Source organism: Amycolatopsis keratiniphila, from assembly GCF_000400635.2.
GTDB classification, from domain to species: domain Bacteria; phylum Actinomycetota; class Actinomycetes; order Mycobacteriales; family Pseudonocardiaceae; genus Amycolatopsis; species Amycolatopsis keratiniphila.
This window is the reverse complement of sequence record NC_021252.1, coordinates 7,596,495-7,654,165: the sequence shown is the minus strand read 5'-3', so window position 1 is coordinate 7,654,165 and position 57,671 is coordinate 7,596,495. Positions and strand designations below refer to the sequence as shown.

At 69.4% G+C, this 57,671-nt stretch carries 48 protein-coding genes (2 of these 48 cut by a window edge); 33 read left to right on the top strand and 15 right to left on the bottom strand.

Annotated features, from left to right (window positions below; translation table 11 throughout):
- The 4 genes from AORI_RS75225 to AORI_RS75210 form a co-directional block, all read left to right on the top strand.
- A protein-coding gene (locus tag AORI_RS75225; protein WP_016337120.1) for an ABC transporter family substrate-binding protein crosses the window boundary here: on the top strand, positions 1 to 1,369 show its 3' portion. It extends 341 nt beyond the left edge of the window; 1,369 of the gene's 1,710 nt are visible here — the last part of the coding sequence; its start codon lies off the left edge, out of view; it ends in the stop codon at positions 1,367 to 1,369.
- Between the two features lie 287 nt (positions 1,370 to 1,656).
- Positions 1,657 to 3,462: an ABC transporter family substrate-binding protein gene (locus tag AORI_RS75220; protein ID WP_016337119.1), complete on the top strand. Its 1,806-nt coding sequence runs from the start codon at positions 1,657 to 1,659 to the stop codon at positions 3,460 to 3,462.
- A 183-nt stretch (positions 3,463 to 3,645) separates the two neighbouring features.
- Positions 3,646 to 4,662 (top strand): ABC transporter permease, encoded by a 1,017-nt coding sequence (locus AORI_RS75215; protein ID WP_016337118.1) that lies wholly within the window; start codon positions 3,646 to 3,648, stop codon positions 4,660 to 4,662.
- Entirely contained in the window at positions 4,655 to 5,587 is a 933-nt protein-coding gene (locus tag AORI_RS75210) for an ABC transporter permease (protein WP_123798646.1), read from the top strand. Before AORI_RS75215 ends, AORI_RS75210 begins: the two co-directional genes overlap by 8 nt.
- A gap of 309 nt (positions 5,588 to 5,896) precedes the next feature.
- On the opposite strand, the gene AORI_RS75205 is transcribed toward AORI_RS75210, so the two are convergent.
- Positions 5,897 to 7,678, bottom strand: coding sequence for an ABC transporter ATP-binding protein (locus AORI_RS75205; protein WP_046199862.1), 1,782 nt, complete (start codon positions 7,676 to 7,678; stop codon positions 5,897 to 5,899).
- Positions 7,679 to 7,836: 158 nt separating this feature from the next.
- On the opposite strand from AORI_RS75205, the gene mshB reads away from it, so the two are divergent.
- The 3 genes from mshB to AORI_RS75190 are packed head-to-tail and all read left to right on the top strand — an operon-like array spanning position 7,837 to position 9,882.
- Positions 7,837 to 8,679, top strand: a complete 843-nt coding sequence (gene mshB, locus AORI_RS75200; RefSeq protein ID WP_016337115.1) for an N-acetyl-1-D-myo-inositol-2-amino-2-deoxy-alpha-D-glucopyranoside deacetylase — start codon at positions 7,837 to 7,839, stop codon at positions 8,677 to 8,679.
- Positions 8,676 to 9,083: a hypothetical protein gene (locus tag AORI_RS75195; protein WP_016337114.1), complete on the top strand. Its 408-nt coding sequence runs from the start codon at positions 8,676 to 8,678 to the stop codon at positions 9,081 to 9,083. Before mshB ends, AORI_RS75195 begins: the two co-directional genes overlap by 4 nt.
- Positions 9,076 to 9,882: a hypothetical protein gene (locus AORI_RS75190; protein WP_016337113.1), complete on the top strand. Its 807-nt coding sequence runs from the start codon at positions 9,076 to 9,078 to the stop codon at positions 9,880 to 9,882. Before AORI_RS75195 ends, AORI_RS75190 begins: the two co-directional genes overlap by 8 nt.
- On the opposite strand, the gene AORI_RS75185 is transcribed toward AORI_RS75190, so the two are convergent.
- A complete protein-coding gene (locus AORI_RS75185; protein ID WP_016337112.1) occupies positions 9,866 to 10,627 on the bottom strand; it encodes a site-2 protease family protein in 762 nt (253 codons plus the stop codon). The genes AORI_RS75190 and AORI_RS75185 overlap by 17 nt on opposite strands.
- 171 nt (positions 10,628 to 10,798) lie before the next feature.
- Here AORI_RS75185 and AORI_RS75180 point away from each other — a divergent pair, with 171 nt between their 5' ends.
- A complete protein-coding gene (locus tag AORI_RS75180; RefSeq protein ID WP_007028952.1) occupies positions 10,799 to 11,182 on the top strand; it encodes a WhiB family transcriptional regulator in 384 nt (127 codons plus the stop codon).
- 132 nt (positions 11,183 to 11,314) lie between these two features.
- Complete coding sequence (locus AORI_RS75175; RefSeq protein ID WP_043848373.1) at positions 11,315 to 14,587, top strand: glycosyltransferase family 2 protein; 3,273 nt, start codon at positions 11,315 to 11,317, stop codon at positions 14,585 to 14,587.
- A 425-nt stretch (positions 14,588 to 15,012) separates the two neighbouring features.
- On the opposite strand, the gene AORI_RS75170 is transcribed toward AORI_RS75175, so the two are convergent.
- Positions 15,013 to 15,444, bottom strand: coding sequence for a metallopeptidase family protein (locus tag AORI_RS75170; protein WP_016337110.1), 432 nt, complete (start codon positions 15,442 to 15,444; stop codon positions 15,013 to 15,015).
- Between the two features lie 117 nt (positions 15,445 to 15,561).
- On the opposite strand from AORI_RS75170, the gene AORI_RS75165 reads away from it, so the two are divergent.
- The 6 genes from AORI_RS75165 (at position 15,562) to AORI_RS75140 (ending at position 20,639) form a co-directional block, all read left to right on the top strand.
- Positions 15,562 to 15,915 carry a DUF3499 domain-containing protein gene (locus AORI_RS75165; RefSeq protein WP_073848429.1) on the top strand — a complete coding sequence of 118 codons (354 nt, stop codon included), beginning with the start codon at positions 15,562 to 15,564 and terminating at the stop codon, positions 15,913 to 15,915.
- Positions 15,916 to 15,987: 72 nt separating this feature from the next.
- Entirely contained in the window at positions 15,988 to 17,343 is a 1,356-nt protein-coding gene (locus AORI_RS75160; protein ID WP_016337109.1) for a phosphomannomutase/phosphoglucomutase, read from the top strand.
- 52 nt (positions 17,344 to 17,395) lie between these two features.
- Complete coding sequence (locus tag AORI_RS75155; protein ID WP_016337108.1) at positions 17,396 to 17,617, top strand: Trm112 family protein; 222 nt, start codon at positions 17,396 to 17,398, stop codon at positions 17,615 to 17,617.
- Positions 17,601 to 18,692 carry a hypothetical protein gene (locus tag AORI_RS75150; RefSeq protein ID WP_043848372.1) on the top strand — a complete coding sequence of 364 codons (1,092 nt, stop codon included), beginning with the start codon at positions 17,601 to 17,603 and terminating at the stop codon, positions 18,690 to 18,692. Before AORI_RS75155 ends, AORI_RS75150 begins: the two co-directional genes overlap by 17 nt.
- Before the next feature lie 66 nt (positions 18,693 to 18,758).
- Positions 18,759 to 19,982 (top strand): mannose-6-phosphate isomerase, class I, encoded by a 1,224-nt coding sequence (gene manA, locus AORI_RS75145; RefSeq protein WP_016337106.1) that lies wholly within the window; start codon positions 18,759 to 18,761, stop codon positions 19,980 to 19,982.
- Between the two features lie 147 nt (positions 19,983 to 20,129).
- Positions 20,130 to 20,639: a hypothetical protein gene (locus AORI_RS75140; protein WP_016337105.1), complete on the top strand. Its 510-nt coding sequence runs from the start codon at positions 20,130 to 20,132 to the stop codon at positions 20,637 to 20,639.
- 52 nt (positions 20,640 to 20,691) lie between these two features.
- On the opposite strand, the gene AORI_RS75135 is transcribed toward AORI_RS75140, so the two are convergent.
- Positions 20,692 to 23,691, bottom strand: coding sequence for an AfsR/SARP family transcriptional regulator (locus AORI_RS75135; protein WP_016337104.1), 3,000 nt, complete (start codon positions 23,689 to 23,691; stop codon positions 20,692 to 20,694).
- Positions 23,692 to 23,834: 143 nt separating this feature from the next.
- Between AORI_RS75135 and AORI_RS75130 the strand changes: the two genes are divergently transcribed.
- The 3 genes from AORI_RS75130 to AORI_RS75120 all read left to right on the top strand — a co-directional run bounded on the left by AORI_RS75130 (position 23,835) and on the right by AORI_RS75120 (position 27,465).
- Entirely contained in the window at positions 23,835 to 24,749 is a 915-nt protein-coding gene (locus AORI_RS75130) for a cation diffusion facilitator family transporter (protein WP_016337103.1), read from the top strand.
- Between the two features lie 237 nt (positions 24,750 to 24,986).
- Positions 24,987 to 26,507, top strand: coding sequence for an amino acid permease (locus tag AORI_RS75125; RefSeq protein ID WP_016337102.1), 1,521 nt, complete (start codon positions 24,987 to 24,989; stop codon positions 26,505 to 26,507).
- A 256-nt stretch (positions 26,508 to 26,763) separates the two neighbouring features.
- The gene (locus AORI_RS75120; RefSeq protein ID WP_016337101.1) at positions 26,764 to 27,465 is read left to right on the top strand and encodes an LPXTG cell wall anchor domain-containing protein; all 702 of its coding nucleotides are present in this window, start codon (positions 26,764 to 26,766) and stop codon (positions 27,463 to 27,465) included.
- Between the two features lie 44 nt (positions 27,466 to 27,509).
- Here the strand turns inward: AORI_RS75120 and AORI_RS75115 are convergent, their stop codons facing one another.
- Entirely contained in the window at positions 27,510 to 29,804 is a 2,295-nt protein-coding gene (locus AORI_RS75115) for a hypothetical protein (protein WP_046199861.1), read from the bottom strand.
- A 91-nt stretch (positions 29,805 to 29,895) separates the two neighbouring features.
- On the opposite strand from AORI_RS75115, the gene ahcY reads away from it, so the two are divergent.
- Positions 29,896 to 31,368, top strand: a complete 1,473-nt coding sequence (gene ahcY, locus AORI_RS75110) for an adenosylhomocysteinase (protein WP_016337099.1) — start codon at positions 29,896 to 29,898, stop codon at positions 31,366 to 31,368.
- 67 nt (positions 31,369 to 31,435) lie between these two features.
- Here the strand turns inward: ahcY and AORI_RS75105 are convergent, their stop codons facing one another.
- Positions 31,436 to 32,431, bottom strand: coding sequence for a hypothetical protein (locus AORI_RS75105; protein WP_038508582.1), 996 nt, complete (start codon positions 32,429 to 32,431; stop codon positions 31,436 to 31,438).
- Positions 32,432 to 32,681: 250 nt separating this feature from the next.
- Between AORI_RS75105 and AORI_RS75100 the strand changes: the two genes are divergently transcribed.
- From AORI_RS75100 to AORI_RS75090, 3 genes are all read left to right on the top strand, one after another.
- A complete protein-coding gene (locus AORI_RS75100; protein ID WP_016337097.1) occupies positions 32,682 to 33,251 on the top strand; it encodes a papain-like cysteine protease family protein in 570 nt (189 codons plus the stop codon).
- Positions 33,248 to 34,015, top strand: a complete 768-nt coding sequence (locus AORI_RS75095; protein ID WP_016337096.1) for a hypothetical protein — start codon at positions 33,248 to 33,250, stop codon at positions 34,013 to 34,015. Before AORI_RS75100 ends, AORI_RS75095 begins: the two co-directional genes overlap by 4 nt.
- 83 nt (positions 34,016 to 34,098) lie before the next feature.
- Positions 34,099 to 34,731, top strand: a complete 633-nt coding sequence (locus AORI_RS75090; RefSeq protein WP_016337095.1) for a dTMP kinase — start codon at positions 34,099 to 34,101, stop codon at positions 34,729 to 34,731.
- Here AORI_RS75090 and AORI_RS75085 read toward each other — a convergent pair.
- The 4 genes from AORI_RS75085 to AORI_RS75070 all read right to left on the bottom strand — a co-directional run bounded on the left by AORI_RS75085 (position 34,728) and on the right by AORI_RS75070 (position 40,350).
- Positions 34,728 to 35,831 (bottom strand): aromatic ring-hydroxylating oxygenase subunit alpha, encoded by a 1,104-nt coding sequence (locus AORI_RS75085; RefSeq protein WP_016337094.1) that lies wholly within the window; start codon positions 35,829 to 35,831, stop codon positions 34,728 to 34,730. The genes AORI_RS75090 and AORI_RS75085 overlap by 4 nt on opposite strands.
- A complete protein-coding gene (gene solA / locus AORI_RS75080; protein WP_016337093.1) occupies positions 35,828 to 36,973 on the bottom strand; it encodes an N-methyl-L-tryptophan oxidase in 1,146 nt (381 codons plus the stop codon). The genes AORI_RS75085 and solA overlap by 4 nt, the downstream gene beginning before the upstream one ends.
- Positions 36,970 to 39,408 (bottom strand): GcvT family protein, encoded by a 2,439-nt coding sequence (locus AORI_RS75075; protein ID WP_016337092.1) that lies wholly within the window; start codon positions 39,406 to 39,408, stop codon positions 36,970 to 36,972. Before AORI_RS75075 ends, solA begins: the two co-directional genes overlap by 4 nt.
- A 156-nt stretch (positions 39,409 to 39,564) precedes the next feature.
- A complete protein-coding gene (locus AORI_RS75070) occupies positions 39,565 to 40,350 on the bottom strand; it encodes an IclR family transcriptional regulator (RefSeq protein WP_043848370.1) in 786 nt (261 codons plus the stop codon).
- 152 nt (positions 40,351 to 40,502) lie between these two features.
- On the opposite strand from AORI_RS75070, the gene AORI_RS75065 reads away from it, so the two are divergent.
- The 8 genes from AORI_RS75065 to secA all read left to right on the top strand — a co-directional run bounded on the left by AORI_RS75065 (position 40,503) and on the right by secA (position 51,514).
- Entirely contained in the window at positions 40,503 to 40,820 is a 318-nt protein-coding gene (locus AORI_RS75065; RefSeq protein ID WP_016337090.1) for a bifunctional 3-phenylpropionate/cinnamic acid dioxygenase ferredoxin subunit, read from the top strand.
- Positions 40,817 to 41,953, top strand: a complete 1,137-nt coding sequence (locus tag AORI_RS75060; protein WP_016337089.1) for an NAD(P)/FAD-dependent oxidoreductase — start codon at positions 40,817 to 40,819, stop codon at positions 41,951 to 41,953. Before AORI_RS75065 ends, AORI_RS75060 begins: the two co-directional genes overlap by 4 nt.
- 111 nt (positions 41,954 to 42,064) lie before the next feature.
- Positions 42,065 to 42,742: an MtrAB system response regulator MtrA gene (mtrA, locus tag AORI_RS75055; protein ID WP_005150760.1), complete on the top strand. Its 678-nt coding sequence runs from the start codon at positions 42,065 to 42,067 to the stop codon at positions 42,740 to 42,742.
- Positions 42,743 to 42,785: 43 nt separating this feature from the next.
- On the top strand, positions 42,786 to 44,465 hold the full coding sequence (mtrB, locus tag AORI_RS75050; protein WP_016337088.1) for an MtrAB system histidine kinase MtrB: 1,680 nt from the start codon (positions 42,786 to 42,788) through the stop codon (positions 44,463 to 44,465).
- The gene (locus tag AORI_RS75045) at positions 44,462 to 46,192 is read left to right on the top strand and encodes an LpqB family beta-propeller domain-containing protein (RefSeq protein ID WP_016337087.1); all 1,731 of its coding nucleotides are present in this window, start codon (positions 44,462 to 44,464) and stop codon (positions 46,190 to 46,192) included. Before mtrB ends, AORI_RS75045 begins: the two co-directional genes overlap by 4 nt.
- A 374-nt stretch (positions 46,193 to 46,566) precedes the next feature.
- Positions 46,567 to 47,205, top strand: a complete 639-nt coding sequence (locus tag AORI_RS75040; protein WP_016337086.1) for a ComF family protein — start codon at positions 46,567 to 46,569, stop codon at positions 47,203 to 47,205.
- Positions 47,206 to 47,757: 552 nt separating this feature from the next.
- Positions 47,758 to 48,447, top strand: coding sequence for a ribosome hibernation-promoting factor, HPF/YfiA family (gene hpf / locus AORI_RS75035; RefSeq protein ID WP_016337085.1), 690 nt, complete (start codon positions 47,758 to 47,760; stop codon positions 48,445 to 48,447).
- A 235-nt stretch (positions 48,448 to 48,682) separates the two neighbouring features.
- A complete protein-coding gene (secA, locus tag AORI_RS75030) occupies positions 48,683 to 51,514 on the top strand; it encodes a preprotein translocase subunit SecA (RefSeq protein ID WP_016337084.1) in 2,832 nt (943 codons plus the stop codon).
- Positions 51,515 to 51,580: 66 nt separating this feature from the next.
- On the opposite strand, the gene AORI_RS75025 is transcribed toward secA, so the two are convergent.
- Entirely contained in the window at positions 51,581 to 52,084 is a 504-nt protein-coding gene (locus tag AORI_RS75025; RefSeq protein WP_016337083.1) for an Rv3235 family protein, read from the bottom strand.
- Positions 52,085 to 52,195: 111 nt separating this feature from the next.
- Between AORI_RS75025 and AORI_RS75020 the strand changes: the two genes are divergently transcribed.
- Entirely contained in the window at positions 52,196 to 52,600 is a 405-nt protein-coding gene (locus tag AORI_RS75020) for an HAD family hydrolase (protein ID WP_016337082.1), read from the top strand.
- On the opposite strand, the gene AORI_RS75015 is transcribed toward AORI_RS75020, so the two are convergent.
- Complete coding sequence (locus AORI_RS75015) at positions 52,575 to 53,354, bottom strand: TrmH family RNA methyltransferase (protein ID WP_043848368.1); 780 nt, start codon at positions 53,352 to 53,354, stop codon at positions 52,575 to 52,577. The two genes, AORI_RS75020 and AORI_RS75015, sit on opposite strands and share 26 nt — an antisense overlap.
- Before the next feature lie 34 nt (positions 53,355 to 53,388).
- Between AORI_RS75015 and AORI_RS75010 the strand changes: the two genes are divergently transcribed.
- Both AORI_RS75010 and AORI_RS75005 read left to right on the top strand, forming a co-directional pair.
- Positions 53,389 to 54,795 carry a WS/DGAT/MGAT family O-acyltransferase gene (locus AORI_RS75010; protein ID WP_016337080.1) on the top strand — a complete coding sequence of 469 codons (1,407 nt, stop codon included), beginning with the start codon at positions 53,389 to 53,391 and terminating at the stop codon, positions 54,793 to 54,795.
- Positions 54,792 to 55,283, top strand: coding sequence for a DUF6912 family protein (locus AORI_RS75005; RefSeq protein ID WP_016337079.1), 492 nt, complete (start codon positions 54,792 to 54,794; stop codon positions 55,281 to 55,283). Before AORI_RS75010 ends, AORI_RS75005 begins: the two co-directional genes overlap by 4 nt.
- 31 nt (positions 55,284 to 55,314) lie before the next feature.
- Here AORI_RS75005 and AORI_RS75000 read toward each other — a convergent pair whose 3' ends face one another.
- The 3 genes from AORI_RS75000 to AORI_RS74990 all read right to left on the bottom strand — a co-directional run.
- Entirely contained in the window at positions 55,315 to 56,196 is an 882-nt protein-coding gene (locus AORI_RS75000; RefSeq protein WP_016337078.1) for an NAD-dependent epimerase/dehydratase family protein, read from the bottom strand.
- A 61-nt stretch (positions 56,197 to 56,257) separates the two neighbouring features.
- On the bottom strand, positions 56,258 to 57,052 hold the full coding sequence (locus AORI_RS74995; protein WP_016337077.1) for an SCO4651 family lipoprotein: 795 nt from the start codon (positions 57,050 to 57,052) through the stop codon (positions 56,258 to 56,260).
- Between the two features lie 72 nt (positions 57,053 to 57,124).
- On the bottom strand, positions 57,125 to 57,671 hold the 3' portion of the coding sequence (locus tag AORI_RS74990) for an SCO4651 family lipoprotein (protein ID WP_016337076.1). It continues 134 nt past the right edge of the window; only the last 547 of its 681 coding nucleotides appear in the window; its start codon lies beyond the right edge, outside the window; the stop codon is at positions 57,125 to 57,127.

Sequence of the window (57,671 nt, the reverse complement as noted above, 5' to 3'; positions counted from 1 at the left end):
CAGCGCGCCGATCGCGGCCGAGGACTTCGCGTACCTCCGCGAGGCGATGCGCGACCAGCCGGGCGTCATCGGAGCCGCCGGCTACCGGCTGATCTCGGACATCCAATCGCGTGAAGGCGGCAAGCGGGTCGAGGTCACCTTCTCCAAGCCGTACCCGGGCTGGCAGACGCTCTTCGGCAACCTCCTGCCCGCCCATCTGCTCAAGGACGCCCCGAACGGGTGGCAGGGCGCGCTGGCGACGGCGTTCCCGGCCGTCGGTGGCCCGTACTCGATCAAGGGTCTCGACACCGCGCGCGGAGAGATCACCCTGGAGCGCAACGAGCGCTATTGGGAGAAACCCTCCGCCCTCGACCGGATCGTGCTCCGTGCGGCCGATCAGGAGGGCACACTGGCCGCGCTGCGCAGCGGCAACGACCAGTTCGCGATGACCAGGACCGACGGCACCGGCCTCAAACGGCTCGGCGAACTCGGCTCCGCCGTCCAGTTGCACACGGTCGCGCGTCCCACGGTCGCGCAGATCCTCCTGCGGCCGGTGAGTTCGACGCTGTCGGATCCCAAGGTGCGCGAAGGCGTCACCGCGCTGATCGACCGCGGCAAGCTGATCGCGGAGGCGACCGACGGCGGCCCGTCGGACAAGCTCCGCGCCGACGCCCAGGTCCGCGTCCCGTCGGCCCCCGGTTTCCAGCCGACGATCCCGGCCCCGGGCCCGCCGTCGGCGGCCGACCCGGTCAAGGGCGAGGAACTGCTCAAATCCGCCGGATACGCCAAGGAAGCCGGAACCTGGCGGAAGAACGGGAAGAACCTTTCGCTGGTCGTCGCGTCGCCCGCCAAGCAGGAGCCGTACGCGACGATCGCCAAGGAACTGACGGCCCAACTGGTGGCCGCGGGGATCGAGGTCAACGCGATCGCGCCGCAGCCGAGGGAGCTGTTCTCGACCCTGCTCGCCATGCCGGTGCTGAACGGGATCCAGCAGACGACGCCGGAGGGCGCGGGCAATGTCGGCATCGACATCGCGGTGATCGGCCAGGTCACCGGGGGTGCGGACGTCGCGTCGACGCTGGCGTCGAGCTTCGGCTGCCGCCCCGATCAGCTCGCCGACAAGACCAAGGCCGTCGTCCCGGCGAACCCGCTGGGCTTCTGCGATCCGGCCCTGCAGCCGTCGATCGACGCCGCGCTGACCGGCGCCACCCCGGCCGCGGACGCGCTTTCGGCCCTCGAACCGGAATTGTGGCGTCGGAATGTTGCCATTCCGTTGTTCCAGCTGGCCGATACCCTCGCCATCGGCTCTGGTATTTCCGGAGTAACCGCTGGTCCTCCTATGGTGGGCCCTTTCGGGTCTGCGGTGAACTGGACGAGGGGTCCGAAGTAGCCGTTTCGAGTCCGAGCCGGACCCTGGAGGGTGACCTTTCCCGGCACGTTCGAGTGGCGGACTGATTCCTCAAGGTAACCGGTGTATTTCTTGAAGACAGCCGCAAGTTACCCTTTGGTCACGATCGCCCCGGAACTGGTGACTGTTCGTGCATTTCCTTTCTAGCGTGCACCCGCAGTGCGCCAAATGAGTGTCGCTTGGCGTGTCATAGGCTCCGGGCCATCTCACCGGAGCGGTGTGGGGTCCTGTTCCGATCTCAGGAGCCCAGTGCTAGGAGGGCACACTTCATGAGGAAGTCCAAGGCAGTCTCCGCCTGGTCGCTGGTCGCGGCCTCCGCGCTTGTGCTGAGCGCATGCAGCGGTGGCGACAGCGGTAGTACCGACCAGAACGGGTCGTCGACCGATATCAAGAGCATGGCGACCGGCAAGGCGCAGAACGGCGAAAACTTCAAGCTCGCGGACACCCCGGGGTACGAAGGCACCGTCACGGTGGGCATCGACGACGGGTACTCGGGCTACAACAACGACACGCCCGACACCAACACGTCGTACAACAACTACATCCTGACCGCTGTCCTCACCGGCTCCATGGTCCTCGATGGCAACAACAAGGTTCTGCTTAACAACGACGTGCTCGACTCCTGGGAGGTCACTTCCAAGGCGCCGCAGACGGTGGTCTACAAGATCAAGCCGAACGTCAAGTGGTCCGACGGCCAGGCTTGGGACTGTGACGACTTCTACCTGGCCTGGCTGTCGCACAGCGGTAAGGCCAAGACCGCCGACGGCAAGCAGGCCTTCCTCTCCGCTTCGACGACCGGCTACCAGCTAATCAACGAGGCGACTTGCAAGGACGATCTGACCTTCGAGACCAAGTACACCGAGCCGTACCTCGACTACAAGGGCCTCTTCAACACGCCGGCCTTGATGCCCGCGCACATCCTCGAAGCGAAGACGGGCATCGCCGACATCACCAAGCTGACCCCGACCAGCGACGCGGCCCAGCTGAAGAAGGCCGGCGACTTCTGGACCAACGACTGGAAGGGCTTCAAGGCGGACATCATGCCCGCCTCCGGTCCGTACAAGATCACCGCGTTCGACGCCAACCAGAAGGCCGTCACGCTCGAGAAGAACCCGAACTGGATCGGTGGCAAGGGCGGCCCCTCCAAGATCGTCGTGAAGGCGATGGAGGACACCAAGGCCATGGCGACCGCGCTGCAGAACGGTGAGATCGACATCGCCGCTTCGACCCAGCCCGACGCCACCGCGGCCAACACCATGAAGGGCCTTTCCGCCCAGGGTGTGACCTACGGTTCGGCCTCGCAGCTGACCTTCGAGCACATCGACCTCAACTACAAGCGCATGTTCAAGGACAAGGACCTGCGCAAGGCGTTCTTCGAGGTCGTCAACCGCCAGGAGATCACCGACAAGCTGCTGAAGGAGGTCCAGGCCGATGCGACCCCGCTGAACAGCGTCGTGTTCATGCCGGGCGAGCAGGGCTTCAAGGACCTGTACAGCAGCAAGGCCGGCCTGGGTGCCGATGCCGCTGCCAAGACGCTGAGTGACGCCGGCTGGGTCAAGGGTGGCGACGGCATCTTCGCGAAGAACGGCCAGCGCGCGTCGTTCAAGATCTCGCACAACCAGAACGCCCGCCGTCAGCAGACCGTCGAGATCATCATCTCGCAGGCCAAGGCCGCCGGTATCGAGATCACGGACGACCAGGACGCGAACTTCCTGAAGGGTGGCCGTCTCGCGGCCAGCGACTACGACGCCGCGCTCTTCGGTTGGTCTCAGCAGCCGTTCAAGGCCGAGGCGAAGTCGATCTACATCACCCGTGTCGACGACAGCAGCCAGAACTACCAGGGCTTGTCGAACCCGACGATCGACTCCGCCTTCGAGGCGGCCGTGAAGGCCACCGACGAGGCATCCCAGGTGGAGAACTACCAGAAGGCCGACCAGGCGATCGCGGACGAGTACGCGTCGCTGCCGCTGTTCCAGACCCCGTCCATGTGGGCGTTCAAGGGCATCGACCGCACGTACATGCAGTCGTACAACGGTGTCCTTTGGAACGTCGGTGAGTGGGAGCAGAAGAAGTAGGGCCTTCCGCCCCGCTTTTTCACCACTCGCTTACGCGATCCTGGTGGTACGGGGGCCCGGCCACAAGCCGGGCCCCCGTACCCGCCGGAAGTAGCTGTTGACCGTAGGGTTACCGCCACTACGGTGGACAACCGGGCAGCGGTCCAGCACTTCGGCGACCAGGCCCGGATGAGGAGCAGTTCGTTGAACCTGGTGATCTACATTCTTCGCCGTCTGGCGATATCGATTCCCGTCCTGTTGGTCGGGACTTTCCTGTGTTTCGTCATGGTCGCCGGCACCGGTGACCCGCTCGCCGAGATGAAGAGCAACCCGGCGATGAGCAAGGAAGCCATCGCGCAGATGGCCTCGCAGCTCGGGCTGGACCAGAGCATCGTGCCCCGGTACTTCACTTGGCTCGGCAACTTCGTCACCGGCGACTGGGGCGTGTCCATCGCACAGGGCAACGCGCAGGCCCCGGTGTTCCCGAAGGTCATGGCCGCGTTCGAGGTCACCTTGAAGCTCGTGGTCGGTGCCGAGATCCTCGCGCTCATCCTCGGCGTCCTCGTCGGTGTGGTCGCGGCGGTCAAGCAGTACTCGATCATCGACTACATCGCCACCACGCTGGCCTTCCTGCTGTTCTCGATGCCGATCTTCTGTGTCGCCATCGTGCTCAAGCGGTACGCGATCGAGTTCAACGGCTGGGTGCGCGACCTGGGACTGTCCGATGTGCTCGGTAATCCCTGGATCCGCACCACGAGTCCGGAATCGCTGAATTTCGACGGTCCAGGCGGATTCCTGGCCAGTTACATCGGTGCCTATCTGCTGCCGACACTGTCCATCATGGCCATCAGCTTCGCCGCCTACAGCCGGTTCCAGCGCGCTTCGATGCTGGAGACGCTGAACGCGGACTACGTGCGGACCGCGCGTGCGAAGGGACTCGCCAACGGCCGGGTCATCTTCCGCCACGCCTTCCGTAACGCGCTCATCCCGGTGACCACGCTGTTCTCCGTCAACTTCGGTGCCGTGCTCTCGGGCGCGATCATCACCGAGACGGTGTTCAACTGGAATGGCATGGGCAAGCTGCTCGTCGAAGCCGTGACCAAGAGCGATACGCAGGTGATGATGGGGTGGCTGGTGCTCATCGCCAGCAGCATCATCGTCGCCAACCTGATCGCCGACCTGATGTACGGCATCCTGGACCCGAGGATTCGCGTTGGCTGACTTGAACTCCCTTATCGCGGCGGAAGGCTCCAAGTCCGCCGACGGCACGCTCCCGGACGAGGCGCTGCCCGAGCCCCAGAGTCAGGGCAAGCTGGTCCTGCGCAAGTTCCTGCGGCACAAGCTGGCCATGGTCTGCACCGGCGTCCTGCTGCTGCTCGTGCTGACCGTCATCATCATGCCGATCTTCTGGCCGCACAGCTACGAGGACAGCTCCTTCCCGTCCTTCGCCAAGCCCAGCGCGGAATATCCGCTCGGGACGACGCAGGTCGGCAAGGAAATGGTGTCGCAGATCCTGCGCGGCACCCAGTACTCGCTGCTGATCGCGCTCATCGTGTCGCTCGTCGCCACCACCATCGGCACCGTTTTCGGTGCCATGGCGGGGTATCTGCGTGGCTTCACCGACTCCGCGATCTCCCGCGTGACGGATCTGTTCCTGATCGTCCCGCAGATCGCCGCCGCCGCCATCCTGGCGAAGGTGTTCGGTGGCGGTACCTGGTACATCGTCGCGATGGTGCTGGCGGCCTTCGGCTGGATGCCGATCGCCCGTATCGCCAGGGCCGAGTCGATGTCGCTGTCCCAGCGCGAGTTCGTGGACGCCGCCCGCGCGTCCGGTGCCGGGACGTTCCACATCGTGTTCAAGCACCTGGTGCCGAACATGGTCGGCCTCATCACGGTCAACGCGACCCTCGCGATCGCGCAGGCCGTGCTGATCGAGGCGGCACTGTCGTTCATCGGGCTCGGGGTGCAGCTGCCGGACACTTCGCTCGGCCGCGTCATCCTCGAGAACTACGCGCAGCTGCAGGCGCGGCCGGCGCTGTTCTTCGGCCCGTTCATCGTGCTGGTGCTGATCTCGCTGACGATCAACTTCATCGGTGACGGCCTGCGGGACGCTTTCGACCCGCGGCAGCGCCGTCAGAAGGCCTGAGGCCCTCTTTAGCGCGTGAAGGCCCCCTTCCTTCGGCTCAGCCGCGGGAAGGGGGCCTTCACGCGCTTGGGGGCACGGGAGGCGGTACTCGCGTGTCTGGAAGCGGCATTCGCGTGATTGAAGACGTAACTCGCGTGATTGGAGCCGTAACTCGCGCATGCGGCCCCAAACACGCGAGTTCCGCCTTCAGACACGCGAGTTACGGCTCTGATCACGCGTGATCCGGCTCCGGACACGCGAGTGACGCCCAGATACACAAAGGCCCCCTTCACCGCGTCCAGCGCGGCGAAGGGGGCCTTCACGTAAGCGTCAGTCGGCCACCGGGGCCAGCTTGCCCGCCTCCCAGGCGGCACGCCGCTCGGCCTGCAGCACCGGGTCCGCGACCGGGGCGGCCGAGAGCAGACGACGGGTGTAGTCCTCGCGCGGCGAGTGCAGCACCTGGTCACGCGTGCCGACCTCGACCAGCTTGCCGTGCTGCATCACCGCGACCCGGTCGGCCAGCAGGTCGACGACGGCCAGGTCGTGGCTGATGAACAGGCAGGCGAACTGCAGCGAGCGCTGCAGGTCAAGGAACAGGTCCAGCACGCGGGCCTGCACCGACACGTCGAGCGCCGAGGTCGGCTCGTCCGCGATCAGCAGCGCCGGGTCGAGCGAGAGCGCCCGCGCGATGGCGACGCGCTGGCGCTGGCCGCCGGACAGCTCGTGCGGGTACCGGTTGCGGTAGTGACCGCCGAGCTCGACCTTGTCCAAAAGGGACGTCACGCGCTCGTTCAGGGCCTTGCCCTGCAGGAACTTGTGCAGCACCATCGGCTCGGCGATCGATTCGCCGATGGTCATCTTCGGGTCCAGTGTGGACGCCGGGTCCTGGAACACGATCGAGAAGTAGCGGCGCAGCGGGCGCAGCTCCTTGTTCGACATGTTCGTGATGTCCTTGCCCGCGATCGACACGGTGCCCGCGGTCGGGGTCAGCAGGCGGATCGCGCAGCGGCCGACGGTCGACTTGCCGGAGCCGGATTCGCCGACCAGGCCGACGATCTCACCCTTGGCGATGCTCAGCGAGACGTCGTCCACCGCGCGGTTCTTCGCCTGGCCGCGGCGGCCGGGGTACTCCAGCACGAGGTTCTTGATCTCGAGCGCGGGCGCGTTCTCCTCGATCACCGCGGCGAGCTCGGAGTCTTCGAGCCGGATCTCCTCGGCGATCTTCGTGGCCTCGTCGCTGTCGGCGGAGATGCCCTCGTCGTCGAGCAGGCGGCGGCCCTCGGGACGCTGGCCCAGCACGGGCACCGCGGCGAGCAGCTTGCGGGTGTACTCCTGCGACGGCGACGCGAACAGCTCGCGCACCGGCGCCTCTTCGACGATGTTGCCCTGGTACATCACGACCACGCGGTCGGCGAGGTCGGCGACGACGCCCATGTCGTGCGTGATCAGCACGATCGCGGTGTTGAGGGTGTCACGCAGCTTGCGCAGCAGGCCGAGGATCTCCGCCTGCACGGTGACGTCGAGCGCGGTGGTCGGCTCGTCGGCGATGATGACCTTCGGGTCGCACGAGATCGCCATCGCGATGACGACGCGCTGGCGCAGACCGCCCGAGAGCTGGTGCGGGTACTGCTTGAAGCGCAGCGGCGGGTTCGGGATGCCGACCATCTCCAGCAGCTCGACGGCGCGCTTGTCGGCGGCTTCCTTCGAGATGTCCTGGTGCGAGCGGAGGGCTTCGCGCAGCTGCCAGCCGACGGTGTAGACCGGGTTCAGCGCGGTCATCGGCTCCTGGAAGATCATCGCGACCTGGTTGCCGCGGATCTTCTGGAGGTCCTTCTCCTTAAGGTCGGCCAGGTTGCGGTCGCCGAGGCGGAGCTCGCCCGCGATCCGGCTCGTCTTCGGGAGCAGCCCGAGCACCGACATCGAGGTCACCGACTTGCCGGAACCGGACTCGCCGACCACGGCGACGATCTCACCCGGCTTGACGTCGAAACCGATGCCCTTGACGGCGTTGACCACGCCCTCGTCGGTCGGGAACGAGACGCTCAGGTCGGAGATGGACAGAACCGAACCCGACACGCCGCCGAGGTCCGACGATGCTGCTTCAGTGCTCACCAAGATGCCCTTCGTGGGGGTACATATGGTCACGGCGCATCGGCCATGACTCGCGCGAGGATAACCGAGAGTCGTCCTACTAAGGTCGGTGCTCTCCGGCTTCCGTTCCCGACACCCTATAAAGGAAAGCGCGCCGTGTTCGAATTAGTCTTCAAGCCGTGATCTCAGACCGGCCCAAATTGCTCCTGGTGCACGCCCATCCGGACGACGAAAGCATCACCACCGGTGGCACCATCGCGCGTTACGCGGCCGAAGGCGCCGAAGTGACCGTCGTCACGTGCACTCTCGGTGAGGAAGGCGAGATCATCCCGCCGTCCCTCGACGGTCTCGGTTCGTGGGCTTCCGATCAGCTCGGCGGCTACCGCGCGGGCGAGCTCGCGTCGGCCTGCGCGGCGCTGGGCGTCACCCGGCACCGGTATCTCGGCGGCATCGGCCGCTGGCGCGATTCCGGGATGGCCGGGACGCCGTCCGCGGCCCATCCGCGCGCGTTCTCCGGTGGCGACCTCGACGAGCAGGCTGCTCAGCTCGCCGAGATCCTCGACGAGGTGCGGCCCCAGGTCGTCGTCACCTATGACGCCTTCGGGGGTTACGGGCACCCCGACCACATCCGCGCGCACGAGGTCACCATGGCCGCGGCGCCGAAGGCCGCGTCGGTCGAGCGGGTATTCCACACCGTTTCTTCGCGTGACGCCGTCACGGCCGGGCTCGCCGCGCTGCGGGGACGCTCGACGTTCCGGGTTCCCGAAGACGGCGAACTGCCGGTGACGCCGGACGAGACCATCACGACCGTCCTGGACGTCGGCGCGTACATCCCGGCGAAGGCGGCCGCGCTGCGGGCGCACGAGACCCAGGTGAGCGTGCCGGCGCTGCCGCATCTCGCCGACCACTTCGCGCTGAGCAACGACGTCGCGCAGCCGATCACCCCGAACGAGTACTTCGTGCTCGCCCACGGACCGGCCGAAGGTGCCGCGGCCGATCTGTTCGGGGGACTCGCGAAGTGAGTGAGCCGCTCACGTCGCGGCAGCGCCTGCTGCTCGTCTTGCTGACCTTCGACGCGTTTCTGCTCGGCCTGCTCGAACTCTTCTTCCTGCCGCTCCGCCTCGACGGGATCGTGCTGCCGAAGCTCGGGGACGCGCCGCTGCCGGTGACCGTCGTGCTCGCGGTGCTCACGACCCCGCTCCTGGTGCGGACGACCGCGAAAGTGGTGCGGCCCTCCTTTTCGGTGATTCCGCTGCTCGTCTGGGTACTAGTCGTACTCGGAATGGGTGCGACCGGACCCGGAGGTGATCTGGTGCTGATACAGGACTGGCGGGCCTTGCTGCTGATCGGTGGCGGGGCGTTGCCGGGAGCACTGGCGCTGGGTGGCGGTCTGGGAAGGCCTGCGAAGGGAGTCAGCGGTGGGTGAAGCGATTTCGGACCGCCAGGTGGTGGCCGTGCTGCGGCCGTTCGTCCGCGCCTGCGGGCCGATGGTCGACGCGCTGCGGGACGCGGATCCGTTCGGATTGCAGGCCAGGGGCCGCCGCCACGAGGATCTGGACGGCGTCGAACCCGGCTTGAAGGACAAGCTGCTCAACGGGATCACCTCGGTCAAGGTGCCCGGCACCGCGGCGTGGGCCGAGATGTCGAACTACCAGCGGACCGACTGGTGGGTGAACCGGGTCGGCCGGTTCACCGCGCTGATCACCGCGATCCCCGGCCTCGGCGGCGCGCTCGCCGACCGGCTACCCGTGCAGGACGCGCTCGGCTCGGCGGCGCAGGGGGTGCTGCTGTGCGCGATCGCGGGGGAGTACGGCGTGACCGACGTCGGCGCCCGTGTCCGGCTGATCGCGTGGGTGCTTTTCGAACGCGACATCGACCCGGTGGTCGCGGCGGGCAAACACGCCGAACACGACAAGGCCGCCGAAGACGACGAAGCGGCGAAGCTCACCGAAGAACTCGACGACGCGAAGAAGAAGCACGGCAAGATCACCCTGAAGGCCGCCGCCGGCACGTTGTGGCGGCTCGGCCGGGGACTGCTGGGCATCGTCGAAGAACTGGAGAAGCGGCCGCGCGGCCGTCTTTTCCACCGTGCGCTCGGGAAGCTGCCGGTGGTCGGGATGGCGGGCGACTACCTCGGCGAGCGGTCCGGTCTCAAACGCGTCTGGAAGCGGGCGCACGAATGGTTCACCGAGCACCCCGACGGCGAGCTCACTTCCAGAACATGAACGCGTCCTGGCCGTACATGGCCGCGAGCTTGAACCCGCCGACGGTGTCGAAGACCGCGAAGGACCCCTGCCACAGCAACGAGCTGGCCCCGGGTACGAGGAACAGCACGGCGAACAGCACGATCGGCGCCCACGGCCGGGCTTTCGCGCCGAACTCGCGCGCGCCGGGCGAAAGGTAGGGCTCGATCGCGCCCCAGCCGTCGAGGCCGGGGATCGGCAGGATGTTCAGGATGAACGTGACGATCTGAAGCAGCGCCAGGAACGAAAGCCCGATCACGAGACCGGACGACATCGGCACGAGCGCGACGACGAGGGTCAGCAGGACACCGACGCCGAGGTTGCTCAGCGGGCCGGCGAGCGAAACCCACGACTGGACTCCGCGCGACCGCAGGCGCCCGTGTTCGATCCACACCGCGCCACCCGGCAGCGGGATGCCGCCGATGAAGAGGAATACCAACGGCAGGATGATGGACAGTGCCGGATCCGTGTATTTCCGGACGTCCATGGACAGGTAACCCTTGTGGGCGACGCTGTGGTCGCCGCCGCGGAACGCCACCATCGCGTGGCCGAACTCGTGCAGCGTCAGTGACGCGACCCAGCCGCCGGCGACGAGCAGGACGACGCCGATGATGATGAGCGGGTCGTACTTCTGGCTGGAAATCGTCGTCGTGTCACCGAAAGCCGCCAGTACACCGCCCAGGACGGTGACCGCGAGGATGCCGAGGAAGATCGGGCTTGGCCGCACTGCTGATCTCTGCACCCCTCCAGTCTTCCGTATGCCCGATGTGAAGTTGTCGGCGTGTCCCCTTGCGCGATGAGGCGTGAGTATCCCCCGAACTCGCTACTCGGCTTGACCTGACCGCACTACACGGGTGTAATCACAGTGATGTCATTCGTCGCTGGAAGGGGGCGGCGGATGGTGTTTCAACACCGCCAGCCTGGGGAGTGCGTGGACAGCGAGGAGGCGGACGTGCGGTTGGAAGCAGATGGAAGGGAATGGGGGCAAGTCGTGGGTTGGGGTGAGGTCCCGGAGCAGCAACTGGGCGATCTCACCGAGCTTTTCGACGATGCCTCCGCGGAAGAGCAGGACTGGCAGGAACGGGCCCTCTGCGCGCAGACGGACCCGGAGGCGTTCTTCCCCGAGAAGGGCGGCTCCACCCGTGAAGCCAAGCGGATCTGCCTCGGTTGCGAGGTCAAGGACGAGTGCCTCGAGTACGCCCTCGCGCATGACGAGCGGTTCGGTATTTGGGGCGGGCTCTCCGAACGTGAGCGTAGGAAACTGAAAAAGCGAGCTGTGTGACGGCGATCTCCGGCGGCCTCGTGCGCCGGAGATCGCTTCCGTTCGCATCCACCCAGTGGGGCCACCAACGGGTGACAGGGTCGCGTCGTAGGGTGGCGGCACTCGACTTCGCCGCCACATCTGGAGTGCCCGTTGTCTCGCACTGCCGCGTCATCTGTGCCGCGCACGGCCCCCGTTCTGGCCATTGTGGTCTGTCACAACGGCGAGAACTGGTTGCCACTGGCGCTTTCCGCGCTGCGGCGCAGCGGTGTCCGGCCGCGGCACGTACTCGCCGTCGACACCGGATCCACCGACGGCACGGCGAAGATCCTCGCCGACGCGGCGGCCGACCGCGAAGCGCCGGTCTTGGATGGGATTCTCACACTTTCCGGTGACGTCGGCTTCGGTGCCGCGGTGGGCGAGGCCGTCGAGCACGCCGTCGAACGCTGGGGCGACCCCGGCGGTTGGCTCTGGCTGCTGCACGACGACTGCGCGCCGGAACCCGGGTGTCTCGAAAACCTGTTGGCAGCGGCCGAAAACGAGCCCGCCGCGACGGTGCTCGGCCCGCTCGCGGTCGACTGGAGCGACCCGCGCCTGATCGTCGAAGCCGGTTTGTCGACCGACGCGATCGGCCATCGGCAGCAGATCTCACCGGATGAGAACGACACCGCCGTACTCGCCGTGCCGAGCGCGGGATCGCTGGTGCGCCGGGAAGTCTGGCACGACCTCGGTGGCTACGACCCCGGCTTTCCCTTGCTGCGCGAGGATCTCGACTTCGGCTGGCGGGCCAACGCCGCGGGCGGCCGCGTGCTTTCGGTGCCGTCGGCCCGGCTGCGGCACGCCCGCGCGCTCAGCACCGGACAGCGTGAACCGGACGCCCTCGGCCTTCCCCTCGCCACGGCGAACCGCGCGCACGGGCTCCGGGTGTTCCTCGTCAATTGCCCGCCACTGTCCTTTTGGTTCGGACTTTTTCGAATCCCGGTCTTCGCGGTGCTGCGGGCGCTCGCGTTCCTGTTGCTTCGGCGCACCGGCGAGGCGGGTGCGGAACTCGCGGCCACCTGGCATCTGCTGCGCGGTCACGGCGGACTCCGCGCGGCCCGGGCGGAACGCCGGAAGACCGGACGGCCCGGCAAGGTCGGCGGCCTGTTCACCGGACGGATGACGCGGGTGCGCAACGCCGTGCGCGCCGGTGTCGTCGGCCTCGTGCGGCGTGGCGTGGAACGGGATTTCGCCCTCGGGACGGTGCCGGAGGGTGTGGATCAGGAGGGGGCCTGGATCCCGCCGGAGGCGTTGAAGGCGGGGCAAGATCGTCCGGTCGGTCCCGGTGCGCTGCCCGCGGGGGCGTTGCGTGGCGTCGGCTCACGCGGGACGGGGCTGCGGCGGCCCAGCGCGGTCGTCGCGGTCGCGGTTCCCGAAAAGCCCGTGGCGGAGGGGCCGAAACCGTCGCCGGTACCGAGGGACGGCGGACGTCGGCCGGAACCGGAACTCGTGTTCGTCGAGGTCGACCGGAAGCGGGTGCTCGGCGCGACCGTGTTCGCCCCGCCGGTGCTCATGCTCGTCGTGCTGACGGCGCTCGCGTTCGTGGTCAACGGCTCCCGGCTCGGGCTTGACCTCTTCGGCGGGAAACTGCTGCCGGTCGGCGGGCTCGGCGAGATCTGGTCGTCGTATCTCGCGCCGTGGCACGCGATCGCCGGCGGGACGGCGAGTCCCGCGCCCGCGACGCTGCCGGTGCTGGGCACGATCGGCGCGATCTTCACACCGATCGGTGGTCCCGCGGCGCTGGTCGCGATCCTGCTGATCGGTGACATCCCTCTCGCCGCCCTGAGCGCGTACGTGGCCACTCGGCACCTTCGCGTGCGTCGCTGGGTGCGTGCCGTCGCTGCGGCGGCGTACGGCGTGCTTCCCGCGGCCACGGCTTCGGTCGCGCAGGGACGGCTCGACGTCGTCGTCGTGCATCTGCTGCTGCCGCTGGTGATCGCGGGCATCGTGGGGCTGCTGGTCCGCGCGGACTCGCGCTGGCTGCACGTTTCCGCGCTGAGCGCGATCGGGCTGGCGCTGATCGGCGCCTTCTCTCCGCTGGCGCACGCGCTGGCGCTGGTCGGGCTGGTGATCGGGTTCGTGGTGCTGCCTTCGCCGACCGGGCTCGCGCGGCGGATCGCGTCGGTCGGCATCGTGGTGTTCCTGCCGCTGGCGTTGCTGCTGCCGTGGCCGAGTGTGCTGCTGAGGCATCCGGAGCTGCTGCTGCACGGGCTCGGCGGTGGTGCCACGGCCGCGTCCGGCGCCGATCTCGCCGGGCTGGACCCGGGCGGTCCCGGCGCCTGGCCGATCGGGGTGGCGCTGGTCGCGGCCGCGATCGTCGCGCTGGTGGTGCGGCCGACGAAGGGCGCGGGCGGCGGTGTCGCGGTCGTCGTGCTGGGTGCGCTCGGGCTCGTCGCGGTGCGGTTCGTGGCGGTGACGCCAATGTCGGGCGGCGCGCACGCGACCGGGTACGCCGGGGTGCCGCTGCTGGTGATCGGCGCGGGACTGCTGTGGACGGTGCTGGCGACCTGGCAGCGGGGCGGTTCCGGGATCGATCCCGCGCCGTGGCTGGCGAAGGTCACGGCCGTGGCGGGAGTGCTCGTGCTGCTGGCGCTGGCGACCGGCGCGGTCGTCGCCGGACGGGAAGGGCCCCTGCGGGCGGGCGAACGTCCCTCGCTGGCGCCGGAGATCTCGGCGGAACTGGCTTCGAGTGGCCGTTCGGTGCTGGTGATCGGTGACCTCGCGCGGCAGACCGGTGGGCGGTTGCCGAGTTTCGGCGACGACGAATTCGCGCCGACGCCGGGCAGCGCCGATCGGCTGGCTTCGTGGCGGCGGGACCTCCTGCAAGGCTCGCCGGACGCGGTGAAGCAGGCCTTCGCGGCCGCTTTGGCGTCGGGCGTGTCGTATGTCGTGCTGCCGAGCGGCGCGGATGGCGGCGCCTTCGTCGAACTCGCGCGAGACCTGGTGGTTTCGGCGGCGCCGACCTCGGACGGGCGTCCGGTGCTGCGGTTGCTGCCCGCCGGCGGGCAGGTGGCGCTGATCTCGCCGGAACTGGCGCAGGCCGCCGTGACCGGGAAGGGCGCGCCGGGCGCGTCACCCGGGGTGGCGCCGGTGCAGGCCGGGCTGCCGGACGTGCGGGTGCGCGTCTCGGAAGGCCCGACCGGACGGCTGCTCGTGCTGGCCGCGGAGTTCGAGGCGGGCTGGCAGGCGAGCGTGGACGGCAAGGCCGTGCCGATCGTGCGGGCTTGGGGGCACCAGGTGGCGGTCTCGGTGCCGCCCACGCCTTCGGAGGTCGTGGTGGAGCATCAGGGGACGACGCGGAACCTGCTGCTGCTGGCGCAGGTGGCGGCTGTGCTGTTCACGCTGCTTACGGCTGTTCCTACGCGGCGTCGGGCTTCGGTTTCTTGAGGTTCGGTGTGGCTTGGCTTGGTGCGGTGCGGGTGTCCTGAAGGCCCCCTTTGAGACGCTCAACGTCTCAAAGGGGGCCTTCAGGACAGCTCGACCCGCTGCATGGGCGCAGGGTGCCCCAATGTGGCATTGGGGTCACTCAGCGTCCCCAATGCCACATTGGGGGCGCCCTGCCTCCGCCCCGCCTCCGGGTGCGCCACGGCTCAGGGTTCCCAATGTCGCATTTGAGACGCTGAGCGACCCCAATGCGACATTGGGAACCCTCCGGAGCCACCGGCCCCAGCCTCGTGCCCTTGAGTTGTCCACAACCCTTTCCCCTTGTGGACAACTTCGCCCTCCGGCCCCGTTTCCGCAGGTCCCGTCGGTCCCTCCCGATACACTGGGCTGGGGACGCCCCCCGGGGAAGGGCGGGGGCTGGGCAGGGGTTATTCGCCTTCGATGACGTCGGGTTCGACGCCCAGGTAGCCCGCGACCTGTTCCACGAGGACGTCGTGGACGAGTTCCGCGAGTTCGCCGGGGTCCTTCGCGCGCGCTTCGAGGGGGCGGCGGTAGAGGACGATCCGGGCGCGCGTCGGGAGGCCGGCGCGGTCGACGCCGGCGGGCACGAGCCGCGAAAGCGGGACGGCGCCGTCGTGCAGCACCCCGTCCACTCCGGCCGGTGCGCCATCCGAGCGAACTTCGGGAACGTCGTCGACGGCGACGTCGAGCTTCGTCAGCTCGTGCCGCCACCGCGCTTCGATCGGTTCGAGCGCGTCCAAAACCAGCGCGTCGAACCTTTCCGCCCTGCTAGCGGCGGCGGGAAGGGTCGACGGATACAGCGCTCCGCGCAGGCCCCGGCCGTGCCGGTCCCGTCGCATCCGCCGTCGCTGTCGGGAATCACGAGCCGTCGCCACGCACCGAAGGGTACGCGCTCGGCGATTCAAAGCGCGTGTCGCCGCCTACGCCGGGCTCGCGACGCGCTATCGTTCTCGATCGTGCGGAGCGTACGAAAGTGTTCGCGAACGGGTTGTCTCGAACCCGCTGTCGCCACGCTCACGTATGCCTACAGCGATTCGACAGCCGTAGTGGGCCCACTGGCCACCGCGAGCGAGCCGCACTCCTATGACCTCTGCGAGGCCCACGCCCTCCGGCTGACCGTGCCCAAGGGCTGGGAAGTCGTCCGGCACGAAGGCGCCTTCGCCGCCCCGGATCCCTCCGCCGACGAGCTGACCGCGCTGGCCGAGGCCGTGCGCGAAGCCGGTCGCTCCGACAAGCCCGCACCCGAGCCCGAACCCGAGGGGCCCTCGGGTAGGCGCGGCCACCTGCGCGTCCTGCCCGGCCGCGCCTGACGCGAGGGCTCGCCGGTAGGCTTTCGAGCGCGCCAGAGGGCGTTGTAACGAGACTATTGGCGGGGAGCAGGCGTGCCAGACCTTTCGGGCATCGTGAAGGCCTACGACATTCGCGGCGTGGTCGGTGAGCAGCTGGACGCGGCACTCGTCCGCGACCTCGGATCGGCGTTCGCCCTGTTGATCAAGCCGGAGTCCGACTCCGTGGTGATCGGCCACGACATGCGCGACTCCTCGCCCGAGCTGGCCGCCGCCTTCGCCGACGGCGTGACCTCGCAGGGCCTCGACGTGGTGTCGATCGGCCTCGCCAGCACCGACCAGCTGTACTTCGCGTCCGGCTCGCTCAACCTGCCCGGCGCCATGTTCACCGCCAGCCACAACCCGGCGAAGTACAACGGCATCAAGCTGTGCCGCTCCGGCGCCGCCCCCGTCGGCCAGGACTCCGGTCTCGCGGAGATCCGCGACACCGTCGAGCAGGGCGTGCCCGCCTTCGAGGGTCAGCGCGGTTCGGTGACCGAGAAGGACGTCCTCGCGGACTACGCGGCGTACCTGCGCAAGCTCGTCGACCTCTCGGGCAGCCGCCCGCTGAAGGTCGTCGTCGACGCCGGCAACGGCATGGGCGGCTACACCGTCCCCACGGTCTTCGCGGGCCTGCCCATCGAGGTCGTCCCGATGTACTTCGAACTCGACGGCAACTTCCCGAACCACGAGGCCAACCCGCTCGACCCGAAGAACATCGTCGACCTCCAGGCGAAGGTGCGCGAGGAAGGCGCCGACGCGGGCCTCGCCTTCGACGGCGACGCGGACCGTTGCTTCGTCGTCGACGAGCGCGGCGAGCCCGTCTCGCCCAGCGCCATCACCGCCCTGGTCGCCGTCCGCGAGCTGGAGAAGGAGCCGGGCGGCACCATCATCCACAACCTGATCACGTCGAAGGGCGTCCCCGAGATCGTCGCCGAGCACGGCGGCAAGCCGGTGCGCACCCGGGTCGGGCACTCGTTCATCAAGGCCGAGATGGCCAAGACCGGCGCGATCTTCGGCGGCGAGCACTCCGCGCACTACTACTTCCGCGACTTCTGGCGCGCCGACACCGGCATGCTGGCCGCGCTGCACGTCCTCGCCGCCCTCGGCGAGCAGGCGGGCCCGCTGTCCGAGCTGACGGCGGAGTACTCGCGCTACGCGGCCTCCGGTGAGATCAACTCGACCGTCGACGACCAGGTCGCCCGCATGATGGCGGTCAAGGACGCCTTCGGCGCGCGTGACGGCGTCGAGATCGACGAACTGGACGGGCTCACCGTGCAGCTCCCCGGCGGTGGCTGGTTCAACCTGCGCCCGTCCAACACCGAACCGCTGCTCCGCCTGAACGTCGAGGCCGCCGACGCCGAGGCCGTCCGGGCGCTGACCGAAGACGTATTGGCGATCGTCCGTGGGTAACGAATGTGTCGTGAAAACACACATAGAGATGTCCCACAGGTAGGGAGTAAGCATGGCCGTCACGTTCGACGCACAGTTGCTGGAGATCCTGGCCTGCCCGTCCCCCGATCACGCGCCGCTGCGGCCGGGGACGGCGGCCGATCCCGAGGCCGACGCACTGACCTGCACGGAATGCGGTCGCGTGTATCCGGTCCGTGATGGAATCCCGGTACTGTTGCTGGACGAAGCCACCGAGCCGACGACCCCGGATGGCGCCCATGCCGACGGTCCCTGACGATTCCCTGCTCGACGATCCCGCGAGGCTGGCCGAGGCCGACACCGCGGGGCTTCTCCGTGCCGCCGCGATGGCGGGCGCCCAGGTGCGGGCGACCGCCGAAGCCGCGGCCGAACTCGAGCTGAGCGATCGCCTGGACGTCGGGCGCCCGCGCTCGCTCGTGCTGATCGACCGGCCGGGCGTGAGCCGGACGCTGACCCGGCTGGTCGCCGCGCTCCTGACCCCGTCGTGCCCGGTGCCGGTGGTCGTCGCCGAGGTGGTGCCGAGCTGGATCGGCGCGCTCGACGTGGTCTTCGCGCACACCGACGACGCGGGTGATCGCGAGCTGGCCGCGTCCCTCGAACGCGCCGCCCGGTTCGGCGCGACCGTCGTGCTGTCCGCGCCCGCCGAAGGCCCGGTCGCGGCCTCCGTCGCGGGCAAGGGGCTGCTGCTCGCGCCAAGGCTCCCGGTGCCGCCTGAGATGGCCTTCCCGCGTGGGCTCGCCGCCGCCCTGCTCACCGCGAACGCCCTCGGCCTGCTGGTGGCCGACCTGGAGCAGCTCGCGGACCACCTCGACGCGGAAGCCGAGAAGGATTACCTGGCCAGGGAGTCGTTCGCGAACCCGGCCAAGGCGATGGCGCTGAAGCTGGCCGAGCGCCAGCCGCTGCTGTGGGGGCTGGACCCGGTCGCGGTCGCCGTCGGCGAGCACGCGGCCCACGCGTTCGCCGCGCACGCCGCCGTCGTCTGTGACGTGGAGGACTACCGCCAGGCACTGGCCAGGCCCGCCTTGCGGCGGGCGGCGTTGTCCGGCGGCGTGGATCGCGATATCTTCGCGGACCCTGAGGAGGGGGCGGGCGCGACGCCGAGGGTGCTGCTCCTCTCGGTCCGGACCGGGCCCGCCGCGGAAGCGGCCCGCTATCAGGCGGAAGACCTGCTGCCCGGCGGCGACGTGATCGCCCCGGCCGAAGAGATCGAAACGGACGAGATCGTGCGTGCGGCCGTTCTCGCCCTGCGTTTCGAGCTGGCCGCGGTCTACCTGGGGCTGGCCGTCGGCAGCATCGGCGGCGCCGGGAGGTACACGCCCGCAACGGCGTGAGTCCCGAGCGCGACATAAGCAATGAGGGCCGGCACCACCCGTGCCCGGCGAGGAGTTGAGGTGACAGTGGAGCTGCTGCGCAATGCCGTGCGGCCCTACGCGTGGGGGTCCAGGACGACGATCCCCGAGCTGCTGGGGCGTCCGGTGCCGGCGCCGCATCCGGAGGCGGAACTGTGGATGGGCGCCCACCCCGGCGACCCGTCCCACGTCATCGGCCCGGACGGCACCGAGCGGAGCCTGCTGGAGCTCGTCGAAGCCGATCCGGTCGGCCAGCTCGGCACGACGTGTGCCGGCCGCTGGGGCGGCAGGCTGCCGTTCCTGCTGAAGATCCTCGCCGCCGAAGAGCCGCTTTCGATGCAGGCGCACCCGTCAGCCGCGCAGGCGGCGGAGGGGTACGCACGTGAGGAGTCGGCGGGGATCCCGCGCGACGCCTCGAACCGCAACTACCCGGACCCGACGGCCAAACCGGAACTGGTCTGCGCGCTGACGGAGTTCCACGCGCTGGCGGGCTTCCGCGACCCGGAACGCACGATCGCGCTGCTGAAGGCGATCGAGACGCCCGGGCTGGCGAAGTACGCGGTGCTACTGGAGGCCCAGCCGGATCCGGCCGGGCTGCGCGCGCTGTTCACCACCTGGATCACGCTGCCGCAGGCCGCGCTCGACGAGCTGCTGCCCGAGGTCCTCGATTCGTGTGTGAAGCACGTCCAGGAACGCGGCGAGTTCGACGTCGAATGCCGGACCATCCTGGAGCTCGGCGAAGCGCATCCGCGCGACGCGGGGGTGCTCGCGGCGCTGCTGCTCAACCGGCTCACCCTCAGCGCGGGCGAGGCGATCTACCTGCCGGCCGGCAACCTGCACCTGTACCTGCACGGCACCGCCGTCGAGATCCTGGCGAACTCGGACAACATCCTGCGCTGCGGGCTGACCCCGAAGCACGTCGACGTGCCGGAGCTGCTGCGCGTCGTCGACTTCGCGTGCGGGGAGATGCCGGTCCAGAGCGGAGAGCGCGAGGAACGCCTGTCGGTGTACCGCACCGACGCGCCGGAGTTCGAGCTGTCGCGGATCGAATGGGAAGCCGGGGACGACGGCGAGGTCGCCGTCCACGACGTCGGGCCGCAGATCCTGCTGTGCACCGCCGGTGGCCTGCTGGTGACGGCCGACGACGGCGAGCAGGTCGAACTCCGCCGCGGCCAGTCGGTGTGGCTCCCGGCCGCCGACCCGGCGGTCCGCGTGCGGCCGCTGTCCGGTGAGCGCACCCAGGTGTTCCGCGCCACCGCCGGCACCTGCTGATCCTCCTCCCGCGTTTCGTCCTCTGAATGCGGGCTTGGCCGAAGTGTGTGCGTTCCGTGTGGCGGGTTCCGCGACTATCGACCGAAGGGGTGACCCGGCGCTTGGCGTCGGCTCGTCCCGGACATCGACAGCCAAGGAGCGACAGCAGTGACTTCCCATCCCGGCGCGGCGAGCGGACGTGCTTTCCGGGCGCCGGTTCCCGTGCGCCCTGCCGTCCTGCTCGCCGCGCTCGGATTCGCCGTCGTGACCGCGCTCGTCCCGGTCGTCGACCTGGTTCTCCCGGTGCCGAGCGGCCAGGACCTGATCGGCTCGGCGCAGGCGATGGCGGGGCTCGCCGGTGACGCGATCGAGTCGGTCAAGGCCGCGGGGAGCGGCCTGCACGAGCTCGCCGCGGGCGCGGAGAGCAGGCTGAACCTCCCGCTGGTCGTGCTCGTCGCGCTCGGCGCGCAGGTGCTGCTCACCGCCGCGCTGGTGGTGACGGGCACCCAGCCCGTCCGCGTGATGCTGACCGTCGCCGGGCTGATCACCATGTTCGCGGTCTCGCGACTCGGGGCCGCCTCCCCGCCGGTGTGGGACGCCATGGCCAACGGCGTCCTGGCGATCGCGCTGGCCTGGTTCTCCACCGGACGGCGGGGATCGCGGCTCGCCGCCTGGTGAAGTGCAGGTGACTTCCGGGTGGTGCCCGTCTGAGGGGTCGGGCACCACTCGGTCAGGCCGGGGCGGGTTCGGTGAGCGACAACAGCAACCGGACGAGGGTCGAAGCGTTGGCGTCGTGGGGGACTTCCAATCGCTTCGCCTCTTCACCCGCCGCCTCGGCCGCTTCTGTTTCCCCGACGGCCTCGTACGCCCTGCGCAGCACGTGCAGGGTGAGGCCCGTCGCCGGTTTCCCGCCCATGGCACGGAATTCGTCGAGACATCGGCGCAGCACGGGGATCGCGCGGTCGGCCCGGCCGTCGCCGATCCAGCTCGCCGCGATCGCGCGGGTGCAGGAAAGCTCTCTCGGCCGTTCTTCGAGTGCTCCGGCCAGCCGCCGCGCGTTCTCGTAGGCCTTCACCGCGCCGTCGCGCCGCCCGGCGCCGGCGAGGATCGCGCCCTGGGTGCGCAAAGACTTCGCCAGCGCCGATTTCGCCGTCGTCCGGCGAAGGACGCGGACCGATTCCTCGATCGTCGCCAAGGCCTCCTCCTGGCGGCCGTCGAGCATCAGCGACCACGAAAGCCCTTGCAGGGCAACGCCGAGTTGCCGGTCGTCGGCCGATTCCCGTGCCTGGGCGAGGATCCGGCGATCGATTTCCAGCGCTTCGGAGATCTTGCCCAACCGGTGCAGGGCGGCGGATTCCGCTCGTCTCGCATGGGTCCCGGAATCCTCCACAGTGGACATTTCGCGCGCCTGGGTGGCGGCGTGCAACGATTCCCCGGCCCGGCCGAGCCCGACCAGGCAGTGCGCCAGATTGGTCTCCACCCACGCCCGGGTGGCGAGGTCACCCAGCTCCGCCAATTCCTTCGAGCAGGCGCGATAGCCCTCGGCCGCGCGTTCGTACTCGCCGCGGACATGCAGCAGCACCGCCAGATTCGCCTCCGCGATGACGGCGATGCGCCGGTCGCCCGCCTCGCGGGCGGCGTCGCGCAAGGTCTCGTATGCCGTCCGCATGTCGGTGTAATGACTGTGCAAATACAGGTACGCGCTCAGTCTTTCCAGTATCCGCAAGGCTTTCCGCCGCCAGCCCACGGCGCACAGCGACGAGACGGCGGAAACCAGGTTCGCCCGCTCCACGGAGAACCAGGTGCCGGGATCACGCAGCAGCCGCTCGACCAGCTCGGCCTCCAGCGGCTGGGCGGGGACATCGTGATCCGACAACGGCATCGGCACCGTCCTCGGCAGGCGGCGGGCCGCCGTGTCGGCGAGGCACAGCGCCGCGTCCGACACCTTCGCGACGGTGGCCACCCGCTCGTCGCGGGTCTCCAGCTCCCGGCCGAGCTCCGTGGCGAACACGCGGACGAGGTCGTGCACGCGGAACCGCTGCTCGCCCGTCGGGTCGAGGCCGGTGGCTTCGAGCAGGCTGGCCTCGACGAGTTCGTCGATGGCCTCGTCGGCGCCTTCGTCATCGATCAGCGTCGTCACCGCCCACGCGGGCAGGTCGAGGGTGCGGCAGCGGCCGATCAGCCGGAACGCGCGCCGCGCCGCCGGGCTCAGCGCCCGATAGCTCAACGCGATGCTGCCGCGGACCTGGAGATCGCTGACCTGGAGCTCGTCGAGGCGCGAGACCTCGTCCTCCAGCCGCCCGGCGAGCTTCCCGAGCGGCAGTCCCGGCCGCATCGCGAGCCTGCTGCCCGCGATCCGCAACGCCAGGGGGAGATTGCCGCAGGCCTTGGCGATTCGTTCCGCGTCCGCGCGTTCGGCGCCCACGCGGTCCGGCCCGGCGAGGCGGGCGAGCAGGGTCATCGCCTCGGCCCCGGACAGCGGCGCGAGGGGGAGACGATCCGCCCCGGCGAGCCCGGAAAGCCTTCGCCTGCTGGTGATCAGGACGGCGGTGCCCGGCGTGCCCGGCAGCAGCGCGCGGACCTGCTCGGGGCTCGCGGCGTCGTCGAGCACCACGAGGACCCGGCGATCGGCGAGACGGCCTCGATAGACCGCCGCCCTGGCTTCGACGTCGTCCGGGATGGCGGGCCCGGTGACACCCAGCGCGCGCAACAGATCGCCGAGGACGTCGGAGAGGTCGCGCGGATCGGAGGCGCCGGCCAGCGGGACGAACAGCTGTCCGTCCGGAAAGGACCGGCGGAGCCTGTGCGCGGTGGCGACCGCGAGGGTGGATTTGCCCGCGCCCGGCTCGCCGGTGATCACCGCGACCGGGACGCCCGTGCCGTCGCCGAGCAGCCCGGAGAGCTTCGCGATCTCGCTCTCGCGGCCCGCGAGATCGGCGATGTCCGGCGGTAGCTGGCAGATCGGGAAGATCGGCGCGGTTTTGGCCGAGGGCACCGGATCCTCGCCGCGCAGCACCGCGGCGTGCACCCGGCGGACCTCGGCCCCCGGTTCCACGCCGAGCTCCTCGACGAGGGTGGCGCGCAGATCGCGGTGGACGGCGAGTGAATCGGCCTGCCGTCCGGCGCGGTGCAACGCGATCATCAGCTGCGCGGCCAGCCGCTCGCGCAACGGATGCTCGGTGATCATCGCCTGGAGCTCGCCGGTGAGCTCGCCGTGCCTGCCGTCGGACAGTTCGGCGTCGACACAGTCTTCGAAGGCGGCGAGGCGCTCCGACTCGAGCCGGGCGACGTCGGCGTCGAGCCGGGGGATGTGCAGTCCGGAAAGGACCGGCCCGCGCCATTCCGCCAGCGCCCGGCGGTAGTGCCCGGCTGCCGTCGCCGGATCACCCGCCCGCGCCGCCGCCTTCCCGGCCGCGGCGGCTTCGCGGAAGGACAGCAGATCGAGGTCGGCGGGCTCGACGACCAGCCGGTAGCCATGCGGATCCCGCTGGATCTCCAGCCCCTCGAACCGGGCCCGCAGGCGCGAGACGTACGTGTGCAGATTCGACGAATACGACTTCGGCGGAGTATCCGGCCAGAGCGTCTCGACCAGGGCATCGACCGGGACGGAGGAGTTCGCGTTCAGCAGCAGGACGGCCAGCAGGGCACGCTGATGATCGCCGCGCGGCGTCGTGCGCCGCCCGGGCGGATCCTCGATCGTCAACGGTCCGAGCACGCCGAATCGCGGCACGGGCACCTCCCCAGGTCATGAGAGGGGCGAGACTAGCGAGGGGTCCCGACAATTCTGTGACCTGTCCCGCCCGCCGTGTACCGGCTCATCTGCACTGCTAGCCTTCGAACCCGGCATATCGGGACACCATTGGGGAGTTGCACGTGTCTGCAGGTGGCGGAACCAAGGCGATCATCGCCGCGCTCGTGGCGAACGCCGGAATCGCGGCCGCGAAGTTCACCGGCTTCCTCATCACGGGGTCGTCCTCGATGCTGGCCGAGTCCGTGCACTCGCTCGCGGACACCTCGAACCAGGGCCTGCTGCTGCTCGGCCAGAAGACCTCGCAGCGCAAGGCGACCCGCACCCACCCGTTCGGCTTCGGGCGGGACCGGTACTTCTACTCGTTCATCGTCGCGCTGATGCTGTTCAGCCTCGGCTCGGTGTTCGCGCTGTACGAGGGCATCCACAAGATCTCGCATCCCGAGGACCTGACCTCGCCGCTGGTGGCGGTCGGCATCCTCGTGGTCGCGATCGGGCTGGAGTCGTACTCCTTCTACACCGCGATCCAGGAATCGAAGAAGATCAAGGGCGACGCGGGCTGGTGGGCCTTCATCCGCCAGGCCAAGACCCCGGAACTGCCGGTGGTGCTGCTCGAAGACGCGGGCGCGCTGCTCGGCCTGATCTTCGCGCTCGCCGGTGTCGGGCTCTCGGTCATCACCGGCGACCCGGTGTGGGACGGCGTCGGCACTGTGACGATCGGTGTGCTGCTCGGCATCATCGCGATCATCCTGATCATCGAGATGAAGAGCCTGCTGATCGGCGAGGGCGCCTCCGAGACCGACCTCGACGTGATCGTCGACGAACTCGCCGCGGGCAAGGTCGAGCGGGTCATCCACATCCGGACGCTGTACATCGGGCCGGACGAGATGCTGGTGGCCGCGAAGCTCGCGCTGGTGCCGGGGCTGGAGACCGCCGAGATCGCGCAAGCCATCGACGACGCCGAAGCGCGTGTGCGGGCGAAGGTGCCGACGGCGAAGCTGATCTATCTGGAGCCGGACCTGGACCGCGCGCTGGCCTGACCCGGTCCCGGCTCGCTTCACGGATGTCATGAAAGGGTCGTTCAGGACATTTTTCGTCCTGAACGACCCTTTCATGACATCCGGGCCAGGCGGGGCGCGACCGCCATCCGGAGCAACTGTCCGCACTCCGCCGATTACCGCCGCGACCTCTGGGTACCTCGTTGCTCTCCCACCGCGCTGCCGTCACGACCGGGCGATAGGGTCCCTTGAACCGCAGTCAGGTGTAGGAGGTCAAGGGTGCCCGGAAACGGTCTGTGGCGTACGAAATCCATCGAGCAGTCCATCGCGGACACCGACGAACCGGGGACCAAGCTCAGGCGGAACCTGAGCGCGTGGGACCTGACCGTCTTCGGCGTCGCCGTCGTCATCGGTGCCGGTATCTTCACCCTCACCGCGCGCACGGCCGGCGACTACGCCGGTCCGTCGGTGTCGCTCTCGTTCGTCTTCGCCGCCATCGCCTGTGCGCTGGCGGCTCTCTGTTACGCGGAATTCGCGTCGACCGTCCCGGTGGCCGGGAGCGCGTACACGTTCTCCTACGCCACGTTCGGCGAGTTCATGGCGTGGATCATCGGCTGGGACCTCATCCTGGAACTGGCGGTCGGCGCGGCCGCGGTGTCGAAGGGCTGGTCCGCCTATCTCGAAACCGTGCTCTCCTACATCTTCGGCAAGGGCACGAAGACGACGTTCGAGATCGGCGGTGTCCCCGTCGACTGGGGCGCCCTGATCGTGGTGCTGGTGCTGGCGACTTTGCTCGCCCTCGGCACGAAGCTGTCTTCGCGGTTCTCGATGGTGATCACCGGGATCAAGGTCGCGGTGGTGCTGTTCGTGATCGTGCTCGGCATCTTCTACATCAAGGGCTCCAACTACAGCCCGTTCATCCCGGAGGCCCAGAGCGGCGCCGAGACGGGGGCCACGGGGGTCGACCAGTCGCTGTTCTCGGTGTTCGCGGGCAGCAGCAGTAGCTCGTTCGGTGTCTTCGGCCTGCTGGCCGCGGCGTCGCTGGTGTTCTTCGCGTTCATCGGGTTCGACATCGTCGCGACCACCGCGGAGGAGACCCGCAACCCGCAGAAGGCCGTGCCCCGCGGCATCTTCGGCTCGCTCGCCATCGTCACGGTGCTCTACGTCGCCGTGTCGCTCGTGGTCGTCGGCATGGTGAACTACAAGGAACTCGCCACCTCGGCGGGTGATGGCGGCAAGAAGACGCTCGCGTCCGCGTTCGCGGCCAACGGCGTCGACTGGGCGGCCAACATCATCTCGGTCGGTGCCCTCGCCGGTCTGACGACCGTCGTCATGGTCCTGATGCTGGGCCAGATCCGGATCATCTTCGCGATGTCGCGTGACGGCCTCATGCCGCGTTCGCTGGCGAAGACCGGTGCGAACGGCACGCCGAAGCGGGCGACCATCGTCGTCGGCGGACTGGTCGCCGTCGCCGCGACCTTCTTCCCGGCCGACAAGCTGGAAGAGATGGTCAACGTCGGCACGCTGTTCGCGTTCATCCTGGTGTCCGCGGGTGTCATGGTGCTGCGCAAGACGCGGCCGGAGCTGCCCCGCGCCTTCCGGGTGCCGTGGGTGCCGGTGGTCCCGATCCTGGCGATCCTCGCCTGCCTGTGGCTGATGCTGAACCTGACCGTTTTGACCTGGTTGCGGTTCATCGCGTGGATGGTGCTGGGTGTCCTCATCTACTTCGTCTACAGCCGTCGCCATTCGCTGCTCGGCAAGCAGAAGAAGGACGAGGCGCCGACGTCCGTTTCGGACTGATCATTCTCGTTTCGGCGGCCCACCATTCCTTTGTGGATGGTGGGCCGTTTCCGTGTCCGGTCCGTCCGGTCTCGGGGAGATAACACCTGGGGGTCCAGCTACCGCCGTAAAATCCGTGTGCGATACCGTCCGGGCCTTGCCTCCCCCTGATGGGTTAACGCGACTCCTGTGGATGTACCGCGAGTTGACCGCGTTCCCTCGGAGGTGGCACCACGCTTCGCTCGTTTGTCCCCCGATCGGTACAGGAGAGCTCCGAATGCAGATCAAGCCCAGACGGCGTGTCCGTTCCGCCGTCACCGTCGTCGCCCTCGCCGCCGTGGCCCTCGTCGGGACCGCCGGCACCGCCCTCGCGACTCGCAGCGACGACCGAGCGACCCAGGTCGTGGGCAGCAACGCCACCACCTGCGAGGGCGCGAAGGTCCCCGGCAAGCTGATTCCCACCTCGGACCTGACCTTCACCGGCGGCGACAACGAGCTGTCTCTCGACATCACCGCGGTCGCCAAGGGCGTCACCGTCACGGGGATCGTGGTCAAGGGCGGCCACGGCTACAACGTCTACGTGCCCGGCGAGAAGGGGCTGCCCGAGAACCCGCCGTGGACCAAGCTGCGTTCGCCGCTGAACAAGGGGGACCAGCAGGCGGCCATCAGCCACTGGTTCGTCTGCGGTGAGAAGAAGACGCCGACGTCCGAGCCGACGAAGCCGAGCGAGCCGACGAAGACCACCACGGCCAAGCCGCCGACGACGGCCCCGACCTCCCCGGACAAGCCGTCCCAGACGTCCGAAGCCCCGAGCACCACCGCCCCGGCCCCCGTGGTCGACGGCAACGGCGGCAACGGCGGCGGCCTCGCGGACACCGGTTTCGACAACGCCTGGCTGCTGTGGGCCGGTGGCCTGCTGGTCCTGGCCGGTGCCGGCGTCCTGGTCCTGCTGCGTGTGCGCCGCGGCAAGACCGACTGAAACTAGCTGACGCCTGAAGGCCCTCTTCCTCGCGAAGGGGGCCTTCAGCGCATCTGCGGGAAGTCCCCGAACAGCGAACCCTGCTCGCCCCAAGGGTTCTTCGGGCGGGGACGGCCGAGGCCGGCGGCCATCGCGACGGCGTTGTCCCATTCGGCGTCGACGACGTAGTCCGTGTGCTTGAGGACGCCGGGTGCCCAGCGGTGCCGTCCGGTCGGGCCGCGCATCGGGTCGGGCAGCCAGTGATCGCCGCCGAGCACCAGGACGCCCTGCTCGTCGGGTTCGGCGGCCAGCGGTCCGGTCCCGCCGCCGGGCAGGTAGCCGTCGCCCAGCAGTTTCCCGCCCATCACGCGATGCCGCCACGTCGTGACGCCGCCGCCGAAGATGTCCGTGCCGCGGCACAACGCCCGCCAGCGACCGTCGAGACCTTCGTACAGCCCGGCAAGCTGGTTCTGCGGCAGCATCGCGGGGAAGGCGCGCTGATAACCCCATTGCAGTGGTGAGCCCGCGGTCAGCAACCCGACGCGGTCACGGTCCTCCGGCGGGAGGTCGGCGATCACGCGCGCGGCCGCGAGCACGGTCAGCAGGCTGCCGAGGTTGTAGCCGGACAGCACGACCCGCGTGCCGGGGTCGGCCAGGTGTTCCTTGACGCGGTCCGCCAGTTCCGGGACGACCCGGAGCGCGTAACTCGGCGGCACGGTCGGATGGGCGGCCCGCGGCCAGAAGCACACGAGATCCGCCAGCGCGCCGAGGTGACGGCTGCGTTTGGGGGTCGTCGCGGCGGCGAACACGACACGCAACAGCCCCGCCGCCATCGCGCCGAGCGCGAACACGCCGATCGCGGAGATCGGCTTCGACCAGGCGCCCAGCGGCCCGAAACCGAAGCGCAGCACCAAGAGCACGCCGCCACCCGCCGCCATCGCGAGCGCCACGGTGAGCGCGAGATGGTGCAGATGCTTGCGTTCCCACGAGGCACGGGCCCATACCCGGGCGGCCTCCTCTTCCTGCGCCTTGCCGATCTCCATCAGTGCGACGATCTTCGGGATACCGCGGCGCAGCCGTCGCAACGGGACGGCGACCGCGAAGCCCAGCACCCCGAGCACGAGGGCGAGCGCGAGACCGGCGCCCCACAGCACGGTCACCAGGGAGTAGGTGTCGGGCAGCCGGAGATCGGTCGCGCCGACCAGCTGCCGCAGCGCGACCGCGAGCCCCGCGCCGAACCCGCCGCCGAGCAGCCCGGCCAGCGCGACGACCGGCGCCGCGGCCCAGCCGCCGAGCCAGGGCCGCAGCCGGTGCGGCAGGTGCTTCCACGCCGATCGGCCGAGCAGGGCCGCCGGGACGAGCATCAGCGCGAAGAGCACGGTGACCGTGACCATCGCCGCGCCCAGCGCTTCGACCGTCCCGTCCGCCCCGCCGAGCCCGCCGCCCGGCAGGCCCGCGGGCAGCGGTGTCCGGCGCACGACGGCGATCCCGACCAGCACGACGGCGAACGCGATCAGCCCGCCCCGGATCACCGGCCCGGCCGAGAAGCCGACCGTCGAGGCCACCAGCGCGGCGAAGACGAGGGCCAGCGCGCAGATCCAGACGATCAGGTCGAAGGTCGCGGACGGCAGCCGGAACGGCCCGCCGAGCAGCGGAAGCGCGACACAGGTCAAGGCGGCGACGGTGTGCAGCGTGCGCAGTCCCGGCGTCCGCGGCAGGTCCTGCGGTTGCAGGGGGCTCGAACTGTGCGCGCGGTGCGCCCTGTTCCGCGAACGCCAGTCCGACGAAGGGATCCGGTCGAGCACGAAGATCAGCACCAGCAACGGCAGCACGCCGATCGCCGTTCGCAGCGGCGCGAAATCGCGCAGGAACGACGGCGCTCCTTCGAGACAGGTCGAGCCCGGCGCGAGACACTGCGCGGCGAAGAGGTCGAGTGAGACCACCGCGAGCTGGCTGATCAGCAACATCGTCAACAGCAGCGAGGCCACCCGAAGCAGCCCCCGGCAGGCTCCGCCGAGCAGCGCCGCGGACCGCCTGCCCTCCGGGACCGGCGGCAGCATCCAGTGCGCGACGTTCGCCAGCGAGAACGGGAACAGCAGCGCCCACGTCGCCTTCGCCGCGCCCCCGGAGGTCATGCCGCTCCACAGGTAGCCTTCGAGGATGCGCGGGATCGAACGGCCGAGCGCGGGCAGCACCGGACCGGGAGCGGGGCGGCGCAGCCGGTCCGACGGCCGGATCAGCCTGCCGACGCCGTCGCCCGCGACGTCGACCACCGACGTCGAATCCAGCAGGCTTTCACCGCTCGTGCCCACTAGCCCGGGTACGCGTATTTCGACGACGCGGGTATCGGGACCCGGCATGACCACGGTGAAGCCTCCAAACCGTTCCAGTGGGGACTGAACCGACAACGGTACTGTTCAGATGTCATCCAACCTTGGAGGAAGCGCGCATATGACCCCCGAAAGCGTTGCCAAGCGGCACGACACCCGCAACGGCATCGAGTTCGCCGTCGCCGATCTCGAGGCCGCCGAGTTCGGCCGCAAGGAGATCCGCCTCGCCGAGCACGAGATGCCGGGCCTGATGGCGCTGCGCCGCGAATACGCCGAGGTGTATCCCTTGCGGGGAGCCCGCGTTTCGGGCTCGCTGCACATGACCGTACAGACCGCGGTGCTGATCGAAACCCTCGTCGCGCTGGGTGCCGAGGTGCGCTGGGCCTCCTGCAACATCTTCTCCACCCAGGACCACGCCGCCGCGGCGATAGTCGTCGGCCCGCACGGCACCCCCGAGGAACCCAAGGGTGTCCCCGTGTTCGCCTGGAAGGGCGAGTCGCTGGAGGAGTACTGGTGGTGCACCGAGCGGATGCTGACCTGGGACGGTGAAGGTCCCAACATGATCCTCGACGACGGCGGCGACGCCACCATGCTGGTGCACAAGGGAACCGAGTACGAGAAGGCCGGTGTGGTGCCCACGCCGGACGAGAACACTTCCGACGAGTTCCGCGTGTTCCTCGACCTGCTGCGGGCCTCGGTCGCGGCGGACACCGGCAAATGGACCAAGATCGGCGAAGGCGTCCGCGGGGTCACCGAGGAGACCACCACCGGCGTGCTGCGGCTCTACCAGCTCGCCGCGGCCGGTGAACTGCTGTTCCCGGCGATCAACGTGAACGACGCGGTGACCAAGTCGAAGTTCGACAACCGCTACGGCATCCGGCATTCGCTGATCGACGGCATCAACCGCGGCACCGACGTCCTCATCGGCGGCAAGGTCGCGGTGGTCTGCGGTTACGGCGACGTCGGCAAGGGCGCCGCGGAATCGCTGCGCGGCCAGGGCGCGCGGGTGATCGTCACCGAGATCGACCCGATCTGCGCGCTGCAGGCGGCGATGGACGGCTACCAGGTCAAGAAGCTGGAGAACGTCCTCGGCGAGGCCGACATCATCATCACGACCACCGGGAACAAGGACGTCGTGCTCGTCGAGCACATGGCGCGCATGAAGCACCAGGCGATCCTCGGCAACATCGGCCACTTCGACAACGAGCTCGACATGGCAGGCCTCCAGCGCTACCCGGGCATCCGGCGCGTCAACATCAAGCCGCAGGTCGACGAGTGGGTGTTCCCGGACGGCAAGAGCATCATCGTGCTGTCGGAGGGCCGCCTGCTGAACCTGGGCAACGCGACCGGGCACCCGTCGTTCGTGATGTCGAACAGCTTCTCCAACCAGGTGATCGCGCAGATCGAGCTGTTCACCAAGCACGAGGAGTACGACAAGGAGGTCTTCCGCCTCCCGAAGAAGCTCGACGAGAAGGTCGCGAAGATCCACCTCGACGCGCTCGGCGGTGAGCTCACGAAGCTGACCAAGGAGCAGGCGGAGTACATCGACGTGGACGTCGAAGGTCCGTTCAAGACCGACCACTACCGGTACTGACCGCTGCAATGAAAGGTCCTTTCCTTGCAAAATTTGCAAGGAAAGGACCTTTCATTGCACGAGAGTGCTACTGCCACTCCACCTCGATGCCGGCCAGCCCCGGCCCGGCGTCGCTGAAGAAACCGCTGGTCACCCCGCCCATGTCGAGCGGCAGCTCCTCGGACTCGACGGGAACGGCGTCGTCACGCGTCCGGAATTGCCGGGTGCACCGGGCGGGCAGCGCGCCGAGCGCGAACTTCAGCTGCACCAGGTAGCTGGCGCACTGGTCCCGCAGCATCCGGAAGTAGCCGGGCGAAGCGGTGCCGGAGTCGTCGCGGACCTCGAAGCAGAACACGTGGATCTCGCCCTCGGCGAGCTTCCGGTCGAAGAGCAGCTCGGTGGCCATCGTCTCGGCCTCGGCGTTGCGCCGGATCCGGCCGACGCGGCAGCCCTCGGCGGTGATCAGCTCGACGTCCCCGATGTTGCAGCCCGGGTCGCCGTTGTAGACGGTGACGTACCGGTCCGGTCCGTGCCGCCGGGCCCGGCACACCAGCCGGGTCTGAAGACCGACCTGCCGGTGCGCGGCGTCGAAGGTGATCGTGTCGTGCACCGCGAGCATCTCGAGGTCGGCGTTGTACCGGTTGGAAGACGGGTACGCGCCGAGTTCGGCCAGCAGCTGGTCGACGATCGAGCCCATGTCGCCGGACCGGATGTCGTGGAACGACGCGGCCATCTGGTGCCCGCGCGCCCGCGCCGTCCGCGGCCCGATCAGCACGACCAGCGCGTCCGCGGGCAGCTGCAGCACCGATTCCAGCGCGCGTACCGCCGGGAGCGCCTTGGGTACCTCCGGCTGGCGCAAGCCGCGCTGCCAGTAGCTCAACGTCGACTGTCCGATTTGGACACCGCGGAGCCCGAGGTGGGCGCGGAGCCGGGCCAGCGACAGGCCGCGATAGGCGATCGCCTGGCGGAGCGCGTGGTGGAACTCGCCGCTGCGGAGGGCCTCGACGAGTTCCTTGGGCAAGGCTTCGAGCGGTTGACGGCGTGTGCCGTCGATGATCGTCGGGGTATCCCCGTCTCGTGTCACCGCTCGTCCCTTCACCAGACCAGTGTGTGCGCTGAGCGTGAACACCGCGGAACGTTCACGTTAGCAGCGCACTGTGAACACTACGTCCCCCGTTCGGGGTTGTTGACCCCGGAAGAGTGACCGTTCCGGGGTGTGGAAACGCCCCGGAACGGTCCGTTCCGCCGAGTGCCCATCTTGCTCTCTGTGAGCCTGCTGTTCACCGTTGTGACCACATTGGTTCGCCATGGTGACCAGGAGGCCCGTCGTGCCTGTGTTCTCGAGGAGGGTTTGCGCCGCGGGCGCCGCGAGTCTCGTGGCGTGGCTGGCGATCCAGACCCCGGCGAGCGCGCTGCCCTCGGCGCCCGCCGGCCGGCACCCCATCGCCATGCAGGCGCAGCAGAAGTCCCAGTGGTGCTGGGTGGCTTCCGGCAACACCATCGCGGCACACCACGGCGTGACCGTCACCCAGAACGAATTCTGCCGGATCGCCCACGACGAGCGACGCCGGGAGTGCGCCGACAAGCCGGGAACGCTGGGCGACGTCCGCCACGCCTTCGGCAAGCTCGGCTTCTCGGCCCCGGGGAATTACGTCAAGGGCCGCATCCCCTTCGCCGCCGTCCAGGCGCAGACCGGCGACGGCAAGCCCGTCCAGACGCGGGTCGGCTGGGCCTCGGGCGGCGGCCACATGCACGTCCTCTACGGCGCCGAAGCCGGCCGGAAGTGGGTCGCGTGGGGGGATCCACTGCCCACCGGCAACCGCTACAACTGGTCGACCTACGACTTCTACTCGGCCAACAAGTCCTTCACCTGGACCCACACGCTCACCGGGATCCGGCGATGAGCGCGCGGCGGTTCCTCGGGCTCGCCGGGCTGGTCGCGGTCGCGCTGCTGATCTCCGCGCCCGGAGCGCGCGCGGACCATCTGTCGGGTGAAGATCTCGCGGCCGCGAAGGCGGCTGCCGACGACCCCACGCTCCGTGCGGAGCTCGGCCGCTTCTTCACTCAGATGGGTGGTTCGAGCCACACGCCGTCGGTCAGCGTCGTTGACGAATCCTTCCCGGTTTACGAGCTTTCGAGGGATTTCGTCGCCGGTGACGGTGCGATCGCCGGGCGGCTCGCCTATGTCGCGGTGCCGGTGAAGGCCTCCGACGGGCAGACCGCGACCGTGTGGTCGGTGCGCGGCGACGACGGCGCCTGGCGCGTCGGCAACATCGCGTCGGGCGACCGGGAGAGCGCACTGGCGCGGCGGCTGCCCGCCGGAGCGACGCTGCTCCACGAACCCCAGGTCGACGCCTGGTACGCGCTGCGCGACGGCCACGTGACGCTGCTCGACTCGGGTGCCAGCGGCTCCGCGGCCGGTGCTTCGGCCACCCTCGCGGAGTATCAGAAGACCGTCTCCGGCCGGTACGGCGACATGCTCGCGAGTTCGCCGTACGCCCAGGAGGGCAAGGCCGGCGGCTACAACGCCCAAGTGATGCCCCGCGGCGACGGCGGCCCCGCGCCCGACGCGCAGGACACCGGCTTCGTCCCGCTGCTGATCTTCGGCGGCTTGCTCCTCATCGGTGTCGCCGGCTTCTTCCTGCACTCGAAGAGGCGCGTCCCCTAGCGGACCGGTGGGCCGGACGTGAGCTGACCCGTCTGGCCCGCCGGTCGACCATCGCCCCGTAATCTGGGCGGGTGGGACGACTCGTGGTGATCGAAGGTCTGGACGGCGCGGGCAAGCGCACGCTCGCCGACGCGCTGACCGGCGCGCTGAACGACGCCGGGGCGAGCGTCACGTCCATCGCGTTTCCTCGCTACGGCGAAAGCGTGCACGCCGACCTCGTGAAGGAAGCGCTGCACCGCGGCCACGGCGACCTCGCCGACTCCGTCTACGGCATGGCGATGCTCTACGCGCTCGACCGCCGGGGCGCGGCCGACGAGATCCGCGCGCGGCTCGGCGATCACGACGTCGTGCTGCTCGACCGGTACGTCGCGTCGAACGCCGCGTACGGCGCCGCCCGCCTCCACCAGGGCGCGGACGGCGAGTTCGTGCGCTGGCTCAAGGAACTGGAGATCGACCGGTTCGGCCTGCCGGTGCCCGTCGCGCATCTGCTGCTCCGGGTCACCGCCGACGTCGCCGCCGACCGCGCGCAGCGCCGCGCGGAGACCGACGCGGCCCGCGCGCGGGATTCCTTCGAGACCGACGACGCGCTCCAGAAGCGCTGCTCGGTGGTCTACGACGAGCTCGCCGCGACGGGCTGGCTCGCGCCCTGGCACGTTCTCGACGGCGTCGCCGGTGTCGACACCCCGGCCCTCGCGACCTCCCTCCTTCGCACTTAGTCCTCTAAATGCGTGAGCAGCCAGGTGTGGAACTCGCCGATGTGGTGTTCCGACGGCATGAGCACGCCGCCGCCGCGGTAGGCGCGGGACGCCATCGCGGGCTGGCAGCGTTCGCAGGCGTCGAAGTCCTGCTCGTTGACGCGGTGGAACAGCTCCACCGACCGTGACACGTCCCGCCCCGACGCCACGACCTCCTCCGAATAGAGCCAGTCGCATTCGACGACCGTCCGGTCCGGCGCGAGCGGGTACATCCGGTGGAAGATCACGTGGTCCGGCACCAGGTTCACGAACACCTGCGGCCGGATGGTGATCGCGTAGTACCGCCGGTCCTGGTCGGCGGCGACGCCGTCGAGCCGGTCGAAGCCCGAACCGCCGTCGATGGTGAACCCCTGCACGTCCTCGCCGAATTCGGCGCCGTGCCCGACGTAGTACTGCGCCGCGTACCCGTCGGCGAACTCCGGCAGCACCTCCGTCAGCTCCGGGTGGATGGTCGCGCAGTGGTAGCACTCCATGAAGTTCTCGACGATCAGTTTCCAGTTCGCCTTGACGTCGTAGGTGATCCGGCGCCCGACCGACAGCTTGTCGAGGCGGTACCGCTCGATCGACTCCAGATCGCCCAGCCGTTCGCGCACCGCGCCTTCGACGTCGGCTTCGAACGACGGCGGGTCGGCGGCGAGGCAGACCCACGCGTAACCCAGCCACTCCCGCAGGTGCACGGTGTGCAGCCCGTACTCGGTCCGGTCGATGTCGGGCAGGTTCGCCAGGTTCGGCGCCGCGATCAGCTTGCCGTCGAGCCCGTACGTCCACGCGTGGTACGGACACTGGAACGCGCGTTTCACCGTGCCGGCTTCCTCCGTGCACAGCCGGGCGCCGCGATGGCGGCAGACGTTGAGGAACGCCCGCAGTCCGCCGTCCCGGCCCCGGCTGACGAGCACGCTCTCCCGTCCTACCTGGACGGTCCGGAAGTCACCGGCCGACGGCAGATCCGCCGACCGGACCGCGCAGAACCACCGGCGCTCGAAGATCTTTTCCTGCTCGGCCGCGAAGATCGCGGTGTCGGTGTAGTAGCCACCACCCAGCGTGGGGATGAGACTCGTCATCTCGCGACTCCGGCGAACCTGGCGGGATCGAACAGGCCGATCGGCTGCGCGGTGGTGCCGTCCACGACCAGGTCGGCGAGTATCTCACCGACCACCGGGACGAATTTGAAGCCGTGCCCGGAGAAGCCGCAGGCGACCACCACCCGCTCGTGCGCCGGATGGCGGGCGATGACGAAATGCTCGTCGGGGGTGTTCGTGTACATGCAGGTCGCCCCGCGCAGGAACGTGCCGGGCAGTGCCGGCATCTTCCGCCCGACGAACTCCGAGATCTCGCCGACCTCTTCGGCGTGCACCGTCCGGTCGATCGTCTCGGGCGTGCAGGGCTCACCACCGCGGAAGAAGGCGACTTTCACGCTTCCGGCGTCGTCGTGGGAGGGGAAACCGTAGAACTGGCGGCCGCCCTCGCCTTCCCAGACATAGATCGGATGCCGTTCGGCGCGGAACGGCGCCGCCCCGCCCGACGGCGCGAACCAGTACTGGACCTGGCGTTCGATGGTGAACTCGACCCCGAGTTCGGTGAGCAGGCCCGGTGCCCAGGCACCGGGGCAGATCACCAGCTGCCCGGCGGTGTAGAAGTTCTGCGAAGTGCCCACCCGGACGCCGGTGGACGTCTCCCGCCAGGAAAGGACTTCCTCCTCGTGGTGCAGCTCCGCCCCGGCCCGCGCGGCGAGCTGGAGATGCGCCGCCACACTGCCTTCCGGCACCACGAAACCGGCGTTTTCCTCGTACAGCGCGATTTCGTGGTCCGCCGGGTTCATCGTCGGGAACCGGCGCCGGATCTCGGCCGCGTCCAGCAGTTCGTGCGGCAGATCCCAGGCCCGCGCGCTGGCCAGGCTGCCCGACACCGTCCGCGAATCGGAGCCGCCGAGCATGATCCCGCCGCAGCGGGTGAAGATCTTCCGGCCGGAGTCGCGTTCGATGCCCTCCCACAGTTCGTGTGCCCGCAGCAGGAGCGGGACGTACGCGGGGTCCTCGAAGTACGCCTGCCGGGTGATCCGCGAGCCGCCGTGGCTGGACCCGAGGTTGTGCACGGGCGCGAACCGGTCGATGCCGAGCACGCGGTGTCCCCGCCGGGCGAGCCGGTACGCCGCGGCACTGCCCATCCCGCCGAGGCCGATGACGATGACGTCGTGATGACTCATGCGGCGCTCCTGATCCGGGCCATGGCGGGGTCGAACAGCGGCTCGCTCGCGACGACGGCGGGGATCCGCTCGCCGAAGTACTCGATCTCCAGCGGCCTTCCCGGTTCGGTGAACTCGACCGGGAGCCAGGCGTAGGCGATGTTCTTGCCGACGGTGTAGCCGTACGCGGCGCTCGTGACGTAGCCGGCGGGACGGCCGTCGGCGAACACCGGTTCCTTGCCGAGCACGACGGAATACGGATCGCCGACGGTGAGACAGGTCAGCTTCCTGGTCACCGTCTCCTCCGAACGGCCCGCCAGCGCGTCACGGCCGATGAAGTAGCCCTTGTCCATCCGCACGGCGAAACCGAGACCGGCCTCGTACGGATCGTGCTCGGTGGTGACGTCGGTGCCCCACAGCCGGTAGCCCTTTTCCAGCCGCATGCTGGAGAAGGCGTCCCGGCCGGCGGCGATGATCCCGTGTGCCTGCCCGGCTTCCCAGATCGTGTCCCACAGTTCGCGGCCGAGGTCGGCGCTCGTGTACAGCTCCCAGCCGAGTTCGCCCACATAGGACAGTCGCATCGCGGTCACCGGCACATGGCCGATGTACGCCTCTTTCGTCTTGAAGTAGCCCATGGCCTGATGCGAGAAGTCCGTTGTGGACAGTGGTTGCAGCACGGCTCTCGCGAGCGGGCCCCAGAGCCCGATGCAACAGGTGCCCGGAGTGGTCTCGTGGATCTGAGCGGCGCCGTCGCCGGGGAGATGCCGCCGGAGCCAGTCGATGTCGATGGCGCTGTTGACGCCGACCTGGAACCGGTCTGCGCCGAGCCGGGCGACGGTCAGGTCGCTGCGCACGCCGCCGTCCTCGTCGAGCAACAGGGTGTAGGTGACCGAGCCGGGCTTCTTGCCGAGCTGGTTCGTGGTCATCGTCTGCAGGAACGGCAACGCGCCGGGTCCGGTGACCTCCACCCGTTTCAGCGGCGTCATGTCGAACATCGCGACCCGCTGCCGCGCGACCATGGCCTCGGCGCCGCCGATCGGCGACCAGTACCGCGCGGCCCAGTCGTTGCGCGCGGGCACGCGGTCGACCTCGGGGAGGTTCGCGTTCGCCTCGTACCAGTGCGGACGTTCCCAGCCGCCCGCTTCGAGGAAGAACGCGCCGAGTCCGGTTTGCCTTTCGTAGAAGGGACTCGTCCGCAGCGGCCGTGGTTCTTCCATGGGCTGCGAGGGATGGACGATGTCGTAGACCTCGACGAAGCTCTGGCAGCTCCGTTTCATGACGTAGTCGGGCGCCAATTGCATCCGCTCGAACCGGGCGAGGTCGCAGCCGTGCAGATCCGCGTCGGGCCTGCCGTCGACCAGCCACTGCGCCATGGCGCGCGCGACTCCGGCGGAATGCGTGATCCAGACGGCTTCGGCGACCCAGAACCCGTCCAGATCGGGGTGTTCGCCCAGCAGCGGCATACCGTCCGGGGTGAAGGAGAACAGGCCGTTGATGCCCTCCTCGACCTTGGTCTCGCCCAGCGAGGGCAGCAGATCGACGGCCGCGGTCCACGACGCTTCGAAGTCCGCGGGGGTGAACGTGAGCTCCGAGGGCATACCGTCGCCGGTGCCGATCTCCTTGGCGGGCAACGGCATCGGCCGGTGACCGTACGCGCCGATGCCGATCCGGTCGAGGTGTTCGCGGAAATAGAGGTCGGCGTCCTGATGTCGCAGGATCGGCCTCGTGGCCTCCTCGGTCACGCCGGCGAGTGACGGCAGGGGACTGGTGCGCGCGTACTGATGCGCCATCGGAACCAGCGGGATCGTGAGGTCCACCAGTTCGCCGAGCACCGGCCCCCACATCCCGGCGCACGAGAGCACGATGTCCGCGCGGAAGCTCCCGGTCCCGGTGGTGACGCCGGTGACCCGGCCCCCCGACCGTTCGACGCCGACGACCTTCTGCCGCGCGAGGAATTTCGCGCCGCGCCCGATCGCGCGGCGGGCCTGCGCCTCGGCCGCGCGGAGGGGATGGGCCAAGCCGTCGGAGGGGATGTGGAATCCGCCGAGCACCTTGGCCGGATCGAGCAACGGATGCAGCGCGGCGCACTCGCCGGGATCGATCAGCCTGCTTTCGACGCCCGACGCGGTGGCCCAGCCGTGCCGGCGCCGGAGGTCGGCGAGCCGTTCCGGCGTCGTGGCCACCTCCAGTCCGCCGACCGGGCGGAAACAAGGGTTCCCGTCGAGGTCGAGCGTGCCGTATTTGGCGACGGTGTAGCGGGCGAACGCGGTCATCGTGCGGCAGGTGTTGGTCTGGAAGACCAGACCGGGGGCGTGCGAGGTCGACCCGCCGGTGGCGAACAGGTCGCCCTGCTCCAGCACGGTGACGTCGGTCCAGCCGCGTTCGGTGAGTTCGTCGGCGAGCGCGCAGCCGACGATGCCGGCGCCGATCACGACGACGCGGGGAACTGGGGGCATGGTGAGGGGTACCTCCTGCCTGCCCTGTCAGTCCACAAAGGACCGAGGGCATCGGGGTGACAGGCGCTGTTGCGAATGAGGCACGTTGTTCCGTCTTAAGCAACAAAGTGCGGCACGGGTGGACGCGCTGTCAAGAGCCCGAAGAGGTCGGCCTCTTCACTCCGCGAAGTACCCCAGCTGCGCCGAAAGATCCGCCGACGCCTCGGTCAGCGGCCGCACGATCTGCCGCACCCGCTGCTTCGAAAGCCGGTACGAAGGGCCCGAAGCGCTCATCGCCGCGACGACGTCGCCGCCGGGACCGTGCACCGGCACCGCGACCGCGTGCATACCCAGCTCCAGCTCCTCGAAACAGGCCGCGTACCCGTCCTCGGCGACCCGCTCCAGCTCGGCGGCCAGCTCGTCCGGATCGACCGTGGTCCGCGGCGTGAACTGTTCGAGCTTCCGCCGGAGCAAGCGTTTGCGCTCGACGTCGCCCATGTACGCGAGCAGCACCTTCCCGCTGGACGTCGCGTGCAGCGGGGTGCGCTGCCCGGTCCAGTTCTGCGTGGTGATCGCGGCCGAGCCGCGGGCCTGGCTGACGTTGATCGCGACGCCGTCGTCGGCGATCGCGATGTTGACCGTCTCGCCGAGCGTCTCCGCCAGGCCCTGGCAGGTCTGCCTGCCCAGTTTCGCCAGGTCCATCCGGCCGGTGGCGGCGCCGGCGAGCCGGACGACGCCGAAGCCGATCGCGTATTTGCCGCGTTCGCCGAGCTGCTCGACGAGGCCGCGGTTCTCCAGGACACTCAGCAGGCGCGAGGCCGTCGACTTGTGCACGCCGAGCTCGCCCGCGATCTCGGTGATCCCCGTTTCCCCGTTGCGCGCCAGCAGTTCCAGCACGCTGATCGCGCGGTCGACGGACTGCACCTGACTGGGCGTTGCGTTCCCCGCGTCCTGGTTCCGCATGACGCAACAGTAGCCGTTTCGCCCGGATCCGCTCGGCTGAGTGGGCGAATCCCTTGACGCATCGGCCCCTCGGGGGTGATTGTTGCGCAGAGCACGTCCCGTCTCGTAATACGCAACATCAACAAGCGTCGGCCCTTTCCCCGGAGGCCCCGATGATCCGTGCCTGCTCCGTCTCCGAACTGCCCGAAGGCGAAGCCGTCCGCCTGGCGGGCCCAGTGCCCGTCTCCGTCTTCCATTCCGAGGGCGCGTACTACGCGCTCGACGACACCTGCAGCCATCAGGACGCGTCGCTCGCCGACGGCTGGATCGAAGGCTGTTTCGTCGAATGCCCGCTGCACGCCGCGAGGTTCGATCTGCGCACCGGAGCGCCGGACTGCCTGCCCGCCATGAACGCCGTGCGCACGTACCCGGTCGTGGTCGCCGACGGGGTGATCTACGTGGACACCGAGGTGCGGCAGGACGTCGCTTGAGAACCGTCGCCGTCGTCGGCACGTCCTTGGCGGGGTTCCGCGCGGCACAGGAATTGCGCGCCAAGGGCTTCGACGGACGGCTGGTGATGATCGGCGCCGAACCGCCGTACGACCGGCCGCCGTTGTCGAAGGATTTCTTGCTGGGCAAGGTTTCCGCCGACGACATCGCGCTCGCCGGGCAGGACGGCCTCGACGCGCTGGCCGCCGAATGGCACCTCGGCGTCCGCGCCGAAAAGCTGGGCCGCGAAGGCGTGGCTCTCGCCGACGGCACCACGATCGCCGCCGACGGCTACGTCATCGCGACCGGAGCGGTGGCCAGAACCCTTGACGCGGCAAGGAATCTGGCCGGCGTACACACCTTGCGGACGCTCGAAGACGCGGTCGGTCTGAAGCGTGCTCTCGCGGCGGGACCTTCCTCGGTCGTCGTCATCGGTGCGGGATTCATCGGCGCGGAGGTCGCGTCCGCGTGCCGTCTGCTCGGCCACGAAGTGAGCGTGGTCGAGGCGATGCCCGTGCCGCTCGCCCCCGTCCTCGGCGCGCGAATGGGCGCGGTGTGCGGGGAACTGCACGCGGAGAACGACGTCCGGCTGATCACGGGCGTCCCCGTCGCCGGGTTCTCCGGGACCGGCCGTGTCACCGGTGTGCGGCTCGCCGACGGCCGCGAACTCCGCGCCGATCTCGTCGTCGCCGGGGTGGGCGCGCGGCCGGCCACGGAATGGCTGACCGGCTCCGGGCTCGCCGTCGACGGCGGGGTGCTGGTCGATTCCGGCTGTGTCACAGCGAATCCCCGAGTGATCGCGGTGGGTGACGTCGCGCGGTACCGCTGCCCGCTGCGCGGTGTCCGGGTCCGCGCCGAGCATTGGACGGCGGCCGGGGAACAGCCGGGCGTCGCGGTCGCGAACCTGCTCGCCGGTTCGACCGTCACGCATTTCGCACGACACGGTTACTTTTGGTCCGATCAGTACGGACGGCGGCTCCAATTCGCCGGAGTGGCCACGGAAGACGTGCGGATCGTCGAAGGCGACGTGGCTTCGAAGTGCTTCGTCGCGACCTATCACCGCGGTGATGTGCTGACCGGTGTCTTCGCGATCGACTCCCCGCGGCCGTTCACCAGGCTCCGACGTGCTCTCTAGGGGCAGAAGACCCTACTCGGATGGAGCAATTTGCCCGATTCGATGATCTTTCTGGTGGTCACATCGCCGGGTCGCGCGCCCGCGCGGGGAAACTAGTGCGAACATAGGTTTATGAAGGCACGTGTTCTGGTCGTCGACGACGACCCTGCTCTCGCGGAGATGCTCACCATCGTGCTGCGTGGGGAGGGGTTCGACACAGCCGTCGTGGCCGACGGCTCACGGGCGCTGCCCGCGCTTCGTGAGCTGAAACCGGACCTGGTCCTCCTCGACCTCATGCTGCCCGGCATGAACGGCATCGACGTCTGCAAGGCGATCCGGGCCGAATCCGGCGTGCCGATCGTGATGCTCACCGCCAAGAGCGACACCGTGGACATCGTCCTCGGGCTCGAGTCGGGGGCCGACGACTACGTGGTCAAGCCCTTCAAACCGAAGGAGCTCGTGGCCCGCGTCCGCGCCAGGATGCGCCGCACCGAGGCCGAGCCCGCCGAGTCGCTGACGATCGGCGACCTCGCGATCGACGTCCCCGGCCACGAGGTGACGCGGGAGGGCAAGGCCATCCCGCTGACCCCGCTCGAGTTCGACCTCCTGGTCGCGCTCGCCCGCAAGCCGCGTCAGGTGTTCACCCGCGAGGTGCTCCTCGAGCAGGTGTGGGGCTACCGCCACGCCGCCGACACCCGGCTGGTGAACGTGCACGTCCAGCGGCTGCGGTCGAAGGTGGAGAAGGACCCGGAGCACCCCGAGGTGGTGTTGACCGTCCGCGGCGTCGGGTACAAGGCCGGCCCGCCGTGATCACCCCATGAGCGGACGCTTGCGAAGGCTTGCCCAGACCACGATGCGCCAGTTCCGGCGCATCGTGGTTTTCGTGCGCCGCAAGGTCGTGGCGTTCAACGAGCTGTGGCGGTATTCGCTGCAGTTCCGGGTCACCGTGTCCACCCTGGCGCTGTCGTCGGCCGTGGTGTTCGTGCTGGGCATGGTGCTGCAGAACCAGATCACCGACCGGCTGGTCGAGACCAAGCAGAACGCGGCGATCGCCCAGACCAGGGCGGTCGTCGAGACCGCGGCCGGCGAGCTGATCGGCGTCGGCACCGAGAGCCCGGACGCGCTCACCGCGCGGATGAACAACGCGCTGAAGAAGATCTCCAGCACGACGTCGTCGCAGGACGGCGCGGGATCGACGGCGGGCACCTTCGAACCGGTGCTGGCCGCGGGCGGGCGCGACCAGTCCAGCAAACCGGTGGCCGCCGGTCCCTACGACCGGGTGCCGGTGCGGCTGCGTCAGTTCGTCGAGACCGAACAGCTCAGCTACCTGACCCACACGGTCACCGAGGCCGACGGCGGCAAGACGACGTATCTGATCGTCGGCGCGCCGGTGAGCACGATGATCAACCCGCTCCAGCTCTACCTGCTGTACCCGCTCACCAGTGAGCAGAACACCGTCTCGACGGTGCAGAACACGCTGCTCGTCGGCGGGCTCGTCCTGCTGCTCCTGCTGGCCGGGATCACGAACCTGGTCACCAGGCAGGTGGTCCGGCCGGTCCGGCAGGCCGCCGCGGCGGCCGAACAGTTCGCGGGCGGGGACCTCGACCAGCGGCTCGCCGTGCTCGGCGAGGACGATCTGGCCAAACTCGCCGTGTCCTACAACGAGATGGCCGCGAGCATCCAGCGGCAGATCCGCCAGCTGGAGGAGTTCGGCGGCTTGCAGCGCCGGTTCACCTCCGACGTCTCGCACGAACTGCGCACCCCGCTGACCACCGTCCGGATGGCGGCCGACGTGCTGCACGCGTCGCGCGAGCAGTTCCCGGCCGGGCTCGCCCGCTCCACCGAACTGCTGGTCGACGAGCTCGACCGGTTCGAGGCACTGCTCGGCGACCTGCTGGAGATCAGCAGGCTGGACGCCGGTGTCGAGGAGCTCTCGGCCGAGCTGATCGACGTCCGGCCGATCGCGACCAGGGCCGTCGAGCAGGTCCGGGTGATCGCGGGCAACGCGGGAAGCTCGGTCGAACTGGTCCTGCCGGACGAGGAGGCGCCCGCCGAGGTCGACGCGCGCCGCGTCGAGCGGATCCTGCGCAACCTGCTGGCGAACGCGGTGGACCACAGCGAGGGGAACCCGGTGGTGCTGACGCTGGCGGTCAACGAGACCGCGGTCGCCATCACCGTGCGGGACCGCGGGGTCGGGCTCCGGCCCGGCGAGGCGGAGCTGGTGTTCAACCGGTTCTGGCGCGCCGACCCGTCCCGTAACCGCCGGACCGGTGGCACCGGCCTCGGCCTCGCGATCAGCCAGGAGGACGCCCGATTGCACGGCGGTGTGCTCGACGCCTGGGGCGAGACCGGTCACGGTGCCTGCTTCCGGCTCGTGCTGCCGCGGCGGCAGGACACGCCGATGGGGGAGAGCCCGCTGGTCCTGCCCCCGCCCGATCACAAGGCGACCGACACGCACGGGTCGTCCGGACTGCTCGAAGTCCGGCCCGCGCCCGACGCGATCCTCGCCGAGCCCGAGGAGGTCGGCCGGTGAAACGGCTGCTGTCCCTGCTCGCGGTGTTCCTGCTGGTCGCAGGCTGCGCGAACATCCCGCTCGAATCCCAGCCCGTCGTCGTCTCCGGGGACAAGCCAGGGCAGGCGCCCGCGGACGTCCCCGAACCGGCGGCCGGGATCGACCCGCTGACCGTCACCCGCCAGTTCATCCGCAACTCGGCGGCCCCGGGTACGGCGAGTGCCGCCGCGCGGGTCTACCTCGACGACGACGCCCGGCGCAACTGGAAGCCGTCGCCCGGGCTGACGATCATCGACGACACCTTCGGCACCGTTTACGACACTTCGTCGTCTTCGGGGAACCCGGACGAGCAGGTGGTGAACGTCCGCGGGTTCAAACTCGGCACGCTCAGCCCCGACAGCGCGTTCCTGCCGGTGAAGGCGGAGTACTCGCAGCAGTTCAAGCTGCGGAAACAGCCGAACGGCCAGTGGCGGATCGTGGACCCGCCGCAGGAACTCGCCGTCACCGACGAGGATTTCGCGCTCAACTACTTCCGGGTGCCGATCAGCTTCTACTCGCCGGACTCCGGCGCCTTCGTTCCCGACCTGCGCTACGTCGCGGCGAAACCGCAGGCCGGATTGCCCGGCCGGGTGATGGACCTGGTGCTGCAGGGCCCGTCGGAGGGGCTGAAGGGCGCGGTCAAGGATCTGCTCGGCGGCCAGGTCACCATCGAAAGCAACGTGCGCAGCACGGACGACGGGACACTGGACATCAACCTGACCGGCGTCGGCGGGGCCAGCCTCGTGGACCGGAACCTGATCGCCGCGCAGATCGTCCTGTCGCTGCAGACGGTGACGCTGAGCCGGGTCCGGCTGCTGGCCGACGGCACCGCGCTGGTGCCGGAACACGAATACTGGCGCTCCAGCGAGCTGCCCAACTACAACGTGGACATCGCGCCGAACTCGGAACTGCTGGGACTGATGACCGTCAACGGCCGGGTCCGGTCGCTCGGTGACGGGCAGCCGGTCGGCGGGCCCGCGGGCAACGGCGGGTACAAGGTCGTCAGCGCCGCGCAGTCCGTCGACGGCAAACGGCTCGCGGTGGTCGAAGAACGCGACGGCAGGCAGTGGCTCCGGGTCGGCGATCTGGGGCACGACCTCGCTTCGGTGGACCTGTTCGGCGGCAGCCTGAGCCGCCCGACCTGGCGTCCCGTCGCCCGTGGTGGCGGCGGGGTCTCCGGTGAGGTCTGGACGGTGGTCGACCACAACACCGTCGCCAGGGTCACCCTGGCCGCGGACGGCCGCTGGGTGAAGGCCGGCGTCGACGCGACCATGCTCACCGGGCTGGGGCAGATCACCGAACTGCGCCTCTCGCGCGACGGGTCCCGGCTGGCCGCGGTGGTCAACGGGCAGCTGGTGGTCGCCTCCATCGTCCGGACGGCGGACTCGGTGGCCCTGCGGGCGCCGCGGAAACTGCAGGAACGCGACCTCAAGGACGTCGTCGACGTCGACTGGGCGACCCAGGACCACCTGATCGCCGCGACGTCGTCGACCTCGCTGCCGGTGGTCAAGGTGCCGCTGGACGGGCAACGGATGGATCCCTTCAGCGGCTCGAACCTGACCCCGCCGGTGCACGGCGTCACCGCGGCGCCGAGCAGGCAGAACCTGGTCGCGGACGCGGGCGGGCTGTGGGTCGCCTCCGAACTGGGCGAGGTCTGGCGGCCGCAGGCGCACACCGTCACCAACGCGGACCCCTTCTACCCGGGCTGAAGTTTCGCCGAAGTACATAAAGGCCCCCTTCCTTGCGCCTAGGTACAGGAAGGGGGCCTTCATGTACTTGGGGCTCGGGAGGGGATGCGCCCGGCATCGCAAAGGGGAGCAAGGGACCTTTAGTACCGCTAGCCTTCCTAGCGGCGCTAGCGAAGCGGAAAGTCCGTGAAGGCCTCCTTCACTACCTTGAGGGTAGGGAAGGAGGCCTTCACGGACCGGGGCCCGCGCGCGAAGGAGCCGCGAAGCCCCGAAGCGCCCTTCTCCTCGATTGACTTTTTCAACACCGGCCCCCTGACGCCGCAAAGTGTCCAAAGCGGACCAGTCACGCCCCGGCGGCCTCCGGAACTGTCGGAGACCCGGCCGACACTCGCCCCATGTCCAAATTCCTGGATCTCCTCATCCCCGCCCGCTGCGCCTCCTGCGGAGCACCGGGCGCGCCCTGTTGCGCGACCTGTCAGACCGCTTGGGGTTCGCTCAGCGAGATCATCCGCGGCCCGACGGCCGGTCTCGTGCCCGTCTACGCCCTGGCCCCCTACGCCGACGACGCCCGTCGCCTGATCCTCGCCTACAAGGAACGCGGCCGCCGCGATCTCGCCCCGTCCTTCGGCCGGGCCGTCGCCGAAGCCCTCGTCCACCTGCCCGAGCCGGAGCCGGAACCGTGCCTCGTCCCGGTCCCTTCGCGACGGTCCGCCTCGCGTGTCCGAGGTGGACCGCACGTCCGGCGCATCGCCGAGGAATGTGTGAAAGCGCTGGCGGACAAGGGAAATCCGGCGACCGTCGCGCCCGTACTCAGGCTCGGGGCCGGCGTCCGTGACGCGGTGGGACTCACCCGCGCCCAGCGGTCGGCGAACCTCGACGGCCGCCTTCGCCTGGTCGCCGGAGCTCGCCGGGAGAAGGTCGTCCTTCTTGACGACGTGATCACAACCGGAGCGACCGCCGCCGCTTGTACGCGTTTTTTGGACATAAGCGGAATTCACGTTTCCGCGGTGGTAGCGCTGGCCGCCGCCGGGTGATCGGGAGGTCACCTACAAGAGTGATGAATGATCGGGAACGAGAATGGGTACATGGGCGTTGACGGGATATGAGGGACCTTCTGGGGAACACTCCGACGGCCCGCCACTCCACCGGGGTGGCGGCGGATTCCCTCGGGGGCGGCGCCCTAGGCACCCTCCGCAATTTCCTGTCCGAAGGCTTGCGCCGTCCGCGTGAAAACAAATCACAGGGACGACGCCCGACAAGCCGGATTGTCCCGCTGGCCACAGTGTCTTCGTCGCGTGCGGTGACGAGGTCTCACGTCCTGATATCCCCCGGCTCGGGGGCTGTTGCTCGCGGCGTGATGCAGCTAACGTGCAGCGCTATCAGCAATCCCGGCAGGCAGGGAGGTGACCAGCCCATGTCCCTGGCGCCGGAGCCGCGCTGAGTCCGCGCTCGGACATCCGACACGAGACGTCGTGGCCGTATGCCGAGTTCCCTCACCGCCCGCGATCCGGGCTTCGTCCCCGCATTACCGGCGCCCTAGTGAACACATCTACAGCTCGCAGTCATTTCAGCGAGGGAGGTCGTGTATGGACATCGTCGTTAAGGGCCGCAACGTGGAGGTGCCCGACCACTATCGGGCACTCGTCAGCGAAAAGCTGGCCCGGCTAGAGCGCTACGACAAGAAGGTCATCCGTTACGACGTGGAGCTCTTCCACGAGCCCAATCGCCGGCAGTCGAAGAACTGCCAGCGCGTCGAAATCACCGGTAAGGGCCGTGGCCCCGCCGTACGCGCCGAAGCGTGTGCAGGCGACTTCTACGCAGCGCTGGATTCCGCACTGAACAAGCTCGAGAACAGGTTGCGGAAGACACACGACCGCCGGCGCGTGCACTACGGCCGCAGCCGCCCGGAATCCGTCGCCGAGGCGACTTCGATGGCGGCCGCCGGTGGAATGATCACCGACACCCGACATGTGGCGGGTACCGCTGTGCTCGAAGCGCCGGAGGCCGAACCCATGGCCAACGGTTTCGCTGTCGAGAGCGGTGACTTCGAGATGCCCCAGCAGCAGCGCTGGGATGACGGGGTGACAGAACACCAGCCCGGTCGCGTCGTCCGCGAGAAGAAGCATGACGCGGAGCCCATGACGGTCGACCAGGCTCTCTACGAGATGGAACTGGTCGGTCACGACTTCTACCTGTTCAACGACTCCGACGCCGGGTGCCCGAGCGTCGTCTACCGGAGGCGAGGCTTCGACTACGGCGTCATCCGGCTGAGCTAGCCGGCCACTACTGCCCTGACGGCGGCCCGCACGCGTCCCGTGCGGGCCGCCGTCATGTCCGGATCAGGCGGGGACGCACCCCATTCCGTCAGGTACCGACAGACGGTGCGTGCGCGAACACCGAGGTGTTCCCTACGATGGGGGCGGACGGTGGTGCGTTACCAGGCGCCACCGCGGACGAGATTGCCCGGGACCGGCTCGGGTGCGATCACAATCAGCTAGTGAGGTCGACCGGATGGTGCTGAACCGCCTGCTCCGCGCGGGCGAGGGCAAAATGGTGAAGCGGCTGCGCAACATCGCCGATCACATCAACACCCTCGAAGACGACGTCAAGGAACTTTCGGACACCGCGCTGCGGGCCAAGACCGAGGAGTTCCGTAAGCGGCACGCGGACGGCGAGTCACTCGACGACCTCCTGCCGGAGGCGTTCGCGGTGGCGAGGGAAGCGGCTTGGCGCGTGCTCGGCCAGCGCCCCTACGACGTCCAGCTGATGGGTGGCGCCGCGCTGCACCTCGGCCAGGTCTCGGAGATGAAGACCGGTGAGGGCAAGACCCTGACCCAGGTCCTCCCCGCGTACCTGAACGCCATCTCCGGCAAGGGCGTGCACGTCATCACGGTGAACGACTACCTCGCCAAACGTGACGCCGAGTGGATGGGCCGCATCCACCGCTTCCTCGGCCTCGAGGTCGGGGTCATCCTGGCCGACCAGACGCCCGAGGTCCGCCGTCAGCAGTACGCCGCCGACATCACGCACGGCACGAACAACGAGTTCGGCTTCGACTACCTCCGCGACAACATGGCGTGGAGCCTCGAAGACTGCGTGCAGCGCGGCCACAACTTCGCGATCGTCGACGAGGTGGACTCCATCCTCATCGACGAGGCCCGCACGCCGCTGATCATCTCGGGCCCGGCCGACCAGTCCTCGCGCTGGTACATCGAGTTCGCGCGGATGACCCCGCTGATGAAGCCGGACATCCACTACGAGGTCGACATCCGCAAGCGCACCGTCGGTGTCACCGAGAAGGGTGTCGCGTTCGTCGAGGACCAGCTCGGCATCGACAACCTCTACGAGGCCGCGAACACGCCGCTGGTCGGCTACCTGAACAACGCGCTGAAGGTCAAGGAGCTCTACAAGCGCGACAAGGACTACATCGTCCGTGACGGCGAAGTCCTCATCGTCGACGAGTTCACCGGCCGCATCCTGCACGGTCGCCGCTACAACGAGGGCATGCACCAGGCGATCGAGGCCAAGGAAGGCGTCGAGATCAAGGCCGAGAACCAGACGCTCGCCACGATCACGCTGCAGAACTACTTCCGGCTCTACGACAAGCTGTCGGGCATGACCGGTACCGCCGAGACCGAGGCGGCCGAGTTCCACCAGACCTACAAGCTGGGTGTGGTGCCGATCCCGACGAACAAGCCGATGGTCCGCGCCGACCAGGCCGACCTGATCTACAAGACCGAGCAGGCCAAGTTCGAGGCCGTCGCCGAGGACATCGCCGAGCGGCACGAGAAGGGCCAGCCGGTACTGGTCGGCACCACGAGTGTCGAGAAGTCCGAGCACCTGTCGAAGCTGCTGCTCAAGCTGGGTGTCCCGCACGAGGTCCTCAACGCCAAGCACCACGACCGGGAGGCCCTGATCGTCGCCCGCGCCGGGCGCAAGGGCGCGGTCACGGTCGCCACCAACATGGCGGGCCGCGGTACCGACATCGTGCTCGGCGGCAACCCGGACATCATCGCCGACGAGGTGCTGCGCGACCGCGGTCTCGACCCGGTGGAGCACTCCGAGGAGTACGAGGCCGCCTGGCCGAAGGTGCTCGAAGAGGTCCAGGCCGACACGAAGGCCGAGGCCGAGGAGGTCCGCGAGGCGGGCGGGCTGTACGTGCTCGGCACCGAGCGGCACGAGTCGCGCCGGATCGACAACCAGCTCCGCGGTCGTTCCGGCCGTCAGGGCGACCCGGGCGAGTCCCGGTTCTACCTTTCGCTCGGTGACGAGCTCATGCGCCGCTTCAACGCGACGATGGTCGAGCGGGTCATGACCACCATGCGGCTGCCGGACGACGTGCCGATCGAGCACAAGATGGTCTCCAAGGCGATCAAGAGCGCTCAGACGCAGGTCGAGCAGCAGAACATGGAGATCCGCAAGAACGTCCTCAAGTACGACGAGGTCATGAACGAGCAGCGCAAGGTGATCTACGCCGAGCGGCTGCGCGTCCTCGAAGGCGAGGATCTGCGCGAGCAGATCGAGCACATGCTGGTCGACGTCATCAACGCGTACGTCACGGAGGAGACCTCCACCGGCTACGCCGAGGACTGGGACCACGAGAAGCTGTGGACGGCGCTGAAGCAGCTGTACCCGGTCAAGGTCACCTGGGAAGAGCTCACCGAGGACGACGACCTCGACGCCGACAGGCTGCGTGAGGCGCTGCTCGAAGACGCCCACCGCGCGTACGACGAGCGCGAAGCCGAGATAGACGGCAAGGTCGGCGAAGGCGCGATGCGGAGCCTGGAGCGTCAGGTGATGCTCACCGTGCTCGACCGCAAGTGGCGTGAGCACCTCTACGAGATGGACTATCTCAAGGAGGGCATCGGCATGCGTGCCCTGGCGCAGCGCGACCCGGTCATCGAGTACCAGCGCGAGGGCTACGACATGTTCCGCGCGATGCTGGAGTCGCTGAAGGAGGAGGCCGTCGGCTTCCTGTTCAACCTCCAGGTCGAGCAGGCCGAGCCCACCACCCCGGCGCCGGAGTCGGCGTCCGCGCTGCCCGCCGGGGTCGGGTCCGGGAACGGCCAGGCCGCGAACGGCGACGGCAGGCACGCCCGCCCGACGCCTCCGCAGGGGCCGGCGACCGACACCAAGTCCGTGCCGTCCGCCTTGCGGGGCAAGGGACTCGGCGGTGGTTCGCAGTCCGGGCTGACCATGTCGGGCCCGTCCGAGGACGGCGGCGTCGAGTCGCATTCGGACAGTGCCGGCAGTGCCGGTGGCGACCAGAGCGGGACCCGCCGGGAGCGTCGTGCCGCGCAGCGCGCCTCCCAGAAGAAGGGCAAGAAGGGCCCGCGCCGCTAAAAAGCTCAAAGCGCGTGAAGGCCCCCTTCCCTCGGCTCAGCCGAGGGAAGGGGGCCTTCACGCGTATCAGGCCGCGAGTGCGGAGACCCGTCGCGCGGGCTTCAGCAGGTGGAAGCGGGTGCACACCCAGCCCGACGGTGTCCGCTCGAAGCGGGCGGCCAAGGCGAGGCAGCGCCCGTTCTGCTCGACCGTCGCGCAGGCCTCGACGACGCCGTCCGCCGGATGTCCCAGGTGCACCGACTTCGGCCGGTAGCCGCCCGCCGGACGGCGACGGCCGCTTTCGAGCAGCGCGTGATGGAGCGCCGGGTCGAGGATCGGCCGTACCTGGACCGGCGGACGGCGGCCGTCGCAGGCTTCGAGGATGGTGGTCAGCAGCCTGCCGATCTGCCTGCCGTCCGGGGTGTCCGGCGCCGGCCGCGGTTCCTCCACGACGCTTTCCCCGGACAGCGGCAGATCCAGCACGAGCTGGTTGTCCGGCGCCGCCGCCCGGTGCATCAGGCCGTCGGGCCGGTCGGCGACCCGGTACGGCGGTTCGTACGGTTCGAGCCGTCTCAGTACGTACGACTTCATCAAGCAGCCCCCTCCGCGGCCCCCTCGGCCACGCCCAGCAACTAAGGGGCAGCCGGTGGGCGGAATCGCGACAAGGACCGCCCGAGAGGATGAACCGGGCGGTGATCGCTTGTGTACGGTGAGCCGGTGCTGAAAGGGCTGGTCGTCGACTACGCCGGGGTGCTCACGGACGTGGGCGCGGACGAGCTGTACGCCTTCCTGCTCTCGGCCAGGGAGCGCGGCATCAAAACGGCTTTGCTCTCCAACGCCCCCGGCGCGTCGCACGAGGCCAAGCGGTCACTCGGCCCGTTCTTCGACGCGCTCGTCTTCTCCGGTGAGGTCGGCGTGGCCAAACCGGACCGCGAGGTCTACCTGCTCACCGCGGGCCTGCTCGACCTGCCCGCCGACCGGTGCGTGTTCGTCGACGACGCCGCGCACCACGTCCGCGCGGCCGTGGCGGCGGGGATGGCGGGAGTGCACCACACGTCGGTCGAGGAGACGTTGACCGAGCTCAGCGCGTTGTTCCCGCAGCCTTAGCCCGGCGCACCAGCTCGAACGACAGCACCGCGGCGGCGGCCGAGACGTTCAGCGACTCGACTTCGCCGGGCATCGGGATCGACACCCATTCCGTCACCAGCTCGCCGACCTCGGCGCCGACGCCGTTCGTCTCCCCGCCCAGTACGAACGCCGCGCGCTGCGGCAGCTCGACGTCGAACACCGAGCTGCGGGCCGAAGCGCCCAGCGCGTAGATCCCGTAGCCGGCTTCGGTGAGTATTTCGGCGGCTTCGCGCGCGCTGCCGCACCGCAGCACCGGCGCGCGGAACGCGACCCCGGCCGAAGCCTTGACCACCATCGGGTCGAGGGCGGCGACCCCGCGCCGCGGCACCACGACCCCGTCCAGCCCGGCGGCGGTCGCCGTGCGCAGGATCATCCCGACGTTCGCCGGGGTGGTGATGCCGTCGAGCAGCAGCACCCGCGACGGCGGCCTGCCGTCGGACAGGGCCGCGTGCAGCGACCGCATACGAGGGGCGACGACGTCGGCCAGCACGCCCTGGTCCTGCTTGCCGTTGCCGGCCAGCACCTTGACGCGATGCGCGCTCGCCCGCTGCACCGGCACCCCGGCGGCTTTCGCGGCACGCTGGATCTCGGCGGCGTTCGGCCCGCGCACGGTGTCGGCGAGGATCACCTTGTCCACCTCGAGCGCCGCGTCGTCCAATGCCTCGAGCACCGGTTTGCGGCCGTACACCGTCAGGAACCGGTCCTTCGGCGAGATCACCGACTCATCACCCACACCGGCGAGTGTCCCACTATGTAAGGATCGGCCCATGCCCGACCGCCTCTCCGCGCTGGACGCCTCGTTCCTGTACGTGGAAGACCACTCGACCCCGATGCACGTCGGCGGCGTGGCGATCTTCGAGCGACCGCGCGAGGGCTTCACCCACGAGCGGCTGCTGGACCTGATCGGGCAGCGCCTGGCGTTCCTGCCGCGCTACCGGCAGCGGGTGCTGGAGGTGCCCGGTCACCTCGCCCGGCCGGTGTGGGTCGACGACGTCGACTTCGACCTCAACTACCACGTCCGGCGGTCCGCGCTGCCGCAGCCGGGCTCCGACGGCCAGCTGTTCGATCTCGTGGCGCGGCTGATGTCGCGGCGGCTCGACCCGGGAAGGCCGCTCTGGGAGGCGTACTTCGTCGAGGGGCTCGCGGGCGACCGCATCGCGCTGGTGACCAAGACGCATCAATCGGTCGTGGACGGGATCGGCACCATCGAGATCGGGCAGCTGATCCTCGACGCCGCCCCGCAGGAGCCGGAACCGTTCGACGACACCTGGCATCCGCGCCGGGAACCGAGCCGCACGCAGCTGGTCCTCGACGCGGTCGCCGAGACCGTGCAGCGGCCGACGGAGCTGGTGGAGAACGTCCGCTCCCTCACCCACGACGCCACCGCGATGGCGGGCAAGGTCACCGAAACGGTCGGAGACGTCGCGTCGGCACTGAAGACGATGGTGCATCCGGCGCCGTCCGGGCCGCTCAACGTCCGCACCTCCGGCGGCCGCATGTTCGCCGGGGTCCGCACGCGGCTGGAGGATTTCCGCAAGGTCCGCGCCGCGCACGGCGGCACGGTCAACGACGTCGTGCTCGCGGTGCTCACCGGCGCGCTGCGGGAATGGCTGCTCTCCCGCGGCTCGGCTCTGACCGCGACGACCACCGTGCGCGCGCTGGTGCCGATGGCCGTCCGCGACGCCGAGACGGCCGAGTACTCGACGCCGGCGCTGGTCGGGAACCAGGTCGACGCGTATCTCGTCGATCTCCCGGTCGGGGAGCCGAACGCGGTCCTGCGGCTGCAGCACATCGGTCACGCGATGGCGGACCACCTCGACTCGGGCCGTTCGGTCGCCGCGCGCGGGCTGCTGACGGTCGGCGGTTTCGCCCCGCCGACGCTGCATTCGCTCGGCGCGCGGGTGGCCGGGTCGATGTCGGGGCGCATTTTCAACGTGCTGATCACGAACTCGCCGGGCCCGCAGGTGCCGCTCTACGCGGGACAGGCGAAGATGGTGGAGATGTTCCCGGTCATGCCGCTGGTGCGCAATCAGGCGCTGGCGATCGGGGTCACCTCGTATCACGGCGGTGTCTACTTCGGACTGAACGGCGACCGCAAGGCCGTGTCCGATGTGGACCTGCTCGCCGGGATGATCGAGGAATCGTTGGAAGAGCTGAAGGGTGCGCACTGGTGAGGGTCTATCTACCCGCGACGATCGCGATGCTCCGTGAGCTCGAAACCGCCGGAGAGCTCCGGGCGCGCAGCGGCACGGGATTCGCGCTGACCCCGGCGCTGCGGGAGTCCTACGCCAGCGGATCCGACGAAGAACTCGAGTACGCCGCGCTGCTCGACGCCGCCAGGGCGTCGCTTCGGCTGATCGCGGCCGAGGAGAAGCCCGAGCCGCGGCGGGTGGTGATCTCGGCCGACATCGACGAGGTCACGCTGCGCCCGGATCTCGACGCCGCCGTCGTCCGGCTGGCCGGGCCGGTGAAGATCGCCGACGTCGCCGCGATCCACGTCGACGCGGCCGAAGCCGCCGAGTCCGTGCAGGCCGCCGCCGCGGTGATCGACCAGGCCGACCTCGGCGATCCGGACGCCGAGTTCACCCTCGGCGACGCCGAAGACCACGAACTCGCCTGGTACGCGCCCCAAGAGCTCCCTTTCCTGCTGGAACTCCTCTAACCCCTCGTCCGCATTCAGAGGACGAAACGCGTCAGAACCACGAGGAGGGGGTCGGGCGTTCGGGGCGCCAGCCGGTCGCCTCGGTGAGCCGGGTCGAGACCACCCGCTGCGAGCGCGCCAGCACCGACATCAGCCCGAACCGGTTCGCCGGCCACTTCGGCAGCGCGCGCGGCCGCCGGACCCCGGCCGCGGTGGCCATCGCCTCGCCGAGTTCCTGCTTCCGCACCGGATCCGCGGCCAGGTTGTAGACGCCGCTCGGCGCCCGCAGCGCCGCGATCGCGCCCGCCGCCGCGTCGTCCGGATGGATCGCCGCGGTCCAGTCGGTCCGGCGGCCGAAGATCAGCGGTGAACCGCGCCGCGCGGCCGCAAGCATCGTCCTGGTCATCGGGTCGTCGCCGACCAGCAGCCCGATCCGCAGCCGGATCGCGGTGCGGCCCTCGTCCGCCAGCTCCGCGATGTTCGCGTGCGCCACCGTCGAAGACGCGATGTTGCCGCGAAGCGCGAGAGGCGCGTCCTCGTCCAGTTCCTCGTCACCGCCGTCGGCGTAGACGAACGAAATCCCTTCCTGTACCACGGTTTTCAGCTCGCCGACCCGCCGCACGGCGTCCGCCAGGGTCCGGCTGCCGGTGATCCGCACGCGGTCGTTCTCGGCCCAGCCGGACAGCTTCATCGCCCGTCGCGCGTCCGGGATCCGGGTCGCGACGTTCACCACCGCGTCGTGCCCGCGCAGCGCGCCCGCCAGCGAATCGACGTCGAACAGCGAACCCCGCACCGGTTCCGCGCCGGTCGCGCGCACCGCGGCGACCCGGTCCGCGTCGCGCGCCAGACCGCTCACCTCGTGGCCTTCGGCCAGCAGCCGCCGCACCAGCGGACGTCCGAGTATCCCGGTCGCCCCGATCACCATCACGCGCATGTTCGCTCCTCCTGCCCGGCCTTCACGAGCCCGACGAGACAGGTGAGCGGAACGTGACGGATCAGCCCGCCGGGATCTCCCCGATCTCCTCCGGCGGAGGCGCTTGGATGTCGGCCTGCGTGCCCCATTCGCGGTAGCGCGTGACGATCTTGGCGGTCGCGCTGTCCGGGGCGCCCGAAGCGGCGAGGACGGGGGCGAGGTCGAGCACGATCTGCAGCGGCAGGCGCGCGTCGTCGAGCCAGACCTCCATGGGGAGCTTCCCGACCTTGCCCCGCAGCTCGGTGACGGCCTCGGCCGACAAACCGGCGGGCAGGTCGCCGCCCAGGGCGGCCAGGTCGACGTCCAGCCGGTAGTGCTCGGCGGACACCCCGTCGAGTTCGGCGTGCCCGGATCCGGTCAGCGTGCCCGCTTTCCGCACCTGGTCGAGGGCGCGGCCGGGGTCGTTCTGCTTCGCCAGCTGGTCGATGCTGCCCCCGGCGACCTGCGAGAACGGGTCGGCGCCGTCGGGGGAGACCTTGACCCAGGGCTTCCCGCCGGGAACGTCTTCGCGGGCGGTCTCGGGGACCTTGGCGAAGACGGTCTTGCCGACCAGCCGGAGTTCGATCGGCTCGCCGAGGAAGTCCGTGGTCATGGCCAGCGCGGTTCCCGCCGCCGCGACCTTGGCCTGCCCCTGGCTCTTGGACCGCATCGTGCCCGCCGTGACGTCGGTCGTGAACTTCGCGGCCTTGCCGTCCATGGCGGACGTCGCGCCGTCGGCGAGCGCACGGGCGTCGGCGAACGAGACGGCGTCGCTGTCACAGGCGCCGAGCAGCGCACCGAGTACGAGCACGACGGTGGACAGGGCCGTTCTTCGCATGAGGACCTGCTTTCGATCGCGGGCACCCAAGCGAAACACAGCAGCGGACCGCGCCCCGATCGGGGGAACGGCTCAGCGGCTGTCGCCGACGGCCTCGGGCGGCGGCGCGATGATCACCACGTCCGAAGCCCAGCTGTCGTATTTGACCGTGGCCTTGCCCATGCTGACCTGCACCGGACGCTGCTCGGCGTCCAGCCACAGCTCGGCGGGCGCGCCACCGAGGTCGAGGACATACCGCGTGGCGGCCGTGCCGTTCACATCGCCCTGCTCGGATTTGGTGACCTTGCCCGACTTCGAGATCCGCTCGATCGTGCGGGTCGGATCCATCGTCTCGACGACGTTCGCCATCAGCGCGCCGTTGGCGGCGGAGAGCGAGTCCTTGCCGTCGGCGGTGATCTTGACCCATTCCTTGCCGGTCTTGAGTTCCTGGACCTGGGTGTCCGAGAGGTGGTAGTAGAGGACGCCGTCGGCGAAGATCAGGTCCCGTTTCTCGCCCGCGACCTCGGCGACCATGGAGAACTTGCTGTTCGGCCCCTCGTAGAGCCCGGAACTGGTGACCACGACCTTGCGGCCGTCCTCAGTGGTGGTTTCGAGCGAGATCTTGGACGATCGGGCCTTC

Bases quoted from the DNA above. Each gene is read 5' to 3' on its own strand.
- mtrA (WP_005150760.1), top strand. From the start codon at position 42,065: ATGAAGGCACGTGTTCTGGTCGTCGACGACGACCCTGCTCTCGCGGAG.
- AORI_RS75085 (WP_016337094.1), bottom strand. From the start codon at position 35,831: ATGACGAGTCTCATCCCCACGCTGGGTGGTGGCTACTACACCGACACC.
- AORI_RS75025 (WP_016337083.1), bottom strand. From the start codon at position 52,084: ATGAAGTCGTACGTACTGAGACGGCTCGAACCGTACGAACCGCCGTAC.
- AORI_RS75070 (WP_043848370.1), bottom strand. From the start codon at position 40,350: ATGCGGAACCAGGACGCGGGGAACGCAACGCCCAGTCAGGTGCAGTCC.
- AORI_RS74995 (WP_016337077.1), bottom strand. From the start codon at position 57,052: ATGCGAAGAACGGCCCTGTCCACCGTCGTGCTCGTACTCGGTGCGCTG.
- AORI_RS75000 (WP_016337078.1), bottom strand. From the start codon at position 56,196: ATGCGCGTGATGGTGATCGGGGCGACCGGGATACTCGGACGTCCGCTG.
- AORI_RS75170 (WP_016337110.1), bottom strand. From the start codon at position 15,444: ATGCGACGGGACCGGCACGGCCGGGGCCTGCGCGGAGCGCTGTATCCG.
- AORI_RS75040 (WP_016337086.1), top strand. From the start codon at position 46,567: ATGTCCAAATTCCTGGATCTCCTCATCCCCGCCCGCTGCGCCTCCTGC.
- AORI_RS75120 (WP_016337101.1), top strand. From the start codon at position 26,764: ATGCAGATCAAGCCCAGACGGCGTGTCCGTTCCGCCGTCACCGTCGTC.
- AORI_RS75095 (WP_016337096.1), top strand. From the start codon at position 33,248: ATGAGCGCGCGGCGGTTCCTCGGGCTCGCCGGGCTGGTCGCGGTCGCG.
- mtrB (WP_016337088.1), top strand. From the start codon at position 42,786: ATGCGCCAGTTCCGGCGCATCGTGGTTTTCGTGCGCCGCAAGGTCGTG.
- AORI_RS75180 (WP_007028952.1), top strand. From the start codon at position 10,799: ATGGTGTTTCAACACCGCCAGCCTGGGGAGTGCGTGGACAGCGAGGAG.
- AORI_RS75150 (WP_043848372.1), top strand. From the start codon at position 17,601: ATGCCGACGGTCCCTGACGATTCCCTGCTCGACGATCCCGCGAGGCTG.
- AORI_RS75075 (WP_016337092.1), bottom strand. From the start codon at position 39,408: ATGCCCCCAGTTCCCCGCGTCGTCGTGATCGGCGCCGGCATCGTCGGC.
- AORI_RS75010 (WP_016337080.1), top strand. From the start codon at position 53,389: ATGCCCGACCGCCTCTCCGCGCTGGACGCCTCGTTCCTGTACGTGGAA.
- solA (WP_016337093.1), bottom strand. From the start codon at position 36,973: ATGAGTCATCACGACGTCATCGTCATCGGCCTCGGCGGGATGGGCAGT.
- secA (WP_016337084.1), top strand. From the start codon at position 48,683: ATGGTGCTGAACCGCCTGCTCCGCGCGGGCGAGGGCAAAATGGTGAAG.
- AORI_RS75065 (WP_016337090.1), top strand. From the start codon at position 40,503: ATGATCCGTGCCTGCTCCGTCTCCGAACTGCCCGAAGGCGAAGCCGTC.
- AORI_RS75220 (WP_016337119.1), top strand. From the start codon at position 1,657: ATGAGGAAGTCCAAGGCAGTCTCCGCCTGGTCGCTGGTCGCGGCCTCC.
- ahcY (WP_016337099.1), top strand. From the start codon at position 29,896: ATGACCCCCGAAAGCGTTGCCAAGCGGCACGACACCCGCAACGGCATC.
- AORI_RS75115 (WP_046199861.1), bottom strand. From the start codon at position 29,804: ATGCCGGGTCCCGATACCCGCGTCGTCGAAATACGCGTACCCGGGCTA.
- hpf (WP_016337085.1), top strand. From the start codon at position 47,758: ATGGACATCGTCGTTAAGGGCCGCAACGTGGAGGTGCCCGACCACTAT.
- AORI_RS75155 (WP_016337108.1), top strand. From the start codon at position 17,396: ATGGCCGTCACGTTCGACGCACAGTTGCTGGAGATCCTGGCCTGCCCG.